This window comes from Sinomicrobium oceani, from assembly GCF_900119185.1.
Taxonomy (GTDB): Bacteria; Bacteroidota; Bacteroidia; order Flavobacteriales; family Flavobacteriaceae; genus Sinomicrobium; species Sinomicrobium oceani.
This window is the reverse complement of record NZ_FPJE01000022.1, coordinates 1-57,671: the sequence shown is the minus strand read 5'-3', so window position 1 is coordinate 57,671 and position 57,671 is coordinate 1. Positions and strand designations below refer to the sequence as shown.

Annotated in this window: 46 protein-coding genes (1 of these 46 running past the window's edge); 21 read left to right on the top strand and 25 right to left on the bottom strand. The window is 45.1% G+C overall.

Going from position 1 to position 57,671, the window contains the following annotated elements; all coding sequences use genetic code 11:
- From BT112_RS16945 to BT112_RS16925, 5 genes are all read right to left on the bottom strand, one after another.
- Window positions 1–1,291: the 5' end (the start) of a TonB-dependent receptor gene (locus BT112_RS16945; protein WP_072318596.1), read on the bottom strand. It extends 2,054 nt beyond the left edge of the window; only the first 1,291 of its 3,345 coding nucleotides appear in the window; the start codon lies at window positions 1,289–1,291; its stop codon lies off the left edge, out of view.
- 127 nt (window positions 1,292–1,418) lie between these two features.
- The gene (locus tag BT112_RS16940; protein WP_072318594.1) at window positions 1,419–2,396 is read right to left on the bottom strand and encodes a FecR family protein; all 978 of its coding nucleotides are present in this window, start codon (window positions 2,394–2,396) and stop codon (window positions 1,419–1,421) included.
- A 160-nt stretch (window positions 2,397–2,556) separates the two neighbouring features.
- The gene (locus BT112_RS16935; protein ID WP_072318592.1) at window positions 2,557–3,078 is read right to left on the bottom strand and encodes an RNA polymerase sigma factor; all 522 of its coding nucleotides are present in this window, start codon (window positions 3,076–3,078) and stop codon (window positions 2,557–2,559) included.
- Between the two features lie 258 nt (window positions 3,079–3,336).
- Window positions 3,337–6,297 (bottom strand): DNA polymerase III subunit alpha, encoded by a 2,961-nt coding sequence (locus BT112_RS16930; RefSeq protein WP_072318591.1) that lies wholly within the window; start codon window positions 6,295–6,297, stop codon window positions 3,337–3,339.
- Window positions 6,297–7,511 (bottom strand): DNA polymerase Y family protein, encoded by a 1,215-nt coding sequence (locus BT112_RS16925; RefSeq protein ID WP_072318589.1) that lies wholly within the window; start codon window positions 7,509–7,511, stop codon window positions 6,297–6,299. Before BT112_RS16925 ends, BT112_RS16930 begins: the two co-directional genes overlap by 1 nt.
- A 99-nt stretch (window positions 7,512–7,610) precedes the next feature.
- On the opposite strand from BT112_RS16925, the gene BT112_RS16920 reads away from it, so the two are divergent.
- The 4 genes from BT112_RS16920 to BT112_RS16905 all read left to right on the top strand — a co-directional run bounded on the left by BT112_RS16920 (window position 7,611) and on the right by BT112_RS16905 (window position 13,968).
- Entirely contained in the window at window positions 7,611–8,366 is a 756-nt protein-coding gene (locus BT112_RS16920; protein ID WP_072318588.1) for an XRE family transcriptional regulator, read from the top strand.
- A gap of 84 nt (window positions 8,367–8,450) precedes the next feature.
- The gene (locus tag BT112_RS16915; RefSeq protein WP_072318586.1) at window positions 8,451–10,676 is read left to right on the top strand and encodes an FUSC family protein; all 2,226 of its coding nucleotides are present in this window, start codon (window positions 8,451–8,453) and stop codon (window positions 10,674–10,676) included.
- Between the two features lie 14 nt (window positions 10,677–10,690).
- Window positions 10,691–11,653 (top strand): DUF6929 family protein, encoded by a 963-nt coding sequence (locus BT112_RS16910; protein WP_072318585.1) that lies wholly within the window; start codon window positions 10,691–10,693, stop codon window positions 11,651–11,653.
- A 320-nt stretch (window positions 11,654–11,973) separates the two neighbouring features.
- Entirely contained in the window at window positions 11,974–13,968 is a 1,995-nt protein-coding gene (locus BT112_RS16905; protein WP_072318583.1) for a tetratricopeptide repeat-containing sensor histidine kinase, read from the top strand.
- A gap of 2 nt (window positions 13,969–13,970) precedes the next feature.
- On the opposite strand, the gene BT112_RS16900 is transcribed toward BT112_RS16905, so the two are convergent.
- The 6 genes from BT112_RS16900 to rpsF form a co-directional block, all read right to left on the bottom strand.
- Window positions 13,971–14,576, bottom strand: coding sequence for a hypothetical protein (locus BT112_RS16900; protein ID WP_072318581.1), 606 nt, complete (start codon window positions 14,574–14,576; stop codon window positions 13,971–13,973).
- A 346-nt stretch (window positions 14,577–14,922) separates the two neighbouring features.
- Window positions 14,923–16,296, bottom strand: a complete 1,374-nt coding sequence (hisS, locus tag BT112_RS16895; protein ID WP_072318580.1) for a histidine--tRNA ligase — start codon at window positions 16,294–16,296, stop codon at window positions 14,923–14,925.
- A 181-nt stretch (window positions 16,297–16,477) separates the two neighbouring features.
- Window positions 16,478–16,957 carry a DUF6495 family protein gene (locus BT112_RS16890; RefSeq protein ID WP_072318578.1) on the bottom strand — a complete coding sequence of 160 codons (480 nt, stop codon included), beginning with the start codon at window positions 16,955–16,957 and terminating at the stop codon, window positions 16,478–16,480.
- Between the two features lie 89 nt (window positions 16,958–17,046).
- Window positions 17,047–17,499 (bottom strand): 50S ribosomal protein L9, encoded by a 453-nt coding sequence (gene rplI / locus BT112_RS16885; protein WP_072318577.1) that lies wholly within the window; start codon window positions 17,497–17,499, stop codon window positions 17,047–17,049.
- A gap of 13 nt (window positions 17,500–17,512) precedes the next feature.
- Window positions 17,513–17,812, bottom strand: a complete 300-nt coding sequence (gene rpsR, locus BT112_RS16880; RefSeq protein WP_175545816.1) for a 30S ribosomal protein S18 — start codon at window positions 17,810–17,812, stop codon at window positions 17,513–17,515.
- Window positions 17,813–17,814: 2 nt separating this feature from the next.
- Window positions 17,815–18,153, bottom strand: a complete 339-nt coding sequence (rpsF, locus tag BT112_RS16875; RefSeq protein ID WP_072318574.1) for a 30S ribosomal protein S6 — start codon at window positions 18,151–18,153, stop codon at window positions 17,815–17,817.
- A gap of 274 nt (window positions 18,154–18,427) precedes the next feature.
- Here rpsF and BT112_RS16870 point away from each other — a divergent pair, with 274 nt between their 5' ends.
- Complete coding sequence (locus BT112_RS16870; protein ID WP_072318572.1) at window positions 18,428–19,117, top strand: LytR/AlgR family response regulator transcription factor; 690 nt, start codon at window positions 18,428–18,430, stop codon at window positions 19,115–19,117.
- 18 nt (window positions 19,118–19,135) lie between these two features.
- Here BT112_RS16870 and priA read toward each other — a convergent pair whose 3' ends face one another.
- From priA to nadC, 4 genes are all read right to left on the bottom strand, one after another.
- A complete protein-coding gene (priA, locus tag BT112_RS16865) occupies window positions 19,136–21,610 on the bottom strand; it encodes a replication restart helicase PriA (RefSeq protein WP_072318571.1) in 2,475 nt (824 codons plus the stop codon).
- A 111-nt stretch (window positions 21,611–21,721) separates the two neighbouring features.
- Window positions 21,722–22,153, bottom strand: a complete 432-nt coding sequence (locus BT112_RS16860) for a DUF2147 domain-containing protein (RefSeq protein WP_072318569.1) — start codon at window positions 22,151–22,153, stop codon at window positions 21,722–21,724.
- Window positions 22,154–22,188: 35 nt separating this feature from the next.
- Window positions 22,189–23,109 carry a YihY/virulence factor BrkB family protein gene (locus tag BT112_RS16855; RefSeq protein ID WP_072318568.1) on the bottom strand — a complete coding sequence of 307 codons (921 nt, stop codon included), beginning with the start codon at window positions 23,107–23,109 and terminating at the stop codon, window positions 22,189–22,191.
- 82 nt (window positions 23,110–23,191) lie between these two features.
- Window positions 23,192–24,055: a carboxylating nicotinate-nucleotide diphosphorylase gene (gene nadC, locus BT112_RS16850; RefSeq protein WP_072318566.1), complete on the bottom strand. Its 864-nt coding sequence runs from the start codon at window positions 24,053–24,055 to the stop codon at window positions 23,192–23,194.
- A gap of 208 nt (window positions 24,056–24,263) precedes the next feature.
- On the opposite strand from nadC, the gene rlmH reads away from it, so the two are divergent.
- Entirely contained in the window at window positions 24,264–24,737 is a 474-nt protein-coding gene (rlmH, locus tag BT112_RS16845; RefSeq protein WP_072318564.1) for a 23S rRNA (pseudouridine(1915)-N(3))-methyltransferase RlmH, read from the top strand.
- A 9-nt stretch (window positions 24,738–24,746) separates the two neighbouring features.
- Window positions 24,747–25,331, top strand: a complete 585-nt coding sequence (locus tag BT112_RS16840) for a non-canonical purine NTP diphosphatase (protein ID WP_072318563.1) — start codon at window positions 24,747–24,749, stop codon at window positions 25,329–25,331.
- Here the strand turns inward: BT112_RS16840 and BT112_RS16835 are convergent.
- A complete protein-coding gene (locus tag BT112_RS16835; RefSeq protein WP_083564976.1) occupies window positions 25,328–26,197 on the bottom strand; it encodes a phosphatase PAP2 family protein in 870 nt (289 codons plus the stop codon). The genes BT112_RS16840 and BT112_RS16835 overlap by 4 nt on opposite strands.
- A 430-nt stretch (window positions 26,198–26,627) precedes the next feature.
- Between BT112_RS16835 and BT112_RS16825 the strand changes: the two genes are divergently transcribed.
- Together BT112_RS16825 and BT112_RS16820 are read left to right on the top strand one after the other, a co-directional pair.
- Window positions 26,628–28,373, top strand: a complete 1,746-nt coding sequence (locus BT112_RS16825; protein ID WP_072318558.1) for a DEAD/DEAH box helicase — start codon at window positions 26,628–26,630, stop codon at window positions 28,371–28,373.
- A gap of 311 nt (window positions 28,374–28,684) precedes the next feature.
- The gene (locus tag BT112_RS16820) at window positions 28,685–29,452 is read left to right on the top strand and encodes a carboxypeptidase-like regulatory domain-containing protein (RefSeq protein WP_072318557.1); all 768 of its coding nucleotides are present in this window, start codon (window positions 28,685–28,687) and stop codon (window positions 29,450–29,452) included.
- A gap of 12 nt (window positions 29,453–29,464) precedes the next feature.
- Here the strand turns inward: BT112_RS16820 and BT112_RS16815 are convergent, their stop codons facing one another.
- The gene (locus BT112_RS16815) at window positions 29,465–30,127 is read right to left on the bottom strand and encodes a TrmH family RNA methyltransferase (protein ID WP_072318555.1); all 663 of its coding nucleotides are present in this window, start codon (window positions 30,125–30,127) and stop codon (window positions 29,465–29,467) included.
- Between the two features lie 239 nt (window positions 30,128–30,366).
- On the opposite strand from BT112_RS16815, the gene BT112_RS16810 reads away from it, so the two are divergent.
- The 4 genes from BT112_RS16810 (at window position 30,367) to BT112_RS16795 (ending at window position 33,804) form a co-directional block, all read left to right on the top strand.
- Entirely contained in the window at window positions 30,367–31,065 is a 699-nt protein-coding gene (locus BT112_RS16810; protein ID WP_072318553.1) for an SIR2 family NAD-dependent protein deacylase, read from the top strand.
- Window positions 31,062–31,634, top strand: a complete 573-nt coding sequence (locus BT112_RS16805) for a hypothetical protein (protein ID WP_072318552.1) — start codon at window positions 31,062–31,064, stop codon at window positions 31,632–31,634. The genes BT112_RS16810 and BT112_RS16805 overlap by 4 nt, the downstream gene beginning before the upstream one ends.
- 164 nt (window positions 31,635–31,798) lie before the next feature.
- Window positions 31,799–32,974 (top strand): acetyl-CoA C-acyltransferase, encoded by a 1,176-nt coding sequence (locus BT112_RS16800; RefSeq protein ID WP_072318550.1) that lies wholly within the window; start codon window positions 31,799–31,801, stop codon window positions 32,972–32,974.
- Between the two features lie 80 nt (window positions 32,975–33,054).
- Window positions 33,055–33,804, top strand: a complete 750-nt coding sequence (locus BT112_RS16795) for a C40 family peptidase (RefSeq protein WP_072318548.1) — start codon at window positions 33,055–33,057, stop codon at window positions 33,802–33,804.
- A gap of 47 nt (window positions 33,805–33,851) precedes the next feature.
- Here BT112_RS16795 and ettA read toward each other — a convergent pair whose 3' ends face one another.
- Entirely contained in the window at window positions 33,852–35,543 is a 1,692-nt protein-coding gene (gene ettA, locus BT112_RS16790) for an energy-dependent translational throttle protein EttA (RefSeq protein WP_072318546.1), read from the bottom strand.
- A gap of 78 nt (window positions 35,544–35,621) precedes the next feature.
- On the bottom strand, window positions 35,622–35,801 hold the full coding sequence (locus tag BT112_RS16785) for a CAL67264 family membrane protein (protein ID WP_072318545.1): 180 nt from the start codon (window positions 35,799–35,801) through the stop codon (window positions 35,622–35,624).
- Between the two features lie 221 nt (window positions 35,802–36,022).
- Here BT112_RS16785 and BT112_RS16780 point away from each other — a divergent pair, with 221 nt between their 5' ends.
- Complete coding sequence (locus BT112_RS16780; protein WP_072318543.1) at window positions 36,023–37,651, top strand: acyl-CoA carboxylase subunit beta; 1,629 nt, start codon at window positions 36,023–36,025, stop codon at window positions 37,649–37,651.
- Between the two features lie 78 nt (window positions 37,652–37,729).
- Window positions 37,730–39,355, top strand: a complete 1,626-nt coding sequence (locus tag BT112_RS16775; protein ID WP_072318542.1) for a M1 family metallopeptidase — start codon at window positions 37,730–37,732, stop codon at window positions 39,353–39,355.
- A 1,193-nt stretch (window positions 39,356–40,548) separates the two neighbouring features.
- Here the strand turns inward: BT112_RS16775 and BT112_RS16770 are convergent.
- The 5 genes from BT112_RS16770 to BT112_RS16750 all read right to left on the bottom strand — a co-directional run bounded on the left by BT112_RS16770 (window position 40,549) and on the right by BT112_RS16750 (window position 48,004).
- Entirely contained in the window at window positions 40,549–40,797 is a 249-nt protein-coding gene (locus BT112_RS16770) for a class I lanthipeptide (protein WP_139276285.1), read from the bottom strand.
- 106 nt (window positions 40,798–40,903) lie between these two features.
- Entirely contained in the window at window positions 40,904–42,388 is a 1,485-nt protein-coding gene (locus BT112_RS16765) for a RagB/SusD family nutrient uptake outer membrane protein (protein WP_072318540.1), read from the bottom strand.
- A gap of 19 nt (window positions 42,389–42,407) precedes the next feature.
- On the bottom strand, window positions 42,408–46,001 hold the full coding sequence (locus BT112_RS16760; protein ID WP_245777059.1) for a SusC/RagA family TonB-linked outer membrane protein: 3,594 nt from the start codon (window positions 45,999–46,001) through the stop codon (window positions 42,408–42,410).
- A gap of 98 nt (window positions 46,002–46,099) precedes the next feature.
- Window positions 46,100–47,059: a FecR family protein gene (locus BT112_RS16755; RefSeq protein WP_072318539.1), complete on the bottom strand. Its 960-nt coding sequence runs from the start codon at window positions 47,057–47,059 to the stop codon at window positions 46,100–46,102.
- Window positions 47,060–47,419: 360 nt separating this feature from the next.
- Window positions 47,420–48,004 (bottom strand): RNA polymerase sigma factor, encoded by a 585-nt coding sequence (locus BT112_RS16750; RefSeq protein WP_072318538.1) that lies wholly within the window; start codon window positions 48,002–48,004, stop codon window positions 47,420–47,422.
- Between the two features lie 392 nt (window positions 48,005–48,396).
- On the opposite strand from BT112_RS16750, the gene BT112_RS16740 reads away from it, so the two are divergent.
- The 6 genes from BT112_RS16740 to rplS all read left to right on the top strand — a co-directional run bounded on the left by BT112_RS16740 (window position 48,397) and on the right by rplS (window position 56,997).
- Window positions 48,397–49,080 carry a response regulator transcription factor gene (locus BT112_RS16740; protein WP_072318536.1) on the top strand — a complete coding sequence of 228 codons (684 nt, stop codon included), beginning with the start codon at window positions 48,397–48,399 and terminating at the stop codon, window positions 49,078–49,080.
- Window positions 49,077–50,405, top strand: coding sequence for a sensor histidine kinase (locus BT112_RS16735; RefSeq protein ID WP_072318535.1), 1,329 nt, complete (start codon window positions 49,077–49,079; stop codon window positions 50,403–50,405). The genes BT112_RS16740 and BT112_RS16735 overlap by 4 nt, the downstream gene beginning before the upstream one ends.
- Before the next feature lie 246 nt (window positions 50,406–50,651).
- Window positions 50,652–52,058: a TolC family protein gene (locus tag BT112_RS16730; RefSeq protein WP_072318534.1), complete on the top strand. Its 1,407-nt coding sequence runs from the start codon at window positions 50,652–50,654 to the stop codon at window positions 52,056–52,058.
- A 21-nt stretch (window positions 52,059–52,079) separates the two neighbouring features.
- Entirely contained in the window at window positions 52,080–55,352 is a 3,273-nt protein-coding gene (locus BT112_RS16725; protein WP_072318533.1) for an efflux RND transporter permease subunit, read from the top strand.
- A 60-nt stretch (window positions 55,353–55,412) separates the two neighbouring features.
- A complete protein-coding gene (locus BT112_RS16720; RefSeq protein ID WP_072318532.1) occupies window positions 55,413–56,525 on the top strand; it encodes an efflux RND transporter periplasmic adaptor subunit in 1,113 nt (370 codons plus the stop codon).
- Between the two features lie 121 nt (window positions 56,526–56,646).
- Window positions 56,647–56,997 (top strand): 50S ribosomal protein L19, encoded by a 351-nt coding sequence (gene rplS / locus BT112_RS16715; RefSeq protein ID WP_072318531.1) that lies wholly within the window; start codon window positions 56,647–56,649, stop codon window positions 56,995–56,997.
- A gap of 549 nt (window positions 56,998–57,546) precedes the next feature.
- On the opposite strand, the gene BT112_RS22125 is transcribed toward rplS, so the two are convergent.
- The coding region (locus BT112_RS22125) for a transposase (protein ID WP_139276284.1) at window positions 57,547–57,671 on the bottom strand (125 nt) is incomplete at its 5' end.

Below are 57,671 nucleotides of genomic sequence, written 5' to 3'. Positions count from 1 at the left end.
ACAGGCGAATGACTTTCCCCACACCAAGTGCGTAATTCTGGGTAGGTTGTTGCGTGTATCTATTCAGGCGAAAGCGGTTATTGCCCGGCATTTGTTTGGAAAGGGGCAATAAGGTTTCCGGTGAAAAATCAGCATTGTTGGAAAGTTCACCGGCAAGTGCCGGAAGTTTACTCCCGGACGTCATCAGCCCGAGGTAATCATTTTTGTAGCGGGGCAACGAATAAAAATCATTAAACGTATTCTCGTTACCTCCCGTTCCTACCTCGAGAGTTAAGAAATTTTTATTCGGAATTTCCAGCGTATTGATATTTACGTATCCGCCGGTAAACTCTCCCGGCAGTTCAGGACTGGCCGTTTTATGTACAATCACACTTTCTATGAGATTACTGGGAATGATATCAAAAGCATAATTTCTCCTGTTAGCTTCCGTACTGGGCATCAAGGCATTGTTCATCGCCACATTATTATACCGTTCCGACACCCCGCGAACCACCACATATTTATTATCCTGTACATGAAGCCCGGTCACTCTGGTCAATACCTGGGCTACGTCATTATCCGGGGTGCGTGCTATCTGTGCTGCAGTTATCCCGTCTATAGCAGTAACTTCATTTTTACGTATGGTATTCAACGCAGCAACATTGTTAACACGGCGGTCGTATTGTGCGGTGACAACAACTTCCTGAAGTGCCTCACTGGCAGGTTCCAGTATGACATCAAGAGTAGTCGTATTACCTGGGGTAATAACCACACCGGTTACCTCCTGGGTTTTAAATGATATATAACTGATCCTTACCGTGTACACCCCGGTGGGCAACAGTAAGTCGTAATCACCGTCAAAACCCGTAGAGATTCCCGTTCCTTTGTTTTCGATAATGATATTGGCTCCCGGAAGAGGTACCTGCCGATCATCGTAGACATGACCGTTCAATCGTCCTGTTTTTTGCCGCTGCCGGTCCCGGGTCCGGATAGAAATATTCTTCCCTTCTATATTGTACTCTATGGGTATCTGCCTGTTTACGTCGGCCAGAATATCGCGTATAGCCCTGTCCCGGATCTCCACAGGCCTGATTAAGATAACGTTGCCGAGCTGGGACTCGTCAAATAAAAAACTGTACGGAGTCTCTTCTATGAGTTTTTCTATAAACGCTTTAAGACTTTGTCCGGATTGCTGGACTTCAAAATGATTACTACGGGTAGTTTGGATACTTAGGATTAAGAAAAATAAAAGGCATACTTTTCCTGAATACCTGCTCGGAATTAAGCAGTATTCCTTAATTTTGGCTCTCATGTATTATACGTATGTATAGATTAGTTAATAATTATTGATTTTGATTTTCCGATCGATCGTTTTATTAAAATTCTTGCATACCATTCTGAAAAGCGTTGTGGGTAGCAACGCTTTTTTCCTGTATTGTTCAGTCTGTTTTTTTAATCCGGAACACACCGTCTTTCTGCTCCAGTATCATGTGATGTATAAATAATATTCTTCGTATGGCATCGGGGGGTGTCGTGTGGTGAAAGACTCCGGAAACGTGTTTTTCTTTATCTGCTTCGGACAACGTACTCATATCGATCTCAAGATGATGAATACGGGATATTCTGGTCAATGCTTCTTTCAACGTTGCCTGGTGAAAAATCAGTTGATCTCCTTTGTACAGATCTTCTCCGCTGTTCTTTATGAGACTTATCCCGGCATTATTATTGATCCTGTCAAAATTCAGTAGCTCTCCGGGGCGCATTTGTGCTATTTCCCGTTCTGTTTTTTCATCGTTCCACAATACCTGAACGGACCCTTCGGTAAGTACGATCTGTATTTTTTCCTCAAATTCATATGCCTTGATATTAAACATGGTACCGAGCACCTTAGTGGTAATATTACCGGTTTGTACACGAAAAGGCCTGGCCGTATCCCTGGTTACATCAAAATAAGCCTCTCCCCGCAACTTTATATGCCGTTCACGATCACCAAAAGTACTGGTATACCGGATAGAAGACCCGGGTTTCAGCCATATCTCTGTTCCATCGTTCAATTCAATTTTTTTGACCGTATCCCGGATGTTATTAATGATAGTCCATTCTTCATTCCCCGAAAAATCAAAGTGATAAAACAAGCTTCCCACAGATAACAATATCAGTAAAGAAGCAGCTACAAGCCAGGATTTTCCAGGGAAAGTACGTTTTGCATAAACCGGATGTATTTTTACCGGATTAAATACTGCTTCCCTGATATGTTCCGATTCCGCAGCAGGAATCCGGGCAGAAGACCGGGTCCATTCTGTTTGTAATACATCATCGGTCTCCGGTTCATGTTCAAGCAGAAACCGCTCAATCGTTTTTAATTCCGTGACAGAACATTTGCCCTGCCAGTATTTTTCTAATAATTTCGGATCCATAACGTGCTCTGTTCACTTGTAGAACGACGGAAAGCGCCCAGGGAAATGAAATTAAGGTTATGACGAAATAAAGTTAATGTTAAGATGAAAAAATATCCGGGCTACCGGGAGAAACAACATTCGGAGCAAATACCTCCTCTCCGAATAAAATAAGGGAAGCCTAATAACGGTACTTGCGTAATTCTTTCCTGAGAAACAGTTTTGCAGTTTCTATATTCGTCCTGATCGTAGTCACGGAGAGTTGTAAGGTATCGGCAATTTCCAACGGGGTCAGTTCCTCAAACTGGTATAAAGTATAAATATGCTGTAATCGTTGTGGTAATTTATCCAAAGCCCGGTTGACTGCGGTAAAAGCTTCCCCGCGGATCGCCACATCTTCTACCGTATCGGCAATAGTATATTGAAGATGACTGTTCTCTTCGATAGAGGTCAGTATAGCATTAATCCTGTTCTGTTTACGCATTTCATCCAGAAACGCATTTTTTACGGTGACATAGACCAGAGCTTCCGGATTCGGATGATTCCGGTATTTACCGATATGCTTCCATATCTTTATAAAAGAGGTCTGAACAACTTCCCTTGCTATATTTTCGTCTTTACTCAGAGCTTTTATAAAATTAAAAGCTTTACCATGAGTACTCTCAAAAAGATTTTTGAAAAATATATCGCTTCCGGCTGTCATTTATAGTGAAATTGCAGCTCTAAATTAGACATATAATCCAGTCTTTTCGTTCGGTAAGTGTTAATACAATGTTACCATTTAGCACTCATAAACAAATAGTTATACTATTCAATATACGTATCGGAAACCGGAAAGATCATACGGTTTTCTGTAATACGACCAGAAAAAAAAGGAATATCAATAGTATTGACTTGCCTGATTTTTTACAGATTCTTAACCTTATTTTCATTTTTATATTTTCACCTGCACCCCGGGGTTCTAACTTTCGAACCTCGGATCCCGGATGTAATCTTCTTTTCTCATTTTCACTACTTCAATACTTAAGAAACCGAATTCGTTAACTACTTTTCCGTACATACGGTATATCCCTTTCCCGTAAAATTTATTTTTCCTGGCTACGGGAGGAAAAATAACCACGTCAAATACCTCTCCGTAATGATCTATAAAAGTTCCGAAAAACATTTCGTCTCCCCGATGTGTTCTGGTCTTTTTCACAGCAACGAGATAACCGTAGATATCGATATATTTTCCCTCGGTGTACTTCAGGTCCTGTGCTCCCTTATTGCTCCTGGGGGTTTCCTGTAGCAGATCGAACGGGCTGCACAGGCAAAACCCGAGAAGTTCGAGCTGATCAAAGGCCGCTTCCGGTTTGCTCGTTTGCAGTACGGGGATTGCAAACTCTTTTTGCTGCGTCCGGAACAACCGGTATTGTTCTTCCTCGCCGGGCACAACACCTTGTCTCAAATGTGCCTGCCACAACAACTCATATTTATCGACACCTGTAAAACGAAATGCCCCGATCCGTATCAGTATAGCAAGTTGCTCCATTCCTACATAAACCCGGTCCATAAAGTCTTCCAGCGAAACAAAAGCACCGTTTTCATCTCTTTCCTGTAAGATACGATGACAGACCCGGTCTTCGAGGTCTTTGAGGTATCCGAACCCGAGGTAGATATTTTTTCCCGATATCCTGTTTTCCATACGGCTGTAATTCATACAGGGCACATGTATGGTGGCTCCGAGCATCCGGGCTTCGTGAATATAGATCTCCGGACGATAAAAACCTCCACCGTTATTGAGTACGGCTACCATAAACTCCAGGGGATAGTACGCCCTCAAAAACAGGCTTTGATAACTCTCTATCGCGTAAGAGGCCGAATGCCCTTTTGCAAAAGCATAGCCCGCAAAACTTTCGATCTGTTTCCAGACTTCCAAAATAAGGTGATCTTCATAGCCTTTCTGCCTGCAATTTGCCACAAACCTTTCTTCTACTTCCTGAAATTCGGCCCTCGACCGGAACTTTCCGCTCATTCCCCTTCGTAAAACATCGGCTTCGGCTAGGGAGAGCCCCGCAAAATGGTGTGCTACTTTGATCACGTCTTCCTGGTACACCATTACCCCGTAAGTCTCCGGCATGATCTTGAGCAATACCGGGTGTGCCTGCTTCACCCGGTCCGGGTCCTGGTGCCTCAATATATATTCGCGCATCATACCGCTCTTGGCTACTCCCGGCCGGATAATAGAACTGGCTGCGACCAGTCCGAGGTAATTATCCACCTGTAATTTTTGAAGCAGCATCCGCATGGCCGGCGACTCGACATAAAAACATCCCATACATTGTGCACTTTCCAGCATACTGTGTATCCTGTCGTCTTTTTTAAAACGATTGACATCATGGATATCCGGACGTTGGACTTCAGGACGGTTATATCCTATGATTTCCAGGGTCTCTTTGATTTTGGCCAGTCCGCGCTGACCGAGAATATCAAATTTATACAGCCCTACATCTTCTGCGATATGCATGTCAAACTGTACTGTAGCATACCCTTTAGGAGGTAAAAAAGTAGCCGAAAACGTATGCAACGGCACCTCACTGATAAGAATACCACTGGCATGTACACTGATATAATTGGGCATTCCTTCGAGAAGTTTACCGTATTTAAGCACGAGCCGGGAAGGTTCATCGAGCTCATAACTGTGATAATTCCCCGCACTGAGGCGGTCGATTTCCTCTTTGGGTAACCCGAATACCTTTCCCAGTTCCCGTACCACCCCTTTATAATTAAAGGTTACATACGTCCCCAGCAGGGCTACATGGGGAAATCGATCAAAAATATAGCGTGTAACATCATCCCGGTCACGCCAAGAGAAATCGATATCGAAATCGGGTGGGGTACTCCGGAAAAGATTGATAAAACGTTCAAAATAAAGGTCGAGTTCCAAAGGATCCACATCCGTAATTCCCAGCAAATACGCAATAATACTGTTAGCTCCGCTTCCCCTTCCTACGTGGAAATATCCCTTGCTTCGGGCATACGCCACAATATCGTAATTGATCAGGAAATACGAGATGAAATCTTTTTGTCTGATCAGTTCCAGTTCCCGGTACAGACGTTCCAGGGCCATTTTCTGATCATCGGGATAACGATAGCCGATGTTATTCATACAAAGCTCCAGCAAGTAAGCTTCATCTTTTTGCTTATTCCCCGTATAGGTTTGCTGATTCCTACTTTGTTTGGCTGCCGAGAAATCAAAAGATACGCAGCACCTTGTCATCAGGCTTACGGTATTTTCCAGGATAAACCGGTATTCGCCGAAAGCGTTATACAGATTCTCCGCAGGATACATTTTTTCATCTTCGGAAGCTGTTTCCCCTGCATCCAGTTTGCTTAACAGGGTGTTATTCGCAATGGCCCGAAGCAGCCTGTGCGCATTAAAATCGCTCTTGCTCCGGAAGGTTACGGGTTGCAGCACAACCAATTTGTCTGTCTTGTAACGGTATGGAGACAAAGGCAGCTTTCGCAGGTCCCGTACGGATATGCCGATATATTCGTCTTCCCGGAGTTCCTCCGGGCCGATTTCTGCTATCTTTTCCAGCGGATATATGATAAAGGCCCCCGGAATAACAGGCGCGCGCTTCGGAAAGTCCTTTTCTTCGTGCAGATGGTCCGACAAAAAGCTGTTAAGTGCCATATAGCCTTCATTAGTACCGGCGATCCCCACAAACTGCTGATCCGTACCGTTGCGGAAGTCCACCCCTACAATAGGCTTTATTCCGGCCTGTTCTGCCTTCCGGATAAAATTGAGACAGGCCGAAGTGTTGTTGATATCCGTAAGTCCAAGTTGTGTAATGTGGTTTTCCCTGGCCAGTTCCAGGAGTTCTGTTTCGGAAAAAGTACCGAAACGCATACTGTAATAGGTGTGGCAGTTTAAATACATTATTGCTTTCTATGTGCTAAAATGATTGGGGGTTGTCCGTTAAAAGGGTTAGTCATTCTCCCTATGGTCTTTACACCCAGGGACGAAGCCCGGGTTATGCTGCGGTCTCCGTACCGCAGTCGGATCTTATCCATAGCCTGATACAGTCGTATGGTTTCTTCGGTATCTTCGAAAAGATTGATCTGATAACTACCGTGTACCAGGTGACTGAACTTTATCCCGATCAGGCGAACAAGCAATCTCCGGTTGTATAACTGCCGGAACAATTCCAGGATATGAGGAATGAGAATATGGTCGGCACTGGTATATGGTATTTTTATCTGCCTGGAGTGCGTCTGAAAATCCGAATAACGGATCTTAACACTGACACAGGCTGTTAGTTTCTCTCCCCGGCGCAATTGAAAAGCCAGGTTTTCTGTCATGGCGGTAAGCAGTGAACGCAAGCGTTCCACATCTATGGTATCCCGGTCAAAAGTACGCTCCGCAGATATGGATTTTCGTTCCGAAAAAGGAATTACCGGGGTAGTATCTATACCGTTTGCCCGTTCCCGGATGGTCAGTCCGTTACGGCCAAGCACACGATACAGCATCTCCCCCGGTATCTCCTGCAAGGTTCCTAACTGTCTGATGCCAAGGTTTCGCAGCGTCAGATAGGTCTTGTCACCGATCATGGGAAGTTTCCTGATGGATAATGGGGCCAAAAAAGGTTTTTCCCGTCCGAGTTCTATACATATCTGGTTATTGGGCTTGGCTTCATTCGTAGCAACCTTGGATACTACCTTGTTTACAGAAAGCCCGAAAGATATCGGCAAACCGGTTTCGCGGATAATTTTCTGCCGGAGCTCGGAAGCATAGCGATAGGCTCCGAAAAAACGGTCCATGCCCGAAAGATCCGCATAAAATTCATCTATACTGGATTTTTCAAACAACGGTACATTTTCCCGGATCAGGTCGGTGACTCCCTCGGAATACCTGGTATATGTGGCGGCATCACCTTTGATAACCGTAGCACCGGGGCACAACGCTCTCGCCATTTTCATGGGCATGCCGCTGTGTATCCCGAAGGAACGGGTCTCATAACTGCAGGCAGCTACCACACCCCGGTCACTGAGACCTCCCACAAGTAAGGGGCGTCCATGGAGACGACTGTCCAGCAATCGCTCCACAGATACGAAAAACGTATCCAGATCCAAATGTAAAATCGTCCGGTCCATACACTCAGGAATTTCTCCAAAAGTATGGAATTTTTCCAAATAAAAGGAAATATTCCAAATATTTCCATAATTTTTCCAAATTAACCCTACATTTGCCTTATGTCTAAAAACTTGAATACCGAAATAAAGCGTTTTAAAATGCTTCGACAGGAGTTCGACATGACGCAGCAGGCTTTTGCTGAAGTTCTGGGAATCAAAAACTCCACAGCCGATATCGAAAGGGGAAAAACCCGGATTTCGGGAGAAGTGGTTGCCGCTTTACTCGAACATTTCGGTATCAACCCGCTATGGCTCTTCGGTAAAAGCGAACAAAAACACCTTCGCCCGGAAACAAAAAGCGTGCTGCCCAAAACCGTTACGCTGAATTCTTCCGGTAATGAAAATATCGTATTGGTCAATATCAAAGCCTCCGCAGGATACCCGCACAACCTTCAGGATCCGGAATGGTATGAAACCCTGCCCGCTTTCGACCTTCCCCTGCCCGAATACCGGAATGCCTCCTACCGCGGCTTCCAGGTAGAAGGTAACAGTATGTATCCCGTGCTGCACTCCGGGGAATGGGTCATTGCACGCGCAGAAGAAAAACTGTCCGACATCAAACCCGGGCGGATCTATGTCGTGGTACTCGCCGATACGGTAGTCGTCAAAAAAATAGCCGTAGCCGGAGAAAAAATCAGGCTCATCTCCATAAATCCGGAATACCCGGCTATCGAAACTCATCCCGGAGAGATCAGGGAAATATGGCAGGTTGTCAGTAAAATATCCGGACAACTGGCCCCTCCTCAGGACAACCTTGGGGCCTGGGCCGATGAAATCAGGTCCGAACTGAAAGAAATCCGGGAAAAACTATCATAAGCCGAAGCAGCCTCTACCGAAATTAACGTATTTTCTTAATAAATATACCCGTTATCCTTATTTTTGTAGCCAGCAAAACGGAATATGGATCTCAAGCTTCAGAAATTCTTAGAAAGTACCGATTTTATTAGGGCCGTAAAAGTTACCGTAGCCGCTGCTACCCCTGTAATACTGTTCTCCTACCTGAACCTTTTCAGTATTGGTTTTACAGTAGCACTGGGCGCCTTATTTACCTTTTCCAGCGATATCCCCGGTAACCTTCGTCACAGGGTAAACGGTATGCTGGCCTCCAACCTGATCGCCACGGGAAGTACCGTAGTTATCAGTCTGGCTACGATAAACCCCTGGATATTTTATCCCGTCCTGATCTCGCTGGTTTTTTTCCTTTCCATGATAGCCGTATATGGGCAGCGCGCGACCCTCGTATCTTTTTCGGGTCTGCTTGCCATGTCGCTCTCGTTCAGCCATAGTTATACGGGCTGGGCCCTGCTGCAACATGCGGGACTGATGATCAGCGGAGGGCTCTTTTATTTGTGTATCTCCATGATATTCTATTATATCAGACCTTACAGGTATGCCGAGCTCCGTATGGCCGAATGCATCGTACTCACTTCGAAATATCTTAAACTGAGAGGAACGCTATGGGATATCCGTGCCGACAGGAATAAAATAACGGAAGAACTGCTCAGCCTGCAGATAGAACTCAATGAAACTCATGAAAAACTTCGGGAAACCCTGATAAAAAACCGTACCAAGGGAGGCTCCTCCAATCAGAACCGAAGGTTGCTCATAGCCCATATAGAACTGGTGGAAATTCTCGAGCTCGCCATGGCGACCTCTTTTGACCATAATAAATTACACCATACTTTCCAAGAACATCCATACGTCCTAAATGCTTATAAACACCTTGCCTACAATCTTGCAGCACTCCTGAACGAGCTCGGACAAAGCATCGAAAACCGAAAAAAATACACCGGGAAACACCGCCCTTTCCAGGACCTGGAAGCTTTTCGGAAAGCCATAGACCGCTACGAAAAACAAACCCATACCTCCGGGAGACCTACTGCCGACGAAGTGCTCGTGCTCATCAACATGTTTAATTATGTAGAGAAACAAGCAGAGAAAATCAAGGTCGTAGAATATACCTTTACCCATGCACTGCATACCCAGGAACCGAAGCACAAAGATAAAGAGCTCGAAAAACTGCTTACCCCCGTACACTATAATCCCATTACCATTACCCAGAATCTGAGTTTTTCCTCCACCATATTCAGGCATTCGCTCCGGCTTACACTCACTGTACTCGCCGGGTTTCTGATAGGAAACATACTCCCCATACAAAATACGTACTGGATACTGCTCACCATAGTTGTGATAATGCGTCCCGGCTACGGACTTACCAAGCAGCGATCCGTGCACAGAACGATAGGCACACTGGCAGGCGGGATCATCGCTTTCGGTATCATTTCCGTCGTTCATAACAGTACCGTACTCGGCATCCTGGCAATGACCTGTATGGTGCTGGGCTTTTCCTTTATCCAGCGGAATTATTCCATAGGAGCCACATTTATTACTTTATATGTCATCTTTGTTTACGGAATGCTCACTCCGGATATACAGGACGTTATTTTGTTCCGTATTGCAGATACGCTTATAGGAACCGCACTGGCCTTCACCGCCAATCATTTTTTATGGCCCTCCTGGGAATTTCTGAGCCTACCTACCTTCCTAGAAAACTCCATAAAAGCCACCCGGGATTATATCAGGGAAATATCGGTGTTTTATAACCGGAAAGGTGAAGTCCCCCTGCCCTATCGCATTGCCCGTAAACATGCTTTTATAGAAATAGGTAATCTCATGGCTTCCTTTCAGCGTATGACCCAGGAACCGAAATCCAGACAAAAACAATTAGGACAGTACTATGCGTTGGTGGTACTCAACCATACGCTATTGACTTCTGCAGCCTCTATGGGAAGTTTTATACAATCGCGGAAAACCACCAAAGCCTCCGAAGCTTTCAACGCTATTACCGGGGCTATTATCAACAACCTGGAAAACGCCATGGAATTGCTCAAGGAAGAAAAACAAAATATCCCGGTAGATAAAGAAACCAAAGAAATGCTGAAACTCCGTTTTACGGAACTCAAAGAGATCCGGAAAAAGGAGATTCTGGAATCTGGCGGAACACAGAATGAAAATTTCAGGCTTAAAATGGAAGAAGGCCAGCTTATCATAGAACACCTGATCGGGCTCACCAATCTCTCCGAAAATATCGTAAAAGCAGTAAAAGATATCAGGGAAAGACAGTAAACAAATAAAAATATATGAGGAATCCAGTTGCAGTTATCCGTGCGCTCATTCTCCTTTCCATGTGCACCGCATGCTCAGACCCTTCGCTGCAATGCGAGGTCATCCATCGGCAGGAACTTCCCGGAGTTCCCTCGGCATCAGGTACTGCTGTTACCCGGGATCACCTGTATATAACCGGCGACAATTCTCCCTGGTTGTTTCGGTTCAGCCGGAACTATCAGCCCGTTTCCAGGATATCCGTATTCCGTTACACTACACTGTCCAAGGGAGAAATTATCCCCAAAAAAGACAAACCGGATTTCGAAGCCATGGAAATCATCGGCGACAAGCTATACCTCTTCGGGTCCGGTTCGCAATCACCCGAACGGGATGTCATGGTACAGGTCGATATCGGAAACGGCAACCGCACAAAAACATATACACTCACCCGGTTCTATCAGACCATAAGAAAAAAGCATCTCCGTAAAGGAGCAGTACTTAACATCGAAGGTGTCGCAGCAAAAGACAACCGGATATTTTTCTTTTTGCGGGGCCAAAACATCATCCTGGAGTACCCGGTTTCCGCCTTGTTCGATTATTTCGAAAACGGGCAGGAATACCCCGGCCCCGGCATTTACAAAATAACACTACCTGCCATTAACGGTATACAGGCGGGGTTCTCCGGAGCCACATTTGTTCCCGGACAGGACACGATGATTTTCACGGCATCCGTAGAAGATACATCCAATGCTTATGATGACGGTAAAATCCTGGGAAGCTTCACCGGCATTATTCCATGCGAAAAACTGAAAAACGGCTATACGCCCTTGTGTACCCCCCTGTACGAAAACAACGGGGCAAACGAACCGTTGCTTCTCAAAGCAGAGTCTGTTTCGGTCCTCGAAAAACTATCCGGAAGAAACCTGAAAATACTCCTGGTCACCGATGATGATACAAGCGGGAATTCGGAATTGCTGGAAGCTTTAATACATTGGTAAAACATTTCTTGCCTGTTTTCGGGCCCGACACCCTCACGGAATCTGCTTTTTTCAGAATTATTACGGTAAAACATCACAATTTGTCTAAACCGAAACGTAAAACGTTGCGGCACTGAAAAAAGTAATCTATTTTTGTAATCCCCCCGGAGAGACACGATCCGTATGCGGAAGTATATAAGGATATGGATATATTCCTTATTTTCAGACGCTAAAGTGATCCTGTCATTGTATTGCGATTGATATTGTCATACCAATCGATCCTGAATACCGTTTATTACATAAACATTTTTCAGGTTTGTTATTCGATCAAACAACATACTATGTACCCCAACACTACCAAACTGTTGCTGCTATGGTGCAGCCTTTGTTTTTCCGTCTCCACCTATTCCCAGGAGCTCTCCGTAACCGATAGTCTGCGACATGCCCTCGCCCGGGCCGAAACGGACAGTACGAAAGCCACTCTAATGATGCTGATTGCCAACAGGCTTCCCATGAGCGATAGTATCAAAATCAGGGAATATTACCGTAAAGCACTGGAATTGACCAATCCCGAGCAACCGATTCTTGTCGCAAAGATCTACGGCAATCTCGGACGGTTTTATTACAATATGTATCATTTCGAAGAAGCCCGGCAATACCTGGATACCGCCAGGAATACCATTATTCCCGACACTTCTGTACAGGGAAAAAAGCTGAGCGGGCTTATCCGTATGAATGCAGCCGCACTTTACGGTGTTCATGGTGATATCCGCAAACAACAGGAAGAATACCTTCAACTCATTCCGTTGTTTACAAAACTCAAAGACACGACCAATCTCTCGGTCACTTACCGAAACCTCGGGGTCATTTTTTTCAATAAAGCGCAATACGACAAAGCCCTTGAATATTATACCAAAGCTCTGAAAACTCATGAAAACTCAGATAAAACAAACTACTATTCCGGGGCAGGACATCTCGATATAGCCTTGTGTCTGAACGAAATGGACAGTCTGAAACCTCTGGAAACCTACCTCAGGAAGGCCGAAGATATCATATTTTCCAGTAAGGACACCGTAGACCAGATGGCACAACTATACTATCTCAAAGGAGAACTGGCTTATAAGAAGAAAAATTATACCGAATCAGGGGTGATGTACCGCAAAGCCCTTAAGCTCGCCAGGAAATTCAAAAATCTGCATTATATGGCCAATGCCCTGTTCGGACTTGTACAGGTCGGTGAAGCAAAGAAGGAATACACACAGGCACTGGCTTATGCCGAAGAATATTACCGGATAGGAAGCGACCTCAAAGATTTTCACTTTCAGTTACTCGCCCTCGAAAAACTGGCAGAAATCGAATATCAACTAAAACATTACCCGCAATCCTATAACCATTTCAGGAAATACATCAGTGTTGCCGATAGTTTGAACGAAGTCGAGCTTACCAAAACACTGCATGATCTCGACGTACAATACGAAAGTGCCAACAAAGAAAAACAGATAGCCAATCTGCAATATGAGATGGAAGCCGCCGAATTACGGCTGGTACGCAATCAGATGGGAATATGGCTCCTGCTGATTACCGTAGCCGGCTTACTGTCTATATCCATCTTATATTACAAATATTATAAAAAAGGGAAAACGCTCATCACCCAGCAAAAAAGAGTACACCAGCTGGAAATGGACACCTTGCAGCAAAAGCATAAAATCTCACTCCTGTACGCGACCATAAACGGAGAAGAACACGAGCGGAGCCGTATAGCTCAGGACCTGCACGATGGCCTGGGAGGGCTGCTGTCGGGAATAAAACTTTCCCTCTCCAATACGGTCAAGGATATACAGAACGACCGGGCAAACGAAAACGTATCCAGATCCGTAAAGCACATGGACGAAGCCGTCGATGAGCTCCGGAATATCGCGCAAAGTCTGATGCCCCAGGTGCTCAATATACAGGGACTGGGAGAAGCGGTAAAACAATTCTGTAACAAAGTATCCAGGTCCGGGCCGACCATTACCTGCCAGGTGATTCATGTGAGCGAATCCATACCCAAAAACAAACAGGTCACCGTATATCGCATCGTTCAAGAATTGGTCAATAATGCGCTGAAACATGCCTCAGCCACACAGATTCTCGTACAGCTTCAGCAACGCAAAGGAAAACTGTTCCTCACCGTGGAAGATAACGGGATAGGTTTTGATCCCGGAGCGGATACCCATACAAACGGATTAGGTATGTCCAGTCTTAAAGCCCGGGTAGAACTTCTCGAAGGAGAAATGGATATTCACTCCGGGGCCGAAACAGGAACATCCGTTAATATCCAATGTATGGTCGGTTAGGATCAGGGTAATATATCCTGGGTTTTAACAGCTTTGACCTTCGTGTATAATGCATTCCGGAAAATGCTGTTCATCACGGGCAGACAAAGCAAGGAGGACAGCGCTGTCAGCGCATAGCCTATAATCCCGAAAACCAGGGAAACCCGGTATAGTCCTGCCGACAATTTTCCTTCCGATCGCATATAAGCCAGACCGAGGAAACCGAAGAGACATAATGCCGATACAAAGAGAACGATCCCTACAGATTCCATATCCCGGGAAGATCCGATAAAAAATATCAGAATAGCATATACTATGGTCAATACAAGGCCGAGTGTCCATTCCGGTTTGGAATACAACATATTCTTTTTCAACAAACTCAGAAATAACCGCTCCTCCTCCGCACTCATTTTACCCATCCGCACAAAGCCCTTGTTTTTCACCTGGCGCAACACCCATTTTCCGTCCTTTTCCAGCTGAAAAAAATTTGCACCTTCACCATACGTTTCCCGCTTGCTGTTTCCTTTTTTCCAAACTGTTTTTACATTCCAGCCGGCAGCGCTCAAATCGTTCGCAATCCCCTGAAGGGTAATACCGTCAAAACTATCTGTCTTATACTGATCGTACATATATGCTCATTTTTTGTCAAAGGTAAATACGGGGCAGTATTCCTGAAATCCCGGGAAACCACTATTTATACCTGTTTTTTCCGATAGAATCATTCCCTGATTCCCGAACTTAAATAACGTGCTTTTCACTTGAGAAAACAGCGTTAGCAAAATACCGGAAATCAGGGATTTCGGAAATATTCCTTCCGGGCTAACTTTGACACACTACGCCGATTCTCCGGATAACAGGGATCTTTTATATCCGGATGAAACGGTAGTTTAGTATGTTTGGGGTAATGAAATAGCCAGGAACACCAAGATCAACCGATCTTATGTTTTATGGCTATTTCTTTTTTCGCAGTTATCTCTATGCCCCCGATAGTCTTTCGATGAGCGCATCCAGGGAAACCGCAAGCTGCTCTCCTGTCTGCATATTTTTAAGCGTGTAATGCTCCTTCTGCATTTCTTCCTCCCCTACAAGCACGGTAAACGGAATACCTCTTTTGTCGGCATATTGCATTTGTTTTTTCATCTTGGCATTGTCCGGATAGAGCTCTGCCTTGATACCTTGCTTCCGCAGCATCTGTAAAGCTTTTATACTATAAAAAGCTTCCTCTTCTCCGAAATTGATAAACAAAACTCTGGAAGTAGCCGTAACGGTCTCCGGGAAAAGTCCGAGTTCCTCCAGAACGAGGTATATACGGTCCAGTCCGAAAGATATCCCGACACCACTGATCCCCTGCAGTCCGAATATACCAGTAAGGTCGTCATAACGTCCTCCGCCACCTATAGATCCCATAGCCACTCCCGGAGCAGAAACTTCAAAAATGGCACCTGTATAATAATTAAGCCCACGGGCGAGGGTGACATCCAGATCCAGTATTGCGCTTTGCAGTCCTGTTCCCGTTATACTGCCGCATATAAAACGGAGTTCTTCAACACCTTTGGTACCTTCTTCCGATGTCTGCAACAATGTGGCCAGGCGATCGAGTTTTTCCGTAGTGTCTCCGTTAAATTCAAATAAGGGCTGCACCTTTGCTATAGCTTCCGGAGCAATTCCCTTTTCCTGCATCTCCTTCTTCACCCCTTCTTCCCCGATCTTGTCCAGTTTGTCCAGCGCAACCGTAAAATCAATAAGCTTATCTTTGGCACCGATGACTTCTGCAATACCAGAGAGTATCTTTCGGTTATTCATTTTTATCGTTACTCCACGCAATCCTAAAGCAGTAAAAACCGTATCGTAGAGCTGAACGAATTCTACTTCCTGCCACAACGAGCCGGACCCGACCACGTCCGCATCACATTGATAAAACTCACGAAAACGCCCCTTTTGCGGACGATCTGCACGCCATACGGGCTGTATCTGGTATCTCTTAAAAGGAAAATCTATCTCGTTCTGATGCTGTACGACATACCGCGCAAAGGGTACCGTAAGATCATAGCGCAACGCTTTTTCCGAGATCTTCCCCGTAAGCTTTACACTGTCCTTTTCCGCATACAGCTTGTCGTCCACTTTCTTCAGAAAATCCCCCGAATTAAGGATCTTAAAAATAAGCCGGTCACCTTCTTCACCGTACTTTCCCATCAAAGTCGACGAATTCTCAAAACTCGGCGTTTCTATCGGACGAAACCCGAAAAGTTCGAACTGATTGCGGATCACGGAAATAATATAATTTCTCTTGGCTACTTCTTCGGGAGAAAAATCCCGCGTACCCTTAGGTATACCTGGTTTTTGTGCCATCGGATGGTCTTGTTATGTTTTTTTATTGATCTGCTGAATCCGTCATGCAAAAAGCGACCTTTTTTCTTGTAAAAAAGAGGATAAAACGAATTTCAGCACTGGCAAATATCTTAATTTTTTGATGATATAACAGCGTTCCCCCAGGCAAAGTTTGCCAGGGGGGAACGCGCTTTAAACGAAATTATTCGTCTCCCATCATCATCTCCTCAAACCAATGGTATAATTTTCCTTTGGTAATTACCGCCCCTTTCTCGATCAATTCGAATTTATCTTTGTTACGATCTGCAAAATAGGTTTTGGTGGCTGTCATAATATCTACCATATCGGTCATGAAGTGCTTTTTGAACCATTCGAATCCCCCGGTCGTCATAAGATCCACATCCGGGTTGTGCACCCGTATGGCAATCAGTTTCATGTCTTTATCGGTCATACGAAACAAATGCATCTGATCGGCCGATATATTTTCGAGGTATTCCACCTTACGGAGCACCCCTTCCCAGATAAGATCGCTAAAAATGTCAATTTCCTCTTCTGCCGCAGCAGGACTATCACTTTTGATCTGCTCCCATTCGGCAGCTGTAATGGACTGGGTAGCCAGAAAATTGATGAATTCACGATGCAGCTCCTCCAGTTGTTCTTTTGTAAGTCTCCTGTACTTCATAGTTTTTCTTCAGCTTTGATTAACCCCAAAAAGAAAATCGTCTAAAAATTACTTTTTAGACGATTTTCCCAAACGAATATTTTAAAAAATTACTTAGCCTCTGCAACTACTTCGAAAGGGAAATCTACGATCACCTCTCTGTGCAGTCGGATCACAGCATTGTATTTTCCTGTTCTCTTTACACTTCCTCCGTTGATGTTGATAAACTTCCTGTCTATGCTATGTCCTTCTTTTTCGATAGACTCAGCCAGATCGATATTGGTTACGGAACCAAACAATTTATCTCCTGTCCCCGCTTTGGCAGTGATCTTCACATCGAGCTTAGCAAGCGCATCAGCTATTTTCTTAGCATCATCAACGACCTTCTGCTCTTTAAAAGCTCTTTGTCTGAGGTTTTCTGCCAGAACCTTTTTGGCAGAAGGCGTAGCCAGAACGGCAAACCCCTGAGGAATAAGATAGTTACGCCCGTAACCGTTTTTAACAGTTACCACGTCATCTTTAAATCCTAAATTATCTACGTCTTTCTTTAATATTAATTCCATTGTCTGCCTTTTTTTATTTTAACAAATCCGCTACATAAGGCATCAAAGCCAGGTGACGTGCTCTTTTGATAGCTACGGCTACTTTTCTCTGGTACTTCAATGATGTTCCTGTTAACCTTCTGGGTAAAATTTTACCTTGTTCGTTGACGAACTTCAGGAGGAAATCCGGATCTTTATAGTCGATGTATTTGATCCCGGACTTTTTAAAACGGCAGTATTTTTTCGCCTTGCTGGTTTCGATGTTCAGGGGGGTCAGGTATCTGATTTCCCCGTCTTTTTTACCTTTGGCTTGTTGTTCGATAGATGACATAATTCCTAAGCTTTTTGGTTTAATTTATTCCTTCTTTTCTCTGCCCAAGCAATAGCATGCTTATCGAGTTTTACGGTCTGATAACGCATAACGCGCTCATCCCTTCTGAACTCTGTTTCGTAAGCACCGAGAACTTCTCCGGGTACTTTGAATTCGAACAGGTGATAAAACCCGCTTTTCTTGTGCTGAATAGGGTAAGCCAGTTTTTTAAGCCCCCAATCCTCTTTGGATACAAATTCTGCTCCCCTGGAAATTAAGAAATCTTCGAACTTCTTAACTGTTTCCTTTACCTGAGTCTCAGATAAAACGGGATTAAGAATGAAAACAGTTTCGTAATGATACATAATTAACTTTTTTATTTTGTGGCTGCAAAAGTACTCTTTTCTCCCGGAAGTTCAAAAATTATGATTACAATATTTTCCCGAATACAGATTTTATCCTTTTTTTAAAGCAAAATTGTGTCAAAGCAAAAAAAATCTGTAAAATTGCTTATTATTTTTGCACGATTTTCAGAAGGAGTATTAAATATTAATTTTACCTGGCCCCGTCTATTTATCTCCACGGCATAATATTTGTTAGGATAATGAAGAACTTAACCCCAAAGGCAGTAGTACAGCAATGAAGATGAATTGCATAATTGTAGACGACTCGAACATACAGCGAATGGCGGTAGCCAAACTTATAAAAAGCAGTACCTCCCTTCAACTTGTAGCCGAATACGGCAATGCTATCGAAGCGAAAAACGGGCTGAAACTAAAAAAAGTAGACCTGATCTTTCTCGATATAGAAATGCCTATCATCACCGGGTTCGACCTTCTCGAATCGCTGCAGGATCCGCCGCAGGTTATCCTGATCACCGGCAAAGCCGAGTATGCCTTGAGGGCTTTCGATTATGACGTTACCGATTACCTCCATAAACCCATCGCTCCCGAACGTTTTGAAGTCGCCGTAAAACGGGCCTTGGAAAAACACAAACTAAAAACAGCGGCTAAGGAAGACGATGACTACATCTTTGTAAAAAGCAACCTGAAAAAACACAAGGTATTTCTCAATGAGATCAAATGGATAGAAGCACTTGGCGATTATGTAAAGCTGATCACGGACGAAGAGAGCATTATCGTCTTGTCTACCATGAAATCTTTTGAGCAGGAACTTCCGGAAGACCGGTTTATGCGCATACACAAATCCTTTATCATCAACCTGGACAAGGTAGACCGTTACAACAGCCGTGTAGTCGAAGTCAGCGGAACAAAACTCCCGTTAAGCAGAAACCGCAAAGCCAAACTCACGGAAATTCTGGGCAAATAACCCGAAAACCATACCGGCTCAGTAACAATCCACATCAAAGGACACCCGGACACTTCTATACGCTGCAATTGCAGAAAAGCTTTTATGAACGCGGGCGATACCGTTTTTTACCTTTTTCAGATTTTGTGAAGGCGGGATCTTAATAAGTATATCCTTGATATAAAGATTTCGTATCCGCCCTATCGAGGGCGACTCCGGCCCCAGAATATAATCACGTTTCCAACCGGGAATGTCGAAATGACTTCGCAGCGCCCCGGAGAACCAGTTTGCCCCCTCCTGTACCGTATGATAATTGCGATGTCGCAGGGATATTTTTATAAGCCTGTAAAATGGCGGATACAAGAACTGCTTTCTGTCATTCAGCTGATCGGTAAGCATATCCCCATACTTATTCATAGAAGCCTGCTGTAATATCTGGTGATACGGATTGTACGTTTGTATAAGTACCTTTCCCCTCTTTTCCGTACGTCCCGCACGCCCGGCAACCTGTAATATCAACTGAAAACTACGCTCAAAGGCCCGGAAATCGGGATAATTGAGCAGGTTATCGGCGTTCATTACCCCTACCAGCCGGACATTCCGAAAATCAAGTCCTTTTGTCAGCATCTGTGTCCCCACCAGCACATCTATTTCCTGTTGCTCGAAGGCCGTGATAATTTTTTCATACCCGTATTTCCCCCTGGTGGTATCAGAATCCATTCTTCCCGTTCTGGCTTGAGGAAAAATTTCGCGGAGTTCCTCCTCCACCTGTTCTGTACCGAACCCCCTGGTATCGAGATCACTGCTTCCGCAAGCCACACAACTTTCGGGGAGCGCCATGTGATAACCGCAATAATGGCAACGCAACTGCTTTCGTATTCTGTGGTACGTAAGACTTACATCACAACTCGGGCACTGCGGCGTATGTCCGCAGGTATTACATTCCATAACCGGTGCGTATCCTCTGCGGTTCTGAAACAGGATCACCTGCTCACCTTCCGACAGGGATTCCCCGATTTCTTCGATCAGACGATCGGAAAAATGCCCCTTCATTTTCTTTTTCCGGTACTTTTCCTTGATATCCACAAGTTCCATTTCCGGCAAAAGGACATCACCATACCTCCTGGTCAGTCCTACCAGCCCGTATTTTTCCGTCTTGGCGTTATAACTGCTTTCCACACTCGGTGTAGCCGATCCAAGGAGGGTTTTGGCGCCGTGTAAGGACGACAGCACCACCGCGACATCCCTGGCGTGATATCTCGGTGCCGGATCGAACTGCTTAAAGGAAACCTCGTGCTCCTCATCGACAATGACCAGTCCCAGATCGGTAAAAGGCAGAAATACCGCAGATCTTGCTCCCAATACAATCCGGGTTTTTTGCGAGTTTTGCAACAGGTTATTCCACACCTCTACCCGCTCGTTATTAGAATATTTGGAATGGTATACACTTACCTGTTCTCCGAAGTAATTTTGTAACCGGTGTATCAGTTGGGAGGTCAGGGCTATTTCAGGAAGCAGGTACAAGACCTGCCTGCCCCTGGCCAGGGTCTCTTCGATAAGCTTTACATAGATTTCGGTCTTTCCGGAAGAAGTCACTCCGTATAAAAGGGTGACATCCTTATCCCGGAAATGCTCCCGGACCTCTCCGAGGGCTTTTTCCTGGTAGGTATTGAGTTCGCGGGTCTCTTCCACAGCCTTACCCGAATATGTCACCCGGTCTGTCTGTAGGTAATAATCATCGAGTATACCCTTAGCTGTCAAACTTTTGATCACTGCCGCAGAAGCCCCGGTTGTTTCCTGAAGTTCCTTTAGTTTTATCGGCTTTTTAGTAGTCGCCGAAAGTGAAAAAAGGGACAGCAATACCTCCTTTTGCTTTTTGGCCCGCTCCAGGTCATCCAGTAATTCTTTCAAAGCCTCATCTTCGCTGTAACGGGGAGCTACCCTGATAAAACGCACCAGTTTCGGGCGGTACTGTTCCTGGATTTCCTCCTTTACACGTACAACGCCTTTTTCGAGCAGACGTTTCAGTACCGGTAACGTATTTTTTTTATCCAGTATGGACGAAACCTCCGTAACCTTGAGTATAGGCTGGTGTTGCAACGCCTCATAAACCAGCCACTCATCATCCTGAAGTGTGGCTTCAGAAGCCTGAAAATCATCGTTTCTCAATACTATGGTTTCACTCTCCAGAAGAAGCGTTCCCGGAAGTGCCGCACGAAATACCTCCCCGGGCGAACACATATAATAATCGGCTATCCAGAACCATAACTGTAGCTGTTTCGCTGTAACTACCGGACTTTCATCCAGTATCTCATGGATCGATTTGGCCTCATAGAGCAACGGAGGGTTTTGGTGCAATGTACAGGCCAGTGCAGTATATATTTTCGATGTACCAAAAGGGACCGCCAACCGCATTCCCGGTTGTATAACGCCGAACTCCTCTTCCGAAACACGATATGTGAATTGTTTCTCTACAGGTATAGGCAGAATAACGTCTACGAAATACTGTTGCATCCTGCAAAGATAAGAAATTAGGGCTCGCCCGCCGGATCAAAAAAAAGCCGGGAAAATCCGTTGATACGAATTATTCCCGGCGTTATACTTAAGCTTATTATCCCATGATAATTATTTCACCCTATACCAGTTTTGCGTACGATACAGAAAAGTGACATACCCTCTCACATTCAGTTTATCCGGGTCATCTTCATCAACCCAAATCTTACAACGATACTCTTTCCCCTTGTTCGGATCCAGAATATCTCCTCCGGAATATTCACTGCCATCCTTTTTAAGCCCATCGATAATAACCATACCGAGAATCGGCTGATCTTTCTTATCTCCCTTGCACTTTTCGCAACGGGCATCCAACTTCTCCTTATTGAGAATCTCCACGACTTTACCATAGACCTTTCCTCCTTTTTCGTAAATCTCCACTATAGATTTTTCCTTTCCGGTCTCGTCGTCGATGGTCTTCCATTTTCCGAAAATATCCTGAGCTGTAACAGAAAGTGTTCCCAACAGAAAACACAATCCCGCGGTCCATATTAATTTTCTCATTTGATCTGTTTTTCGTTATTATTTTAATAAATATATTAAAATTTTTGTTTCAAACTACGTAGCGATGCATTTAGTTCAAAACCGAGAAGAAGAATATTAGAGTTCAGCCAGATATACAACATCAAAATAAGCAATGCCCCGATGGAGCCATACAATTCGTTATACTGCGAAAAATTTTCGATGTAAACCCCGAAAAAATAAGAAGTTAGCATAAACAGAATGGTGGTGAGCAGTGCTCCCGGAGAAAAGAAATGGGTGTGTTTTCCTTCCACAGTTCCGAAATAATAGAGTATGGAGGTAAAAAGGTAAGCAATAAAAACAAAAAACAGGTACTTGGCGATCCCTATCCAAAGATCGGCGTTTTCGATAAGCCCCCGCTCGGTAAGACGACTTATAATATCGGTCTGAAAGAAAATAAAAGCCGCTACCGAAACCAGCAGTAAAAGCGCCATGATAACCGCCACGCCAAGAGCAACAAAATACTGGCGCACTACGTTGCGGTTTATCTTGACATGATAAGAGTTTTCGAAGCCCCCAAAGACTGCATTAATACCGTTGGTCATTAAAAATACAGAGAGTACAAAAACAGACGAGAGCAGGCTCCCCCTTTTCTTTCCGGCAATATCACTGAATATCGGGTTGAAATACGAAGCGGTTTCCGGGGGCAAAAGCCCGTCGATAAGATGAAGAAATTCAGCCTGGAAATCTTTTATAGGTATATACGGAATAAGGTTGAGAACAAACAGTAAAAAAGGAAAAATAGCCATAAAAAAACTGAATGATATGGCACTGGCCCGATACGTCAGCGCTCCTTTTACGATCCCGAAAACATACATCTCCAACAAGTCATAAACCGAAAGCCCCTCAAAAGCCCTCAGTTTTATATTCTTGAAAAACCGGACAAGAAGATTTACTACCGGTATTCTGGAAAGTTTTTCTTCGATCTCTATAGACATAGTCGTACTTCGATTGGAGCCTGCCTGCGACAGGAATTTACAATGACAATATACCGCATAACAGACATACCGCTATCCACGATCAATCGTTAACCGCTTTCAGGCTCAGATCCATATTATAGACCGAATGGGTCAATGCGCCCGAAGAGATATAATTCACACCGCATTCGGCATATTTGCGTATTGTGGTTTCATCGATGCCTCCCGAAGATTCCGTCTGACACTTTTTTCCGATACGTTTGACAGCCTTAACCGTCTCTTCAAAAGTAAAGTTATCCAGCAAAATACGATATACTCCTTCCGATTGTAATATTTCTTCGACTTCTTCCATATTCCTGGCCTCCACTATGATTTTAAGGTCTTTGCCCCGCTCTTCCAGGTATTTTTTAGTCTTTTTTATAGCCTGGGTGATCCCCCCGGCAAAATCGATATGATTGTCTTTGAGCATAATCATATCATACAGGGCAAACCTGTGGTTTTCACCCCCTCCGATTTTCACCGCCCACTTTTCCAGCGCACGTATACCCGGGGTCGTCTTACGGGTGTCCAGTATTCCGGTCCCGGTGCCTTCCAGTATTTTTACGTATTTCGCTGTCTTCGAAGCTATCGCACTCATCCGCTGCATCGCATTGAGTACCAAACGTTCCGCCTTGAGAATAGAACGCGAACTCCCTTCCACATAAAAAACAATATCTCCCTGCTTTACTTCCTGTCCGTCTCTGATACGTACGTCTACAGTGAGCCCCTCATCCACATGTTTAAAAACCTTTTGTGCAAAACCGACCCCGGCAAGCACCCCCCTGTCCTTGACAAGCAGTTTGGCCTTTCCGCGAGCTTCTTCCGGTATACAGGCCAGCGAACTGTGGTCGCCATCTCCCACATCCTCACGGATTGCATTGACTATGATAAGATCGACCTCACGGTCAAATTGTTCTTTTGATATCATGACACCCTTGGTTTTATCGCTAAAATACTAAATTATACATTTTTTGACACCCCATCTCCGAAACAGATCCGGAAATGACGCCTCCAAAGTTACAAACACCGTCGTTCACGTAAAAAAATTATTCGTCAGAATCGGAATATCCCTTTGCATTGGACAGTTTTCAATAAAAATCCTTGTTTTATAGGCGCCGCTATTTTTATTTTGCCTTATGAACATCAAACTTCTGGCCATAGGTAAAACAGACAGTACCGCCCTGCAATCGCTCATACAGGATTATGAGAAGCGTCTGGGTTTTTACACAAAGTTCACCCTGGAGGTTATTCCCGATATCCGGAATGTCGCAAAAATGAGCGAAAACCAGCAGAAAGAAAAAGAAGGAGAACTCATTCTGAAAAAGCTGCAATCTGCCGATCAGCTCATCCTGCTCGATGAGAACGGTAAACAATGGTCGTCCGTAGGTTTTTCGGAATTTCTGCAGAAAAAAATGAATTCGGGAATAAAACAACTGGTCTTCGTTATCGGCGGACCCTATGGTTTTTCGGACACCGTCTATCAAAAGGCTCAAGGCAAATTATCGCTATCCGCGATGACTTTTTCACATCAAATGGTACGCCTGTTTTTCACCGAGCAACTGTACCGCGCTTTTACCATACTTAACAACGAACCCTATCATCACAAATAAATCAAGCTCATGACATTGGTTTTCGCCACGCATAACAAAAACAAACTGGCCGAGGTACAGGCCCTGCTCCCCGAGAGCATCACCCTGCTCAGTCTTGAAGATATAAACTGCCATGAAGACATTCCCGAAACTTCAGGCACCATAGAAGGCAATGCCATCCAGAAAGCGGAATATCTCAGGGAAAAATACGGATACGACTGTTTTGCCGATGATACCGGACTGGAAGTTCGCGCCCTCCGCGGAGCACCCGGCGTATATTCTGCACGCTATGCCGGAGAGGCTAAAAACCCAGAGGCTAACATGGACAAACTCCTATTCGAACTCCGGGACAAACAAGACCGGAGCGCCCGTTTCAAAACCGTCATTGCACTTCATCTCAACGGAGAGCTCCTACAGTTTGAAGGTACCGTAAACGGAATGATCACCGTTGAAAAATCCGGGGATAAGGGTTTCGGATACGATCCTGTTTTTCGTCCCGACGGTTACGACAGGACTTTTGCCGAACTCCCGCTTGAACTGAAAAACGAAATAGGACACCGCGGAAAAGCTGTGCGTAAGCTCATTACGTACCTGGAAGCATACACCGCAGACTAAAACACGCCCACAACACCGATTTTTCCGGGGCCCACATTGAAATTCCAGGATATTTTGTTCTTTTTATGCCGGTAAGGAGAATCGTATTTGGAATCCAGATAGTGGTCGATAGCTTCGACAGTAGCAATACTGATAGCCACGCTCAGCACCACATCCGACAACCAGTGCGCCCCTTCCCACAAACGCGATACGCCCGGGACGAGCCCGACGGTATAGATCCCTGCTTTTGCCCAAGGGTTATTGACCAGCTTGGCCAGCGCATAAGCATTGGTAAAAGACAATATCGTATGCCCGGAAGGGAAGGAATGGTAATCGGAATCCGAAGGAAAAGGGTCGAAAGTATCCTTGGACTTCCCGGTACGCGGACGGGCACGGCCCACCAACATTTTACTCACCTGTTGCAATAAGCCCGCCGTACTCGCCGAAGAAATCAACAGTACTCCGGTTCGTCTCCATTTCTCGTTTTTTGTAAACAAACCGGTAAGGTAAACTGCTCCGGTAAGCATATAGTTATTCTGAGGACTGCCGTAGTACCATCCGTAATCGCGGATAAACTGCGGCATATCTTTACCCTGTCGTACAAAAAAATCACTGGTCTGATCATCAGCCAGGAAAACGAGTCCCGTACCTACCATTACACCACCGAAAGTCAGCCAGTCATCACCTTCCCAGTGTAACGGCCTGCTGTATGCGTGAGCCATGCCTCCGAAAATATTGGCCCCATCATACTTGAACATCTGCCAGCGGGTAAGACCGCCTTCGGAAAGCGAATCCGGTTCGTTTTCCTGGGCCCGGACATTGCATAAAAAAAGGCAAGCCATGAAAACATACCATAACCGGGAAACGGGCACACAAAGTTTCGTCATATTTTTTTCCTTTTTATCATCTGGTCAAAAGATGTCGCAAGATACGACAAAAGCAAAAGGACAGATCAAAAGAACCTGATATTTTGGTTCCAGTGGTACACAACACTTATCCTCCTGATCCGGACATTATACCGCCGCGAATGTCGCTACCCGGCCACCCTCCATACATTCCGGGCAAATACAACGAAAAAGACCGCTTTGCTCCGCTGCTTTTTCCGGATATTATCTGTAAAAAAAGAAGATTTTCTTTGCAGAACACCGAACATTTTCGTCAGCACACCATACTCCGGCACCTATTCCCCAAAAAACAAAGACCTAACTATAACGCATACAGGTATTTCCAATTCATCAACCCGGAGCAAATAATTGATAAAAAATAGCGATTAACCGCGAATAAAGAGTACCTTTGCCCCTTATTTTAATTTTCTTTATGAACAAATTTAAACAATTAGGACTGAACGACCTGCTTTTAAAGGCGATTGAAGACATGGGGTTTGAATCACCTTCCGAGGTACAGGAGAAAGCTATTCCGGTTCTGCTCGATCAGGATACCGACATGGTAGCCCTGGCTCAGACCGGAACAGGTAAAACAGCAGCGTTCGGCTTCCCGCTTATTCAAAAAATAGACGCAGGAGACAGGACCACACAAGGACTGATCCTGTCCCCTACCCGCGAATTGTGTTTGCAGATTACCAACGAACTCAAGAACTACTCCAAATATGTCAAGGGTCTTAATGTCGTGGCCATATACGGAGGTGCCAGCATCACAGCACAGGCCAGTGATGTGAGAAAAGGAGCCCAGATCGTCGTGGCTACACCGGGACGGATGCAGGATATGATAAACCGTGGTATGGTCAATATATCCCGTATCAATTACTGTGTACTGGATGAAGCTGACGAAATGCTCAATATGGGATTTTACGAAGATATCACATCCATACTTTCGCATACCCCGAAAGAGAAAAACACCTGGTTATTCTCTGCTACCATGCCCAAAGAGGTGGCTACCATAGCGCGTAAATTCATGCACGCCCCCGAAGAGATCACCGTAGGGGCCAAAAACTCCGGGACGGATACCGTACAACACGAATACTACCTGGTCAACGGACGGGACAGATACCTGGCGCTCAAGCGGCTTGCCGATGCTAATCCCGATATTTTTTCGGTGGTATTCTGCCGAACCAAACGGGATACGCAAAACGTTGCCGAAAAACTTATCGAAGACGGGTATAATGCAGCTGCACTGCACGGAGACCTGAGCCAGAACCAACGCGATATGGTCATGAAATCTTTCCGTAGCCGCCAGATTCAGATGCTGGTAGCCACGGACGTAGCCGCACGCGGAATCGATGTTGACGATATCACCCATGTTATCAATTACCAGTTACCCGATGAAGTAGAGACCTACAATCACCGGAGCGGACGAACCGGAAGAGCCGGTAAATCGGGGATTTCCATGGTTATCCTCGCTAAAAGTGAGATCCGGAAAATACGGGCTATCGAAAAGATCATCAAGAAGCAGTTCGAGGTAAAGACCATTCCGAGCAGCATGGAGATCTGTGAAATACAGTTGTATCACCTGGCCAGTAAAATCAAGAACACGGAGATCAATGAGGAAGTCAATCATTACCTCCCTGCGATCAATGATGTGCTTCGCGACCTGGACCGGGAAGAGCTGATCAAAAAAATGGTATCCGTAGAATTCGGAAGATTCTTCAATTACTATAAAAATGCAAAAGACCTAAATATAAGCGGAGGTTCCGACAGACGCGACCCGAATTCGTCTGCCGACATTCCCGATGAAGGAGACGTACGCTATTTTATCAATGTAGGTGAGCGCGATGGATACGACTGGAAAACCCTGAAGGATTTCCTTCGTGACACGGTCGATCTGGGCAGAGATGATATTTTCAAGGTCGATGTAAAAGAAAGTTTTTCCTTCTTCAACACCGATGCCGTACACACCGAGAGTATTCTCAATGTCTTTACGGACTTCAAAATGGACGGACGTTTCATCAATATAGAAATTTCCAAAAGCCCCGGAGGAAGCCGTAAAAGCAAAGGAAGAAAAAGAGGAGGCGGAAACCGGTTCAACAACTCCGATCGTGGTTTTGACCGCGGTTTCAGCAAAGACAGAGGTTTCTCCAATAAAGGAAGAAAAGGAAGAAAAAGATAATTCCCACGGAATAAACTACAGAACTTTTCAGGAGTATCGCTACTAATTTTGCGGCACTTTTGAAAAGTTCTTTTTTTTACCCCTTTGACCTACAGAACAATCACTCACCTACAGATTTACCGGAATTCCGGGCGGAGACCATGCTGTTAATTGTATATTAAAAAAATATCCAAACACCCCTTTTTTTAATTTTGGTTTAGTATTTTTAGCCTCCCGACAAACCCCGACGGAAAAGGCAGTTTACAGATACGGAAACCTTGTGGAGCCAAACGTATTCCTATCTGCCCAGGGAGGGAAAAATAAATTGACGAGTGAGAAAGATATTTCCTTTTATAATCACCCTATTCTTTACTGTGCTGTGCTTTTCTCAGGAAACGGAAAAAGTCAAAGGTGTCATATTCAATACCAGCACGGACCGGGCCATGGACAATGTGCATGTCGTAAACCTGAACCAGGTTATAGGTACCGTATCCAATCCGAACGGAGAATTCCAGATTACAGCCAGTGTAAACGACACGTTATACTTATCGTTTCTCGGTTTCAAATCGATCAAGGTCCGGGTCACTAATGACATGCTTAAATTTGCAGGGACCAGGATCGGTATGACCGAACTGGCCTATGCCCTTGAAGAGGTCGTCATACGACCCTATAAACTTACCGGATATCTCGATATCGATGCTAAAAACATCCCGATAAACAATGCCGGCCGTTACAGCATATCAGGGCTTCCTAAAGGCTATGAAGCCGGTAGTGCCAATCCCGGCGCTATTTCCAAAGTACTCGGAGCTATTTTTAACCCCGTGGATTTTCTCCACAATATTTTCGGGAAGAAACCCAAAGAAATGCGTAAGCTTCGTAAAATGAAAGAAGACGATGAAATACGCAATTTGCTGGCGTCTAAATTCGACCGGGAAACCCTGGGCGAATTATTACAGATCGACCGTGTGGATATCGACGAGATTTTACGGAACTGCAATTACTCCAAAGATTTTATCCGTACCGCAAACGACCTTCAGATACTCGATGCTATTCACGACTGTTATGAAGAATACAAGATACTGAACCGGGTTGACGAATAAAATCCCTTAATCTTACCGGTTTTGGTTTTCGTTATATCGCTCCAGTATATGCGCTATACTCCGGATCGATTTTTTGGACCAGTCTATTCTTCTTTCCAGGATTTCTTCCTCGGATAATCCCCACGGAACAGACGACTTTTTTAATTTTCCGGTCAGCGTATGCAGTATAATAGCGGCAGATACCGAAATATTAAGGCTCTCCGTAAAACCGGCCATGGGAATTTTCAGGTATCCGTCAGCTTCACTCAGTATTTCTTCGGAAAGCCCTTCCTTTTCCGTACCGAAAAACAGGGCTGATTTCTCCGAAACATCAAAATCTTCCACATAACAGGAGTCATTGTGGGGCGTCGTAGCAATAATGCGGTATCCGGTGCTCCGTAATTTATCCATACACGCCCTGGCCGATGTATAGCGGTGAACATCCACCCACTTTTGCGCTCCCATGGCAATATTCTTATCGAGTCGTTTACTGAAACGCTCTTCGATAATATGAACATCCTGCACCCCGAATACATCACAGCTCCGTATCACCGCACTGGTGTTATGCATCTGGTACACATCCTGTATAGCCACGGTCAAATGCCTGGTACGGCGGGATAATATATCTGTAAACTTTGCTTTTCGTTCCGCCGTAAGAAAACCTTCGAGGTATTGTAACAGTGCTGTATCTGCCATTGCTATCTGTAGCGCTATACGAAAGTCCCTCTCATAGGACTGTAGTTCCAGGGACCGTCGTATAACTTTTTAATCCTTAATTTTTAATCGGCCACAATTTACATTATTTTAGACTAAAATTTAAATCGGAAATCTCCACGAGCCATAAAAACAGTAAGACAAACGTTATATGGATGGTAGAGTGGCTATCTGTTGCGCTTTAGTACATGTACGCAGTGGTAGAATCTAAAACAAACGGTGTGAAGAAAATAGTTGTTTTAACAGGTGCGGGAATCAGTGCCGAAAGCGGAATCAACACGTTCCGTGATGCCAATGGCTTGTGGGAAGGGCACGATATTATGGACGTAGCTTCTCCCGATGGCTTTCGCCGAAATCCGGCCCTGGTACTGGATTTTTATAACAAACGGAGAAAGCAGCTCCTCGGAGTAGAACCCAATTTGGCACACCGGGCACTCGCCGGTCTGCAGGACCTCTTCGAAGTCTCCGTGATCACTCAGAATGTAGACGATCTCCACGAACGCGCCGGAAGCCGGCACGTAATACACCTTCACGGCGAACTGCTGAAAGCCCGCAGTACTTTCGACGAAGACCTGGTGTATGACTGGAAAAAAGATATCAATATCGGGGATTTTTGCGAACACCATCACCAGCTACGCCCACATATCGTCTGGTTCGGAGAAACCGTACCACGGATTGAATACGCCGCCCAGGCTGTTTCCGAGGCGGATATTATCATGATTATAGGAACCTCCATGCAGGTATATCCCGCAGCGGGACTGGTAAACTATGCTCCTGAAAACACCCCGGTATATTTTATAGACCCGAAACCTGGAATTTCGGAAAACAGCCGGCCGCACCTCACTATTATTCCTGAAAAAGCGACCACAGGAGTCCCCAGAGCCATTGCAATGATTCTCGATAACCGCCGACAGCGATGAAAACAACCGAAAATATTTATGACAAACTCGCTTATGTAAATGCGCTGCGCAACCGGAGAAAAAAATTATCGGATGAGATTCTCGCCACACCTTCCCTTTTTCCCGGGCTCCTCACCGCATGTTTTTCGGAAGACCCGACAACTTCGGCGAAGGCCTCCTGGGTGCTGGAATTTGTCTGTAAAGAAAAACCGGACTGGCTGCTGCCCTACATCGACACCTTTACCTCCGGCCTCGCGACACTTTCGGCAGACGGTGCCATACGCTCCTGCGGCAAAATATGCGAACTCTTGTGCGAACGGTACTTTAGCACAGTTCCGAATGAAGTGAAAAACAAACTGCAGGAGAAACATCTCAGCCAAATCACGGAAGTATGCTTCGACTGGCTCATCGGAAATCACAAGGTAGCCGTAAAAGCTTATGCCATGCACTGTCTCTTCCTGTTGGGCAAAAAATCGGACTGGATACACCCCGAATTAAAGATGATCATCCGGCAGGGATATCCCTCACACTCCGCAGCATACCGGTCCAGGGCCAAACATCTGCTGGACAAACTTCGAGATGAACCATAAATGTGAGTAATAACTCCGGACGCCGGGAAAACAATAGCTGAATTTTATTTAAATTCGCAACATAAAGCCTTTGGAGAATGTTCTGGAAATAACCGAAAAAGAAGAGGCTGAATACCAGGCCACCGGACTAAAAATCATGAAAACACACTAAAAACAGAAATAAAATGGGAAGAAAAGTAGTTATAGTATCCGCTGTGAGAACTCCGATAGGTAGTTTTCTCGGTGGCCTTTCAGAAATTCCTGCTCCCAGACTCGGGGCTGTCGCCATAAAAGGAGCACTTCAAAAAATAGAGCTGGACCCTGCAAAAGTCGACGAAGTACTCATGGGAAACGTCGTACAGGCAGGAGAAGGGCAAGCTCCGGCACGACAAGCAGCTATTTACGCAGGCATACCCGATACGGTACCCTGTACTACCATCAATAAAGTTTGCGCCAGTGGCATGAAAGCTGTTATGCAGGCCGCCCAGGCCATTGCTCTCGGAGATGCCGATATCATCGTTGCCGGCGGTATGGAGAATATGAGTGCTATACCCCATTATGTTCACATGCGGAAAGGTACTAAATTTGGCCCCGCTTCCCTCGAGGACGGTATGCAAAAAGATGGTCTTGTCGATGCTTACGACCATAATGCCATGGGGGTCTGCGGAGATGCCTGCGCCGAAGAATACGGTTTTTCCAGAGAAGATCAGGACCATTTTGCGATACAGTCCTATACCCGGTCTGCAAATGCCTGGAAAGAAGGAAAGTTTACAGAAGAAGTTGTCCCCGTAGAAGTACCGCAACGTAAAGGAGATCCGGTATTAGTTGCAGAGGATGAGGAATACAAAAATGTAATTCTCGACAAGATCCCCGCTCTTCGTCCCGCATTTACAAAAAACGGAACGGTAACCGCTGCTAACGCCTCCACCATCAATGACGGCGCTGCTGCTCTCGTACTCATGAGCGAGGAAAAAGCAAAAGCATTGGGACTGGAACCCCTGGCTACGATTAAGAGCTATGCCGATGCGGCACAGGAACCCAAATGGTTTACCACAGCACCGGCCAAAGCACTCCCTAAAGCACTTGACAAAGCAGGAATATCCATAAAAGACGTGGATTACTTTGAGTTTAACGAGGCCTTTTCGGTAGTAGGCCTGGCCAATATGAAGCTATTGGGGCTTTCCGATGACAAAGTGAATGTAAACGGTGGAGCTGTTTCGCTGGGTCATCCGCTGGGATGCTCCGGGGCACGGATCCTGGTGACCCTGATCCATATTCTCAAACAAAACAATGCCAAAACAGGTGCGGCGGCAATATGTAACGGCGGCGGTGGTGCTTCCGCCATAGTTATTGAAAGATAGTTATCCGTTTACGATCCCGGAACCTCACTGTATCAGGCTCCGGGATTTGATATAGAAATTAAAACCGACTTATAGAATACATGCAATACGGAATTTGTAATCTCAGTATCGTCCCTTTACGATCCCAATCTTGCAATACTGCCGAACTCACTTCGCAGGTGCTGTACGGCGAACATTTTAAAGTACTTGAGCAACAAAAATACTGGAGTAAAATCCGTCTTGCATTCGACAAACACGAAGGCTGGATAGACAACAAACAATATCTGCTGATCGATGAACAGACTTACACCAATATCGACAGGGAAATTACCGGCTTATCTTCGGACATGGTCGAATTTATTACCGACCACAACGAGCAGCTTATGCCTGTACCCGTAGGATCACATGTTACCGCATCTTCCCTGCTCTCTCATCGTTTTGAAGGGCATATATTATTAGGAACACAAGCCAAGGAAAACCTGGTGGACACTGCATTCCTATTTCTTAATGCCCCACATCAGCACGGTGGAAAAACACCCTTTGGCATTGATGCGGCCGGCCTCGCCCAAATGGTTTACAAACTAAACGGATATCCGCTGCTCCGGCAGGCCTCCCAGCAAGCTACCCAGGGCGAACCCCTCAGTTTTATCGAGGAATCGGAACCCGGTGACCTCGCTTTTTTCGATGATGACGAAGGCAATATCGTACATGTCGGGATTATCATGAAAGACAACTACATCATTCACACTTACGGCAAAGTACGGATAGACCGCATAGACCATACCGGGATCTTTAATGTAGACACCCGAAGGCATACGCATAAATTACGCGTGATTAAAAAGATCATATAAAAAAACCGGGGTACTTTCCCCGGTTTTTTTATATGCAAGCCGATCCGTTAACGGATCAGTTTCTTGTATTTTATGCGCGTAGGGGTAACATCGGCTCCCAGTCGCTTGCGTTTATTTTCCTCATAATCGGAAAAACCTCCCTCAAAAAAATAAACTTCGGAATTCCCTTCAAAGGCCAGGATATGCGTACATATCCGGTCGAGGAACCAACGGTCGTGAGAGATCACTACCGCACATCCCGCAAAGTTTTCCAACCCTTCTTCCAATGCCCTGAGCGTATTCACGTCGAGGTCATTGGTAGGCTCATCCAGTAAAAGCACGTTACCTTCTTCCTTCAGGGTCATGGCCAGATGCAACCTGTTCCGCTCTCCTCCGGATAGCGCGGAAACCTTTTTATTCTGCTCATTCCCGGAGAAATTGAACCGACTGAGATAGGCCCTTGAATTAACCTGCTTTCCTCCCATCATGATAAGTTCCTGTCCGCCGGAAAAGTTTTCCCAGATCGATTTTTCAGGATCTATATTGGAATGCCGCTGGTCTACATAAGCGATCTTAGCTGTTTCTCCCACTACAAACTCCCCTTTATCCGGTTGTTCTTCTTCCATGATCATTTTAAAGATCGTCGTTTTACCCGCACCGTTGGGCCCGATAATACCTACGATCCCGGCCTGAGGAAGTTTAAAATTGAGATTGTCATACAGCAGTTTGTCTCCGAATGCTTTGGCAACACCATTAGCTTCAATTACATTGGTCCCAAGTCGCGGACCATTAGGGATGTAGATCTCCAGTTTCTCATCCAGTTGTTTCTGGTCCTCGTTCAGGAGTTTATCGTAGTTATTGAGACGTGCTTTCTGTTTGGCCTGCCTACCTTTTGGGGCCATACGCACCCATTCCAGCTCGCGCTCAAGAGTTTTTTGCCTTTTTGAAGCCTGCTTCTGTTCCTGGGCAAGTCTTTTGGATTTCTGATCGAGCCAGGAAGAATAGTTTCCTTTCCACGGAATACCTTCTCCGCGGTCCAGCTCAAGAATCCATCCCGCTACATTGTCGAGAAAGTAACGGTCGTGTGTTACCGCGATTACCGTTCCGCTATATTGTTGCAAATGTTGCTCCAGCCATAATACCGATTCCGCATCGAGGTGGTTGGTAGGCTCATCGAGCAATAGGATATCGGGTTGTTGCAAAAGCAAACGGCAGAGGGCTACACGTCTGCGTTCTCCCCCGGAAAGCACTTTTATAGGCGTATCCGGATCCGGAGTACGAAGGGCATCCATGGCAATTTCCAGCTTGGTATCCAGTTCCCATGCATTGGTCGCATCGATCTTATCCTGGAGTTCTGCCTGCCGGTCCATCAGTTTCTGCATTTTATCGGCATCCTCATACACTTCCGGTAAGCCGAACATATCGTTGATCTTATTGTATTCGTCAAGTACGGCTACAACTTCGGCCATACCTTCCTTAACAATTTCTATAACGGTCTTTTCTTCATCCAGTTGAGGTTCCTGCTCCAGATACCCCACGGAATATCCCGGAGAAAAAACGACATCACCCTGGTAATTTTTCTCCACCCCGGCAATAATTTTTAACAATGTGGATTTTCCCGAACCATTAAGTCCCAGGATACCGATCTTGGCTCCGTAAAAAAAGCTCAGGTAGATATCCTTCAGTACGGTTTTATTTGTACTCTGGTACGTTTTGGAAACGCCCGACATCGAAAAAATGACTTTTTTATCGTCTGACATATTATATAGATGATTTTATGATTAATGATTAGCAGATTACCGCAAACAGGGGATGTCATAAGAATATCCCTGCGCCGGTTATATCCTTCCCTTCAGTGCATTGAATATCCAGGACATTGCAAAAAAGCCTATCCCCACTACAGAAAACCCTATGGCATAATCCCTGTATTTTAATACCCCGAGCAGAACCAGGGCAGTTCCGATCAAAAACATAATTAAGGAGGCCCAGCCAAATATCGCGTTCTTATTCATTCCCATTGATGTGTCCATTAAATGTGTTTTATATACAAAAATCCGTTTTTACACGGAATCAATCGACAAATATCGTACAATTTATGAAATATTTAAGCATTATATAATGATATCGCCAATTTCCATGAAAACAGCGGAATGTCATTACTTTATGACATTTCCCGATGGTATTTCGCTTCGCACTTCGCTCTTCTTTTCGTATTTTAGCAGCATTCTAAGTGAAACGTATGGATATCAACTTCAACAAAAACGAAGATCACAATAAACTGCTCCTGTCCGATCTGAAGAGCAGACTGGCGACCATAAAGAAAGGCGGAGGTGAAAAAAGAGTAGAAAAATTACACGGAGAAGGAAAAATGACCGCCCGTGAACGTATAGAGTATCTGCTTGACAAAGGGAGTGCCACCATCGAAGTAGGTGCTTTTGCCGGTGATGGAATGTATGAAGAACACGGTGGTTGTCCGTCCGGCGGAGTTGTGGTAAAAATCGGTTATGTCAGAGGACGACAGTGTGTAGTTGTTGCCAACGACGCCACGGTAAAAGCAGGAGCCTGGTTCCCCATAACGGGAAAAAAGAACCTCCGGGCACAGGAAATTGCCATGGAAAACAGGCTACCTATTATTTACCTGGTAGACAGTGCTGGAGTTTACCTCCCGATGCAGGATGAAATATTTCCGGACAAGGAACACTTCGGAAGGATCTTCCGCAATAATGCCGTCATGAGCAGTATGGGCATCACACAGATAGCTGCCGTTATGGGAAGTTGTGTCGCAGGCGGTGCTTACCTGCCCATAATGAGTGATGAAGCCCTTATCGTCGACAAAACCGGGAGTATTTTTCTCGCGGGTAGCTACCTGGTTAAGGCTGCTATCGGAGAATCCATAGATAACGAGACACTCGGAGGAGCCACAACACACTGCGAAATAAGCGGAGTTACGGACTACAAGGCCAAAGATGACAAGGACGCACTCGATACCATAAAGAATATCATGGATAAGATCGGTGACTTTGACAAGGCCGGTTTCAGTCGTATCAAGGCTGTAAAACCTACCGAGAATCCGGAAGATATTTACGGAATACTGCCCAGATCAAGGGGAGATCAATACGATATGAAAGCGATCATCAAAAGACTGGTGGACGGTTCGGAATTTGAAGAGTACAAAGAAGGGTACGGAAAAAGCCTGATCACCGGGTATGCCCGGATAGATGGCTGGGCCGTAGGCATTGTAGCCAATCAACGAAAAGTCGTTAAAACCAAAAAAGGAGAAATGCAGTTTGGCGGGGTTATTTATTCCGATAGTGCGGATAAAGCCACCCGTTTTATCGCCAATTGCAACCAGAAGAAAATACCGCTGGTTTTCCTTCAGGATGTTACCGGTTTCATGGTAGGAAGCAAAAGTGAGCATGGCGGGATCATTAAAGACGGTGCCAAAATGGTCAACGCAGTCAGCAACAGTGTTGTACCGAAGTTTACCGTTATTATCGGCAATTCTTACGGGGCAGGAAACTATGCCATGTGCGGAAAAGCTTATGACCCCAGACTCATTATTGCATGGCCCAGTGCAGAACTCGCCGTAATGGGAGGATCCCAGGCTGCGAAAGTACTGCTGCAGATCGAAACGGCTTCCCTGAAAAAAAGAGGAGAAAATATAAGCAAGGAAAAAGAAGAAGAACTGTTCAATAAAATCAAATCGAGATACGACGCCCAGACCTCTCCGTATTACGCAGCGGCCCGTTTATGGACCGATGCGGTTATCGATCCTATAGATACGAGAAAATGGATCAGTATGGGCATAGAAGCTGCCAACCATGCCCCCCTGGAGAAGCCTTATAACCCCGGAGTTATGCAGGTCTGAACGGGTTTTTGATTTTTTTTAAGGACCACAGGCTACGGATAGTAGAATTTGATATTTTTGCGCAAAAATCAGGAATCGATGAAAAGAATTTTACTCTTATTAATGCTTATCGGGTTGCATAACGCACATGCCCAGTTAATGCAGGATAAAGAAAAGTACACCAAAGGTGATACACTTAGAGGTTCGCTACGGACCGAAAGGAATTTTGATGTACGGGAATATCACCTCAATATCAAAGTAGATCCTTCCAGAAAATACATTCAGGGGTACAATCGTATTGTCTTTGTACCCCAGCAGCGTTTAACTGTCATGCAAATCGATCTTTTTGAGAATATGAAGGTGGATTCGATCGTATTTCACGGCAAAAAACTGCCCTACCGCAGGGAATACAACGCTGTATTCATAGACAACAAGGAGAGTTTTAAAAAGAATAAGAAAGACAGTCTTACCTTTTACTATTCCGGTAAGCCCATTGCAGCGGTACGTGCCCCTTGGGATGGCGGGTTCGACTGGAAGACAGACAAAAACGGAAAACCCTGGATTGCCACGGCTGTTCAGGGAACCGGGGCCAGTGCATGGTGGCCCAACAAAGATCATCAAAGTGATGAACCGGACAACGGCATGACCATAAAGGTAGCCGTTCCTAACGGGCTTACAAACGTATCCAACGGGCGTCTTACGGGTAAAAAAGACCTTGGTAACGGTTATACACGATGGGACTGGAAAGTCATCAATCCGATCAACAACTACGATGTCGCCCTGAATATCGGTGATTACGTTCACTTCGGAGAAGCGTATAAAGGGCTTGACATGGATTTTTACGTGTTGAGCTATAACCTTGAAAAAGCAAAAAAACACTTCCAGGAAGTTAAGCCAATGATGGATTGTTTCCAGGAAAAGTTCGGAGAATATCCTTTTAAGGAAGATAGTTATAAACTGGTGGAGACCCCCCACCTGGGCATGGAACACCAGAGTGCCGTAGCCTATGGCAACCAGTATATGAAAGGATATCTCGGACGCGATCTCTCCGGCACAGGTGTAGGAACGAAGTGGGACTTCATCATAATTCATGAAACCGGCCACGAGTGGTTCGGAAACAGTATTACCTCTTCCGACATTGCCGATATGTGGATCCACGAAGGTTTTACAACCTACAGCGAAGTGGTTTATACAGAATGCCGATGGGGTTATGAAGCAGGACAAAAGTATATAAACGGCCTGAAGAAGAATGTGAGAAACGACAAGCCTATTATCGGTCCTTATGGTGTAAACAAAGAAGGATCGGGCGATATGTATCCTAAAGGGGCGCTCATGCTAAACACTATCAGAAGTATTATTAATAATGACGACAAATGGTGGAAACTGATCAAGGAATTCAGCGAGACCTTCAAACACATGATCGTCGATACCGAGATGGTTATCAATTTCTTCGAACAGGAAACCGGACTGCACCTCGAACCGGTATTCGACCAGTATTTAAGGTATAAAAATATCCCCACGCTGGAGCTGAAAAGAGACGAAAATGGTACGGCATACCGATGGATAACCGATGTGAAAAAATTCGATATGCCGGTAGATGTAAGCATTAACGGTGAGAAAATCCGGTTGACCCCTACTACCGAATGGCAAAAACTCGATACACCGCCCAAAGGAATTTCCGTGGCTACGGACCGGTTTTTTGTGGATGTAAAGGTGGGGAATTAACTTCACATTTAAAGTGAACGTGAATAATGGATAGGGTACGCTCTCTCCTGGAAAGAGGTCTTCCGTAAGCGGAACGGGAGTCTGGCGAGACTCCAAACCCCGGGGGTATCCCCTTGACTTTTGTTTTTCCCCGGGGCCTGGACTGTTGATTCACCACACTTAAACAGTATTCACCTTCAGAAAAACAATGCACTTCATACCCGGTCTTCACAGGAGCCGATGTATCAATCCCGTGAGGCCGGCACTATACCCGCATGGACAGGCACATACCTGCCACCGGACCACCATGCTTCCCTCCCCATGACGCATTGATTTTGACCAGGTATTTTCCTGTTTAAAGCTGTAAAACGGCCATGAACACAATCCCTTTGACACCGGAAGAGGTTAGGTTAACCGCTAAAGGGAATGGGTTAGCCGTTAAAGGGATTAAGTTAGCAGCATACACGGTTAGGTTAGCCGCTAAACGGGTTACTTAAGCGGCATAAGCAATTGCTTAAGCCGCTAAACAGGTTAGGTTGACCGCTAAAGGAAATGGGTTAGCCGTTAAAGGGATTACGTTAGCGGCATACACGGTTAGGTTGACCGCCAAACAGGTTGCTTAAGCGGCTAAACAGGTTAGGTTGACCGCTAAAGGAAATGGTTTAGCCGTTAAAGGGATTTGTTTAGCAGCATACACAGTCAGGTTGACCGCTAACCAGGTTACTTACGCCGCATACCCAATTGCTTAAGCAGCTAAACAGGTTAGGTTGACCGCTAAAGGGAATGGGTTAGCCGTTAAAGGGATTACGTTAGCGGCTAACCGAACTGCTTTTACCGCTAACCGGGTTACTTACGCTGTATATGTAATTGCTTAAGCAGCTAAACAGGTTAGGTTGACCGCTAAAGGGAATGGGTTAGCTGCTAACCCAAACCGGTTCGGTGTATACCCAATCTCTTAAATGGCACTATTCAGGCTTACCCGGGAATAAATAATCCCCGGGTTTGTTCCACCCTCCCGATGAATACCGGTAGCGCTTCCGGATAATCCGGGCAATGTGTTAACGCGGTCAAAAAAGGTCTCCGGAGAAAATCCGGATAAGATTAAAATTTTAAAAACACCTGCATTCCAGCAAATTGTTTAAAAACACAAACCCAGGCATGTTGTAAAAAATATGCCTGGGTTTTACTATTCATTTTTCCTTCTATTGTATCTCTTAACAATTCCAACAGGAGGGCAGCCGGGTTCCGGTATTGTCCCCGCACCCTAATGTTTCACAGACTAACATAAATGAACCTTCGCATCCAGCGCCCTGGTCTGTTTCGGCCAGATCGCAATCACAGACGGTATGGTTTTGAGTAGTGTCTCCGTCACCGCCCATAATACGGGATGCTTCTTTACCGGACAGCCTGCTGATAGTTTGTTTGTTTAAGCTCAATCTTGCTTTTAGTTGTTTTTTCTTCATGGTGTAAAATTTTAGTTTCCATAAATGTAATAAAAAAAGCGATCTATCCGGAAACACCGGATAAATCGCCTTCATAGTTTTTGATAGAAATATCGGAGCCGCTCCGTTAAGGATTCGGTTCGATCTCTTCATTGGCATTAATCTCCTGGCGGGGAATTGCCCATTGCCAACGCGTATCATCAGGCTCCACTACATAGAGATTGTTAATTACGGTTCTGCTTGTATTGGTGTCGGTTCTGTCCAGCTTTCTTCCCAGACGCTTCAGATCAAAGAACCGGAATCCTTCTCCCCAAAGTTCCATCCTTCGCTGTAGTAATAGCTCTTCGTAATAAGCCTCTCCGGTGGTAGTAAAAGCAAGAAATTCCGGATCTCTTGCGGATACCAGTTCCGCCAATACCAATTTCGATGCGGCTTCCTGATTCATTTTATATTTGGCCTCTGCTTCTATCAGGTACATTTCGGCCGCCCTCATAAAAGGTACATCCCCAATACTTAAAGAAGTAGATGCTGCCATAAATTTCTGGGAAGTATACTCGAATTTCGAAAAATTCGAAGGCAAGTCAAGATCTTCATGCAGACCGGTAGGATCCACTAACTGTTTTCTTACATCACTATCCGGAAATGCATCATACAGTAAAACATTCATTACTTTAGGAGATGTTCTGATCTGCGTGGAAGCATAGTTTCTGGACATAAAGGCCATAAAGTTACCATAACCGTCCGATTGATCCTCCTGAATGTGTATTCCCCACATCCATTCACCATTTTTATAGTCATTAAATCCGGATTTATAATCATCAGCAGACATCAGGGAATACCCTTCACGTGCAGCTTCTGCATAGCTCGCTGCCTTTTCATAATCTTGTTGTACCAAAGCTACCCTTGCCATTATTCCCCGCACATTGGCTACGGAAAAATGAGAATTGTTGGTATGCGTAGTTCCGTCAAGCAATTCTTCCGCTTTCTCCAGATCTTCCCAGACCTGATCATAGACTTCCTGTACTGTTGCTCTTGGTTTGGGATCGTTATCATAACCATCGGTCCTGATCACCACTCCCAATGCGTCATTCGCTTCACCGGCAACATAGCGTTTCCCGAACATCTGAACCAACTGAAAATGCCCGAATGCCCTGTATGCATGAGCTTCTCCGAGTGCTTTGTTTACCAATAGAGGATCGCCTTCTGCTTCTTCTCCGTTAGCCAGGACAATATTTGCGTTTTTAATCATCGAATACCAGAAATCCCAGGGATAGGAAACATAGCTCGACGATTCGTTATCCGTATGCAACCATCGTAACACCGTTACAAACCAACCGTTCCCCGTAGTAGGAAGAATAACATCCTCTCCCATAACATCGGCGTTGATCATCTGCGCGGTGTACCCGTTCTGCCCCTGGCTATCGTTCTGTCTCTTGTACATATTGCGATGCATACCATTTATGGCAGCCATCAGGTTTTCTCCGGAAGAAGCAACCAAATCCTCACTAACTGCATCCGTAGGCTCCACATCCAGAAAATCATTACTGCATGCCCCCATAAAGAGAAGTCCGCTAACAGCAATACAGGATAAATATATTTTGACTTTTTTCATTTTTTAAATTTTTTTACAATTAGAATGACAAATTAAGTCCCAATGCAAGTATTCTTGATGGCGTATAACGGTATGTGGTCGTCCCGTTAAATGACTGTGCCGGTTCCAGACCTACCCTGTCTGTTAAAGAGAAAACATTCTCTGCACTTAAATAGACTTTCAATCCCGAAATTCCGAGTCCTTCTATTTGCGCCGGAGTGAAGTTATATCCTACCGTTGCTGTTTTTAACGTTAGATAACTCGCGTCCGAAAGCCACCTCGAAGATAAAGCCGAAGCACTTGCTACATTCTGGGTACTCATTACCGGTACATCGGTTATATCTCCGGGATTTTTCCACGCTTTGAGCATATCGGTATGCAAAGCATCTCCTTCCGGGGAAGACCCCATAAGCAAACGATAGTTACTATCATAGATCTTTCCTCCTAACTGATATGTAAACAAAGTATTGAGGTAAAACCCTTTGTAAGAGAAATTCGTAGTGAAATATCCTGTAACGTCCGGAATAGCACTTCCGGCATAATCGTATTTCGCATTAGACTGATCTGTGGTCACCATGGTTCCGTCTTCCATAACCCTGGTATTGTCATCAGTAGCGATCTCCGGGTCCTGGACGTATAGAGGGGCACCATCACTCGGATCTACACCATACCAGTTTCTCAGCCAGAAGTCGTACATAGAACGTCCTTCTGCCAATCTCTTCGTGCCATTGATAATTTCTTCCTGCGGGAGCTCTATCATTTTATTTTTATACAGCGATGCGGAAACGGAAAGATCCCATCTAAATTCCTGGTGTCTCACGAGTGCAAAGTTCAATAAAAACTCCCATCCGGTATTCTGCATAATTCCTATGTTGTCATAATAACCGTTTCCGGGAACACCTGCAGAGCCCGGAGTCGGGATTTCGAAGATCATATCTTTCGTTCTTCGCTTAAAATATTCGGCTGAACCTGTTATCCTGTCATCCAGAAGACCAAATTCCAGCCCGACATCAAACTGGTCATTCGATTCCCAGGTCAGGTTTCTGTTCCCTACCTGGGTATAATAAACACCGGGTTCTCCTGCGTTGAAATAGCCCCCCAAATTGTACAGATTCAAATCCGCCTGCCAGCCCGGATCTGCTCCGATACCTCCGTCATTCCCCACCTGTCCGTACGACGTACGGAATTTGAGGAAGGTAATCTCTTTGATACCGGATAGAAAATCTTCCCTGCTTATATTCCATCCCAAACCGGCTGACCAGAACGTACCTTTATTCTCCTGATCACTGAATCTGGAAGTTGCGTCATTCCTTGCTGATAGCGAAGCAATATACTTACCATCAAAATCATAGTTCAAACGGGCAAACCAGGATTCTTTGTTTAACCTTCTATCATAACTATTTAAGCTTGTGGTGGTAAGAAAATTGGAAAACTCATAAATTCCGTTTACTACCTGTTCGATTTTTCTTTGATATTGGTAGTCATATTTATATTCAAAAGACTCATGTCCTATCAAAGCACCGAAATTATGCTGCCCGAAGGACTTCTTATAGTTCAATAACTGGTTTAACGTTACCCCGGTGTACTTGTATTCTGTTCTTGACAGGGCTCCGGTCTCATAAGCATCTCCAATAACTTTATTCGAATAATAGTCATATCCCTGATTTCTTACATCATAGGTAGCATTGGTTGTAAAAGTCAAATCTTCGGTGAGTTTAAACTCTGCAAAAACGCGAGACATAATACTGTTCGCTTCCAGATACCTTCTGTTCAGTAATGTTTCCTGAATAACATTCCGGCCTACACTTGCTCCGGCACCCCGGCCGCGGGTTTCTACTCCGTCATACACTCGTTTCCCCTCCTCATCATATACAGGGTTTCCTTCGGCATCATATAAGTACGGAGAATAGATAGGTCCCATACCCCTGGTAAAATAGAACGGGTTGATATAAGAGCTTCCTCCTTCGCTTTCCGCCTGGTTACTCTGAGAGATATTTCCGTTCAACGAAACTCCGAGTTTAAGCCAGTCGGTAACCTGTCTGTCCGTAGAAACTCTCGCTGTGAATCTTTCGAAACCTGTTCTTATTGCATATCCTTCTTCTTTATTATAGGAAACCGAACTGAAGAAGTTTCCTGTATCTGTCGTATTTCCGTAGCTCAGGTCGTAGCGCTGGATAATCCCTGTTCGGGTCACCGCATCTTCCCAGTCAAAATCATTGTAGAGTTTAGAAGCGGCCGGATTCAGCGCCCCGTCTAAGACAACTTCGTCATCCGCTACATTATAGATATTGTTCTTAAGATTATCACTGATCAGTTCGCTGGAAGCATAGGCATTGGCTTCCTCTATGGTAGCTCCGGAAGTGCTTGCCAGATATCCGTTGCGCATGGAGTTCCATGTGAGAACGTAATAGTCATCGGCATTTACACGGTCATATTGCGGGATACCTCTGGTAACCATCCCTGTAAACGCATTAAAGTTGAACGTTCCCTTACCCCTTTTACCTCCTTTTTTGGAAGTTATTAATACGACACCGTTCGCTGCTGCAGCTCCGTACAGGGAGGTTGCAGATGCATCTTTCAGAACATTCAGAGATTCGATATCATTAGGGTTCAGATCGGAAAGATCTCCTGTAAAAACAGCTCCGTCCAGGATATAGAGCGGAGAATTCGAAAGGTTATAGGAAGATACCCCCCTTATCCTTACGCTAAGACCACTTCCGGGCTGCCCGGAAGCAGTGGCTACCTGTACACCGGGTACATTACCGTCCAATGCTTTAGCGATGTTGGTCAGCGGTCTGTCCTCGATCATCTCGGATTTTATGGAGGTATTCGAACCTACCATGGTTTCCTTATCCTGAACGCCATATGCCACTACTACAACCTCTTCCAGCGCCTGGGCATCCTCTTCCATCTGAAGGTCGACGACTCCCGATGCTCCTACCCTTACATCTACGGTTTTTTGTCCGACATAAGAAAAGCTAAGAACCTGTCCCTGCTTGGCTGCAATCGTATATTTTCCGTCAAAATCAGTCTGTGTACCGATAGTGCTACCTTTTACCACAATATTTACTCCCGGCAACGGTATACCATCTTCATCGGTAACCGTACCACGTACGACATCCTGCATGGCAGTCCTTAATCCTCTTGCGGTTTCCGCAAGCAGTGTATTTACATGTTCTATTTCTTTACGGGCGCTTTTTTCCTCGGCCTCTTTGATAAGATCCTCAATCATCTTCACCGCATAGGTATCTCCTTTAGGGAAAAGTACGATCTGATTCTTCACCACTTTAAAATCGATTTCCATATCGGTAAGCAACTTCTCCATGGTTTCTTCAAGCGCTGCATTATCGATATTAATGCTCACAATTTTGGATACATCGACTAAACGTGAATTGTAGAAAAAATGATAATTGGTTCTTTTTTCAATGGCCGAAAGAACTTCGGAGAGATGCTGTCTTTCCATTCGCAATGTAATATTTTGCGCACGAACATTTGAAGCCAATAACTCCCCGATTGTAAGACATACTAACACGACATAGATCTTCATTACCCTGATCATTGGTCCTACGGGTATTTTTGCGGCAAGAGAATGCCAATACCCATAAAACGGTTTAAAACGATAGTTTTTTTTCATACTTTTAAACGTTTTTTTGATTAAACAAGACTGGTTTTAGTTCAATTAAACACTCAACGGGAAGAAGGTGTTGCCGCACCTTCTTCTTTATTTTTATCCTAATCCAGGATTATTTTTTGACCTTCTTTACGATAGGTAATAGGAGATGATATTTTTAATACCCTAAGAACTTCGTCTATACTGAGATTATCAAATGTCCCCGTATAGAGGTATTCGTAAAGACCATCGGAACGAACTTCGAACAGCACATCATATTTACGTTCCAGATCTTCCAGTACATTTTCGAGAGGTGTCTCCCGGAAAATCAGTTTTCCTTCTTTCCAGGGAGCAGCTTCTTCACGCGAAACACTTTTTATTTCCAGTTGCTTATCGCTCTTTCCGAGAGAAGCAGTCTGTAAGGGCTCTAACCTTACCGGCGATATATAAGTTCCCTGTATTTCTACCGAGCCGTGAACCAATGTGGTTTGTATTTCGGAATCTTCCGAATATGACCGTACATTGAAGGAGGTTCCGAGTACTTTAATACTCATATCATCCGCATGGACGATAAACGGACGTGTGGTGTCCCGCACCACATCAAAATAAGCTTCCCCGTAGAGATATACTTCCCGCACATCGTCATTGAACGTCTTGCTGTAATTCAACTCACTGTCGGCATTGAGGACCACATGAGTACCATCGGGTAAAACAATGTCTTTACTGGCGCCTTTCGGTGTCACAACCGTGACCATAGCCATACTTTCCGGAACTATAGTATTGCTGATATTCGTTTCCCTGGTAAAGAAGAAAAAATATCCAAGTAAGCCTATGGCAGCAACAGCTATCCCCGACCTTATTTTCCTGTTTCTTTGTTTTCTTTTCCCGCTCTTACGAACCTTGCGATAGGCCTTTTCTACATCGAGAGCCTGCGAATTAAATCCGGAAGCCGTGTACTCTGCTTTGAGTACGGCATATCGCTGCCTGTTTTTTTCGGACTTGTTAATCCAGGAAACAACGGTCTGTTTTTCCTCCCCGGTTAACTCGTCTTTTATATATTTTAATAAAGTATCTTCCCCCATACTTTTACAAAATGTGTTAAGTTTATATTAATAAGACGTTAAAAAGATCATCCACCCTGAGTTTAATTTTACTTTTTTCAGGATTTTCTTTAAAAACCTTGAATTTTCAGAATTTTATAAAAAAGAGAGGGGGTTTTTGACAATTGGAAATATGGACCCTGTTTATCCCGCTTCATGATATATTTTCAGAATCGTATGGTAAGTGCTTCAACGATAACTTTCTTCCGGTAACGGCATAGATAAGATGTAGCGTTATAAAAAGAAGTAGGACCCCGGTATTTCCGGCCCGGTTACACCAAGAAGAAACTCAAAGCGGAGTGTAAATATAAAAATATATAATACCAGTGATTCCCTATAGCACTATAATCCGAAGAAGGGGAAAATACACATAAACTCTTTAAGGTGAAAGCGCATATGCTTCAAGGCTTTGGTCATATGACTTTCTACTGTTTTCACCGAAATTTCAAGTTCCCGCGCCGTTTCTTTATAATTCAGCCCGTCTACCTTGGTCTTCAGAAAAACCATCTTGCAGGTTTTGGGAAGTAATGCTACTGCTTCTTCTATGCGTTTTTCCAGTTCTTCCTCGAGCAGGAAAGAAGCTCCTTCATCCTGAAGGGCCTTAAAATTGATCTTGTCTTCCTCCAAAAGGATTTCATCCTCTATGGAAATAATTTTTCTCGGTTTGCGCAGGATATCCAGGCACCTGTTTTTGGTCATTTTGAACAGATACCCTCCGATATTATCCTTTACGCGAATATCTTTCCGTTTATCCCACAAAGAAATAAAAACCCCCTGTACGACCTCTTCCGCGGAGAAATCATCCCTGAGATAAGATTTCGCAATGAGAAACAGATTATTCGCATACAGGCGATACAGTGTTTCAAAAGCTTTCTCGTCTCCCCGTTTTACCAGGAAAATCAGATTATTTGTGTTAGTTTTGCGCAATGGAGAAACCTGTTTTAACAGCTATTTTTTCCGGTTTTTAAAACTACGAAAAACTTAATATTGCTATCTCATTTTCGTACTATCTTTTTTAGCAAAAACATCATGGAGCAATTTGAGAGATTACAAAAATAGATTCTTTTTTATCAAAAACAGGTGAAGAACTATATTTTTTGTTTCGAAAATCCATAAGTCCCGACTTTATTCCGGGGGTAATAATTTTTAACTTAACTTTACTTTTTTGTTTTTCTGCCGTAAACCATCCCGGGATAAGCCCTGTGTATTCCTGTACTGATGACGGCATTAACACACCTTCTGACGTCCATAAATATTTCTGCTTTCCGCAAACTTGCGGTATGTGATATATCTATGTTATTAATTGAGAAGAAAAACTTATGAAAGTACTCATCGTAGAAGACAACAAAGAGCTTTCGGAAAGTCTTAATGATTTTCTTGTCGGGGAAAGATTTATCTGTGAATGTGCGGACAGTGTGAACAGTGCCCGCGAAAAACTGTTGTCTTACAGTTACGACTGTATCCTTCTGGACATCATGCTCCCGGACGGTAACGGACTGGATCTGCTTCGTTTTATACAACTCGAAAAAATCAATAGCGGAGTACTTATCGTATCCGCAAAAGATGCGCTCGACGACAAGATATCCGGACTCGAAAGCGGGGGAGATGATTATATTACCAAACCATTTCACCTCCCCGAACTGCATGCAAGACTACGGGCGGTGTACCGCAGAAAAAAAACAGATGGCACCAACCTGATAGCCTGCAACGAAATTACGCTCGACACGGACACCATGGAAATCTTTGTCTGTAATACCAGACTGGAAGTGACCCCAAAAGAATTCGACCTGTTGCATTATTTCATCGTCAATAAAAACAGGGTACTATCCAGGCAATCCATCGCCACCCATCTCTGGGGCGATTATACCGATAATCTGCCCAATTTCGATTTTATTTACCAGCACATAAAAAACCTTCGGAAAAAGATCAGTGCATGCGGCGGGGCCGATTACATCGAAACCATATACGGGTTGGGATACAAGTTTAACACTTCCGGAATATGAAATTGCTCAATAAAATATCGCTGTGGTTTATCGGCGTGGTGCTGCTCATCACCCCTATCAGCATGTATATCGGACTGCTCAACATTAAAAAGGCCATGGATCAGGCCGAAATAAACCGAATGACCGCAGCTAACGACCAGGCAGCCGTTCTTCTGAAAGCCGGAAATACGGATAGCCAATTTACCCAGGGACGCCCTATCCTAATCCGGAAAATAAACGCTCCGCTACCTGAAAACCGGGTGCAAATAGAGGAAAGCTACAAACATACTGATGAAAACGGCAAAAAGGAATGCCTCATCCGGGTAAACTCCTATTACCAGATAGCCGGGCAAAATTACCAGATATCGTCCTACGACTACGTCACCAAGGCCGATGAGATCCTATCCGGAATGCTACATTCCATATTCTGGAAAATGTTACTGGTTATCCTGTCCCTGCTGTTGTGTGCCCGGATACTTTCGCGGTATATCTTTACCCCTTTTCGCCATACGATGAAAGCCATCAAGCACTTCAGTATCAAAGAAAAAACACCACTCCGACTGCAACATACCAATACGAAGGAATTTCGGGAACTCAACATATTCCTGGAGAAAATGACCGATAAAGCTATAGAAGACTATACTTCCGTAAAAGAATTCAGTGAAAATGCCTCGCATGAATTACAGACTCCCCTTGCGGTACTGAGAAGCAAAATGGAACTCCTGACCGAAACCAGGATCGACGCATCCCAGGCCGGGCTCATTGAGGAAATGTACAAAGCTATAGACAAACTTTCCCTGATCAACAGATCACTGCTCTTCCTGACCAAACTGGAAAATCACGAATTCGACACCTCCGAATTACTCGATTTCAGAATTTCCTGCCAGGAAGTACTCCACACCTACGAAGAGCGTACGGCCCTCAAAAAACTACAGGTCACTACGGTATTTCCGGATCAGGTACCTCTTAAAATCCATCCGGTTCTGGCCGAAATACTCTTATCCAACCTCTTCAGTAATGCCATCAGGCATAACAACGAAAACGGGCATATTAAAATATCGCTTACCCGCGACCGGCTGATCATGCAGAACACCGGTACACCCCCGGCTATTCCCACGGAAGAACTCTTTATGCGTTTTAAAAAAGGGGATCAGTGCAATTCCGGTATAGGCCTTGGGCTTTCTATCGTGAAACAAATATGTCAGTTACATCATTTCACGGTCACATACACCTATAATAAAGGATGGCACACCCTTAGTATATATTTCAACAAACACACAGAAAACAAGGAAGCACTTCCCGAAAAGCAGGAAGAAGACCTGCATATTCCGGCAGCTGTTTCCTGATCTGAAAATCTCAGAAAGTTCTTATGGTTTTAATGCCGCTGCGAAAGATATCTTACCGAAGATCGTACAAAAAAAGGAGACGATGTATCCGGCAAAAGGGCTTTCGTTTTGTTTCAAAATCATCAAAAATTGCGATAAAAAAACCGTAATTCCCTAAAAATTCCTGCAGACCCGAGGTTCTTCAAATTTACTTCAGAATGATGTTTTTCATTTACGGTTCCAAAACCATATTAATCATCATTCGTAATGTACAACGTTTACCTCCCTGACAAGGGAAAGTTAGTTCTTTTACTGGTCTTTTCCGTGCTTTCCACGGTTTCTGCACAGGAAATACTGCCTTTGCGGGAAGCCGTTTCCCTCGCTGTAGAAAATTACGGAAGTATCAAAGCCAAAAATGCTTATCTGAAAGCCACACAAAGCCTGGAAAAAGAGGCACACAGGGCTTATCTTCCCGACATAAACCTCGGTGCCCGTAACGATTACGGAACCATAAACGGGCTTTATGGTCCTTCTTTCGGTTTCGGAGGATCCGGACTGGCCTCTTCCGGTCCGGTTTACGAAGAAGAAAACTGGAATGCAGCTTTCGGTTCCCTGTACTTCGCGAGTTTTAACTGGGAAGTCTTTGCCTTCGGTAAAGCCCGGCAACGAAACCGTACCGCGGCCGCGGCCACAGCGCGGGATTCCAGGGACCGGATACAGGAAATCTTCCGACATAAAATAAAAGTCGCAGCAGCTTATCTTCAGGTTGTAGCCGCCCAGCAGCTTATGCTGTCTTACGAGAAAAACCTGGAACGCGCAGAAACCTTTCGCAATATCGTGGCAGCACGTACCAAAAGCGGACTCATTGCCGGAGTTGATTCGCTCCAGGCCAACGCCGCGTATTCCAACGCCAGAATCACACTGACCAAAGCCATAGATTACAGGCAGGAACAAAGCAATAACCTCGCTGTTCTTATGGGGGTCGTTGCGCGCGACTTTAAACCTGACACCCTTTTTATTTCAAGGATTCCAATGACTTTTAATCCTGAGGGAGCCCCCCTGAAACATGCAGAACATCCCGTATTACAATGGTATGAAAGCCGTGCAGCATACAGTGATGCCCGTGCCCGATTTCTCAAAGCTTCATTACTGCCTTCGGTAAACTTCGTCGGTGTTATACAAACCAGAGGTTCGGGTTTTTTTCATGATTATGCTACCACGGGAAACTTTACCCAAAACTACTGGGACGGCATAGAACCCAACAGAAGTAATTATCTCCTCGGTATCGGGATCAACTGGAATATTACGGAACCCTTCCGGGGATCGCAACGGGTAAAAGCCCAGAAATATATCAGTCAGGCCTTTCGGGAAGAATACAAACGCAGTGAACAGGAAATTGAAGCGCAACTGAACTATGCGGAACAAAAGATCGGCAATGCACTGGACAACTACCGGGAAGCCCCCGTACAGGTCGATGCCGCCCAACAGGCCTATCACCGCCAGACCGTGTTGTACGAAAACGGGCTGACCGACCTCAATACGGTCACCCAGGCCCTGTATGCCCTTGTACGTGCTGAAACCGACAGGGATATCGCTTACAACAATGTCTGGCAGGCCCTGTTACTGAAAGCTGCAGCCACAGGAGATTTCAGTTTGTTCGAAGACCAGTTATAACCACCTATATCAAAAAAAAACATGAATCTGATACGTTTCGCCTTACGAAAACCGATTACCATTCTCGTTCTGGTCATTACGCTTTTCTTTTTCGGGATCAAAGCGGTCAACGATATTAAAATAGATATATTCCCGAAACTCGATATGCCGGTGATCTACGTCTCTCATCCGTTCGGAGGATATACACCGGAGCAGATGGAATCCTTTTTCGCCAAAAGCTACATCAACATCTTTCTCTTCGTCAACGGGGTAAAGAGTATTGAAACAAAAAATATCCAGGGACTCACCCTGATGAAGATCAATTTCTATCCCGGTACCGACATGGCACAGGCCGCCGCCGAAGTCAGTGCCTTCTCCAACCGTATCCAGGCTGCTTTTCCGCCCGGCTCCAACCCGCCGTTTATCATCCGTTTTGATGCTTCCACGCTACCTGTAGGACAGCTGGTGCTGAGCAGTGAACAACGGAGCAATAACGAGCTGCTGGATATGGCCAATATTTACGTCAGATCTACTTTCACCGCTATTCCCGGTCTGGTTTCTTCGCCTCCTTTCGGAGGGAATGTCAGAACTGTAGTAATTAAAGCCGATCCGGAACTGCTCCGCCGGCAAAACATGACGCCCGACCAGCTCGTACAGGCATTACGCCTGAACAATCAGACCGCCCCTTCCGGTAATGTCCGGATAGGAGATAAAAACTATATCACCCCGGCCAATACCACCATACGTTCCATCAGAGATTTCGAAGACATTCCGCTGTTCAAGGGTAGTGTCGGCAATATCTATCTCAGGGATGTGGCTACGGTCGAAGACGGTGCGGATGTCACTTCCGGGTACGCCCTGGTAAACGGACGCAGATCGGTATACCTCAGTATTGCCAAAAGTGCGGATGCCTCTACGTGGGAAGTCACACAAAACCTCAAAAAGGCTATTCCCCGCATACAACAGCAACTGCCCGAAGACGTACATCTCAGTTATGAATTTGATCAGTCTGCCTATGTGATGAATTCTGTGGAGAGCCTGCTGCACGAAGGTGTTATCGGTGCTGTTCTCACCGGACTTATGGTATTGCTGTTCCTCGGAGATATCCGGGGTGCGCTTATCGTTATCCTGACCATACCGGCATCCGTGATCTCTGCCATTCTCTTCCTGAATCTTTTCGGACAGACGATTAATATCATGACCCTGAGCGGCCTTGCATTGGCCATAGGGATCCTGGTTGATGAGAGTACGGTAACCATAGAAAATATTCACCAGCATCTGGACATGGGGAAACCCAAGGCGCTGGCTATCTGGGACGCCTGTAAAGAGATCGCCTTCCCGAAACTACTTATCCTGTTGTGTATTCTTGCTGTGTTTGCCCCCGCATTTACCATGGGAGGTATCCCCGGGTCGCTCTTCCTGCCGCTGGCACTGGCCATCGGTTTCAGTATGATCATATCGTATTTCCTGGCCCAGACCTTCGTTCCGATCATGGCCAACTGGCTGATGAAAGTAAAGCACCATTACCATCCCGGTGGTGAGGAGCTCACGGATACGGAAGCGTATACCCTGGCCGGTCTCAATGCGGAAGGAGAATCCAATACCTGGAACCAGAAAGCCGAACTGGTACAGCGCGAAGACAGTAACCGGGATGGCCGCATCAGCCGTTTCGAACGTTTCCGGATGCGCTATCTGCGTTTTATAGAGCGTATGCTTCCTTATCGCAAGGTCATTGTCAGCGGATATGTGATCATCATCGGTTTGCTCGCTTTCCTCCTCCTTAATAGTATTGGCCGTGATGTACTTCCAAAAGTCAACGGGAGTCAGTTTCAGGTGAGATTACGTATGCCCGACGGCACCCGTATAGAACGCAATGAAAAGGAAACCATAAAACTGATAAAGGGTATCGAAGATCTCGTCGGCAAAGAGCATGTGGCGATCACCTCGGCCTACGTAGGGCTTCATCCGCAATTATTTTCCATAAGCCCCATTTTTCTCTGGGTGGCAGGTCCGCATGAGTCTGTTCTCCAGGTAGCCCTTAAGGAAGGCGCCCATGAAGACATGGACCTTCTTAAAGACCGTATACGGGAAATGGCAGGCAAGGTTACCCCGGAAATGACACTCTCCTTCGAACCCATCGAACTTACCGATAAGATACTGAGCCAGGGTTCACCTACTCCTATTGAAGTTCGATTTTCCGGAAGGAACAAAAGACTTAACGAACGATATGCGAAAAAAATGGTGGAAACTCTCAAAAAGATCGACTACCTGCGTGATGTTCAGATCGGGCAATCCATCAATTACCCCGCCATTCGCATTAATATAGACCGCGTAAGGGCTGCACAGCTCGGGGTAGATATCAACGATGTTTCCCGTTCCCTGATCGCATCCACATCATCCTCGCGCTTTACGGAAAAAAACGTCTGGATCGACGAAAAAGCCGGGTACAGCTACAGCGTACAGGTGCAGGTTCCGGAGAACAAGATGACAGATCAGCAACAAATCCTGGAGATTCCCCTAAAACAAAATGCCTCCAGGCCCGTGCTGGGCGATATAGCCACGCTGTCCGAAGGACATAGTTATGGCGAAACGGATAATCTCGGGGCAATGCCAACACTTACCGTAACAGCAAATACAGATCATAAAGACCTTGCCAGTGCTGCAGAAGATGTAAAAAAAGCCATTGCTTCCATGGGCGAACTTCCCCGGGGGCTCCAGGTAGATCTCATCGGGATGAGTGACACCATGGAGGAAACAATGAGTAGTCTCGAAAGCGGCCTTCTCGTAGCCGTTGTGGTCATATTCCTTATGCTTGCGGCCAACTTTCAGTCGTTCCGCGTATCGGCCATCGTACTGGCTACGGTCCCTGCCGTACTCCTGGGATCGCTGGTATTGCTCATGCTTTGCGGATCTACACTGAACCTGCAGTCTTATATGGGGATTATCATGTCTGTGGGGGTATCCATTTCCAATGCTGTTTTACTGATAACCAATGCCGAACAGATCCGTATGGAGTCGGGCGATGCTTTCGCTGCGGCAAAACAGGCTGCAGCCCTGCGGCTGCGCCCCATACTCATGACGGCCCTGGCCATGGTCGTAGGGATGATCCCCATGGCTATCGGGATCGGTGAGGCGGGAGATCAGTCTTCTCCCCTGGGAAGAGCCGTAATCGGCGGGTTGGCAGCCTCTACCTTCGCAGCGTTGCTCGTGTTGCCGCTGGCCTTTGCCTGGGGACAAGGCAAAGCCTCCACACAAAGCCCTTCGCTCGATCCCGAAGACGAAGCGAGTATCCACTATACAAAACTCTCCAAATAACACCGCAACATGCAGTATCCATATCATAAAATATCACGTTTTTTCTTTATTCGTTACACTATGAAACGTACCCATCATTCTTTTCTCATCACGCTGTGCCTCATGCTTATTCTGCAAGCATGCGGACACGGAGATACCGATAAAAACAACGGGAAGGAGACCACTTCCGCAGATGGTCCCGAAGCATTTCTGCTGTCGCCCGACAGTTTGTCTTCCACCATACGCATTCCCGGAGAACTCAGGGCCTACCAGGAGGTGGATCTCTATGCCAAGGTCAACAGCTTTATCAAAACCCTGAAAGTCGATATCGGCAATGAGGTAAAAACCGGGCAATTACTGGCTGTACTCGAAGCCCCGGAGATCAATTCGCAACTGGCAGCAGCCGAATCGCGCCTCAAGTCGCGCGAAGCTGTGTACATCTCCAGCAAAGCCACATATAACCGGTTGCTGGAAACCAGTAAAACCCCCGGAACAGTTTCCCGCAACGATCTGGATATCGCATTTGCACAACAGGAATCGGATCTCGCACAACTGGAAGCCGCCAGGGCCAATCACCGAGAGATTATCGTCAACCGGGATTACCTGCAGATCAAAGCTCCGTTCGACGGGGTTATTACCGCACGCAATGTAAGCCCGGGCGCGTATGTAGGGCCTTCCGGAAGAGGTTCCGAGCAACCCATATTTACCTTACACGAACAGAAAAACCTTCGCCTGGTCGTCAATGTTCCCGAAGGGTACATCAGTTACCTTTCGCCACAAAGCACCATATCGTTTACCGTTAAATCCCTGCCTAACCTTCATTTCGAAGCTAAAGTCTCCCGGCTTGCCGGTGCACTCGATAACCGTCTGCGCTCCCAGCGATCGGAAATGGATGTCGAAAATCACGGGAACCTACTCCTCCCCGGCATGGTGGCCGAGGTATCCATTCCCGTCAAATCGAGACCGGGATCTTTCGTAGTCCCGTCTTCCGCAGTCCTGAATTCTACCGAAGGTATGTATGTCGTGAAACTTACCGACGGAAAAATAATCTGGGTCCCGGTGGCCGTCGGAGGTAACGGGAACGGAAAAACAGAGGTTTTCGGAGAGCTTCATCAAAAAGATACGTTGATCTTACGGGCAAGTGAAGAGTTTAGAAACCAGGCCGATGTAGAAGGGTATCCGGTTATCAAATAAATAAAACCGGCATTGTTTCTATTAAAATAATTATCTATATTTGCAGCCGATTTCAAATCAACCTCTGGCGAGAGACGTGAATGTTGCTTTGAAGAAACCGTTTTTTATAAAAAATATAACCATGGAAGATCTGGTAAAATTTGTCCAGGACGAATTTGTTACAACAAAAGATTTCCCGGAATTCTCAGCCGGAGACACGATTACTGTGTATTATGAAATTAAAGAAGGTGAAAAAACCCGTACGCAGTTTTTTAAAGGAGTAGTTATTCAAAGAAGAGGTAGCGGTGCTTCCGAAACCTTTACTATCCGTAAAATGTCCGGTACTGTAGGTGTAGAACGTATTTTTCCTGTCAATATGCCTGCCCTTCAGAAAGTTGAAGTAAACAAAAAAGGTAAAGTACGAAGAGCACGTATATTCTACTTCAGAGGTCTTCGTGGTAAGAAAGCAAGGATTAAAGAGATCCGAGGCTAATTTACCCTTACCGAAAGTATTAAAGGTCATCCCAGGATGGCCTTTTTTTATGAACTATTGTTAATAAGTACAGTTCATAAACTGTTGATTTTTAACTCCCTGTTTTCTTTTTTTTCTTCTTTTATTTTTGTACTTTTATACGACCTTGAATGCAAAAAGGTTCTTGTACTAAAGGTAATTTTTAAGCAACGTCTCGAAAAACTACTGCTGTGATATACAGTACAAGGGTTTGACAGAAAGTTAAGAGTAAAATCTTATGCCGGAAGGATGGACAAAAGTATTGTATATCCGAGTAGGACGTTTAAAAATGCCAGGGAAACACCAATAACAGTTCGACTGTTTGTTTCCCGGGAGAAATTATTGAGCGGAAAGGCAACAGGAGTTTGCAAACCCGGAAAAATACCGGGGGACAAAAAGACCCGAACAATGATTTCCGAAAGCCATGTCAACGCGAAATACGCTGATATGGCTTTTGTTTTTGTCCTTATTCCGGATGGCCTTCTCTGACCGCCCCTTGCAGTATCCGGGATCATTCCCATTTGTTGTGGACTACGCAAAAATTCTGGATAATCTAAATAGGAAAAACTCAGTATTCTTCACCCCTCTAAATTGTGCTCTAAAGGCTTTTATTTTGGCATTAAAGGATTCTGCTGAGGCATTGGTACTTCTGTTTA

Bases quoted from the DNA above. Each gene is read 5' to 3' on its own strand.
- BT112_RS16840 (WP_072318563.1), top strand. From the start codon at position 24,747: ATGACATTGGTTTTCGCCACGCATAACAAAAACAAACTGGCCGAGGTA.
- rlmH (WP_072318564.1), top strand. From the start codon at position 24,264: ATGAACATCAAACTTCTGGCCATAGGTAAAACAGACAGTACCGCCCTG.
- BT112_RS16755 (WP_072318539.1), bottom strand. From the start codon at position 47,059: ATGGGGGAAGATACTTTATTAAAATATATAAAAGACGAGTTAACCGGG.
- BT112_RS16890 (WP_072318578.1), bottom strand. From the start codon at position 16,957: ATGAAGTACAGGAGACTTACAAAAGAACAACTGGAGGAGCTGCATCGT.
- BT112_RS16730 (WP_072318534.1), top strand. From the start codon at position 50,652: ATGTACAACGTTTACCTCCCTGACAAGGGAAAGTTAGTTCTTTTACTG.
- BT112_RS16940 (WP_072318594.1), bottom strand. From the start codon at position 2,396: ATGGATCCGAAATTATTAGAAAAATACTGGCAGGGCAAATGTTCTGTC.
- BT112_RS16915 (WP_072318586.1), top strand. From the start codon at position 8,451: ATGGATCTCAAGCTTCAGAAATTCTTAGAAAGTACCGATTTTATTAGG.
- BT112_RS16760 (WP_245777059.1), bottom strand. From the start codon at position 46,001: ATGAAAAAAAACTATCGTTTTAAACCGTTTTATGGGTATTGGCATTCT.
- BT112_RS16775 (WP_072318542.1), top strand. From the start codon at position 37,730: ATGAAAAGAATTTTACTCTTATTAATGCTTATCGGGTTGCATAACGCA.
- BT112_RS16925 (WP_072318589.1), bottom strand. From the start codon at position 7,511: ATGGACCGGACGATTTTACATTTGGATCTGGATACGTTTTTCGTATCT.
- BT112_RS16805 (WP_072318552.1), top strand. From the start codon at position 31,062: ATGAAAACAACCGAAAATATTTATGACAAACTCGCTTATGTAAATGCG.
- rpsF (WP_072318574.1), bottom strand. From the start codon at position 18,153: ATGTATCATTACGAAACTGTTTTCATTCTTAATCCCGTTTTATCTGAG.
- BT112_RS16900 (WP_072318581.1), bottom strand. From the start codon at position 14,576: ATGTACGATCAGTATAAGACAGATAGTTTTGACGGTATTACCCTTCAG.
- BT112_RS16795 (WP_072318548.1), top strand. From the start codon at position 33,055: ATGCAATACGGAATTTGTAATCTCAGTATCGTCCCTTTACGATCCCAA.
- BT112_RS16815 (WP_072318555.1), bottom strand. From the start codon at position 30,127: ATGGCAGATACAGCACTGTTACAATACCTCGAAGGTTTTCTTACGGCG.
- nadC (WP_072318566.1), bottom strand. From the start codon at position 24,055: ATGATATCAAAAGAACAATTTGACCGTGAGGTCGATCTTATCATAGTC.
- BT112_RS16770 (WP_139276285.1), bottom strand. From the start codon at position 40,797: ATGAAGAAAAAACAACTAAAAGCAAGATTGAGCTTAAACAAACAAACT.
- BT112_RS16910 (WP_072318585.1), top strand. From the start codon at position 10,691: ATGAGGAATCCAGTTGCAGTTATCCGTGCGCTCATTCTCCTTTCCATG.
- BT112_RS16855 (WP_072318568.1), bottom strand. From the start codon at position 23,109: ATGTCTATAGAGATCGAAGAAAAACTTTCCAGAATACCGGTAGTAAAT.
- ettA (WP_072318546.1), bottom strand. From the start codon at position 35,543: ATGTCAGACGATAAAAAAGTCATTTTTTCGATGTCGGGCGTTTCCAAA.
- BT112_RS16930 (WP_072318591.1), bottom strand. From the start codon at position 6,297: ATGTATTTAAACTGCCACACCTATTACAGTATGCGTTTCGGTACTTTT.
- BT112_RS16905 (WP_072318583.1), top strand. From the start codon at position 11,974: ATGTACCCCAACACTACCAAACTGTTGCTGCTATGGTGCAGCCTTTGT.
- BT112_RS16740 (WP_072318536.1), top strand. From the start codon at position 48,397: ATGAAAGTACTCATCGTAGAAGACAACAAAGAGCTTTCGGAAAGTCTT.
- BT112_RS16785 (WP_072318545.1), bottom strand. From the start codon at position 35,801: ATGGGAATGAATAAGAACGCGATATTTGGCTGGGCCTCCTTAATTATG.
- priA (WP_072318571.1), bottom strand. From the start codon at position 21,610: ATGCAACAGTATTTCGTAGACGTTATTCTGCCTATACCTGTAGAGAAA.
- BT112_RS16870 (WP_072318572.1), top strand. From the start codon at position 18,428: ATGAAGATGAATTGCATAATTGTAGACGACTCGAACATACAGCGAATG.
- BT112_RS16920 (WP_072318588.1), top strand. From the start codon at position 7,611: ATGTCTAAAAACTTGAATACCGAAATAAAGCGTTTTAAAATGCTTCGA.
- BT112_RS16735 (WP_072318535.1), top strand. From the start codon at position 49,077: ATGAAATTGCTCAATAAAATATCGCTGTGGTTTATCGGCGTGGTGCTG.
- hisS (WP_072318580.1), bottom strand. From the start codon at position 16,296: ATGGCACAAAAACCAGGTATACCTAAGGGTACGCGGGATTTTTCTCCC.
- BT112_RS16835 (WP_083564976.1), bottom strand. From the start codon at position 26,197: ATGACGAAACTTTGTGTGCCCGTTTCCCGGTTATGGTATGTTTTCATG.
- BT112_RS16825 (WP_072318558.1), top strand. From the start codon at position 26,628: ATGAACAAATTTAAACAATTAGGACTGAACGACCTGCTTTTAAAGGCG.
- rplS (WP_072318531.1), top strand. From the start codon at position 56,647: ATGGAAGATCTGGTAAAATTTGTCCAGGACGAATTTGTTACAACAAAA.
- BT112_RS16860 (WP_072318569.1), bottom strand. From the start codon at position 22,153: ATGAGAAAATTAATATGGACCGCGGGATTGTGTTTTCTGTTGGGAACA.
- BT112_RS16725 (WP_072318533.1), top strand. From the start codon at position 52,080: ATGAATCTGATACGTTTCGCCTTACGAAAACCGATTACCATTCTCGTT.
- BT112_RS16800 (WP_072318550.1), top strand. From the start codon at position 31,799: ATGGGAAGAAAAGTAGTTATAGTATCCGCTGTGAGAACTCCGATAGGT.
- BT112_RS16935 (WP_072318592.1), bottom strand. From the start codon at position 3,078: ATGACAGCCGGAAGCGATATATTTTTCAAAAATCTTTTTGAGAGTACT.
- BT112_RS16780 (WP_072318543.1), top strand. From the start codon at position 36,023: ATGGATATCAACTTCAACAAAAACGAAGATCACAATAAACTGCTCCTG.
- BT112_RS16720 (WP_072318532.1), top strand. From the start codon at position 55,413: ATGAAACGTACCCATCATTCTTTTCTCATCACGCTGTGCCTCATGCTT.
- rplI (WP_072318577.1), bottom strand. From the start codon at position 17,499: ATGGAATTAATATTAAAGAAAGACGTAGATAATTTAGGATTTAAAGAT.
- BT112_RS16765 (WP_072318540.1), bottom strand. From the start codon at position 42,388: ATGAAAAAAGTCAAAATATATTTATCCTGTATTGCTGTTAGCGGACTT.